Origin of the sequence: Cupriavidus necator (genome assembly GCF_013141915.1) — a bacterium.
Classification (GTDB): Bacteria; Pseudomonadota; Gammaproteobacteria; order Burkholderiales; family Burkholderiaceae; genus Cupriavidus; species Cupriavidus necator_B.
The window spans coordinates 55,786-111,548 of the sequence record NZ_SROX01000011.1; the positions used below are offsets into that span (position 1 = coordinate 55,786).

54 protein-coding genes (2 of these 54 only partly in view) are annotated in these 55,763 nt (G+C 68.0%); 31 read left to right on the plus strand and 23 right to left on the minus strand.

Translation table 11 applies throughout. The features are described 5' to 3' along the window. From E5S69_RS19865 to E5S69_RS19885, 5 genes are all read left to right on the plus strand, one after another. A protein-coding gene (locus E5S69_RS19865; RefSeq protein ID WP_171516345.1) for an ATP-binding cassette domain-containing protein crosses the window boundary here: on the plus strand, positions 1-595 show its final stretch. 968 nt of this gene lie to the left of the window's left edge; 595 of the gene's 1,563 nt are visible here — the last part of the coding sequence; the start codon falls outside the window, past its left edge; its stop codon occupies positions 593-595. After that, the gene (locus E5S69_RS19870) at positions 588-1,697 is read left to right on the plus strand and encodes an ABC transporter permease (RefSeq protein ID WP_171516346.1); all 1,110 of its coding nucleotides are present in this window, start codon (positions 588-590) and stop codon (positions 1,695-1,697) included. Before E5S69_RS19865 ends, E5S69_RS19870 begins: the two co-directional genes overlap by 8 nt. A gap of 18 nt (positions 1,698-1,715) precedes the next feature. After that, on the plus strand, positions 1,716-2,636 hold the full coding sequence (locus tag E5S69_RS19875) for an ABC transporter permease (RefSeq protein ID WP_171516347.1): 921 nt from the start codon (positions 1,716-1,718) through the stop codon (positions 2,634-2,636). A gap of 55 nt (positions 2,637-2,691) precedes the next feature. Beyond that, positions 2,692-3,837 (plus strand): BMP family ABC transporter substrate-binding protein, encoded by a 1,146-nt coding sequence (locus E5S69_RS19880; protein WP_171516348.1) that lies wholly within the window; start codon positions 2,692-2,694, stop codon positions 3,835-3,837. Positions 3,838-4,156: 319 nt separating this feature from the next. Continuing rightward, a complete protein-coding gene (locus E5S69_RS19885; RefSeq protein ID WP_171516349.1) occupies positions 4,157-4,450 on the plus strand; it encodes a YkvA family protein in 294 nt (97 codons plus the stop codon). A gap of 73 nt (positions 4,451-4,523) precedes the next feature. On the opposite strand, the gene E5S69_RS19890 is transcribed toward E5S69_RS19885, so the two are convergent. Genes E5S69_RS19890 through E5S69_RS19905 form a run of 4 tightly spaced genes read right to left on the minus strand, consistent with a single transcriptional unit; the run spans position 4,524 to position 7,712 of the window. Further along, entirely contained in the window at positions 4,524-5,501 is a 978-nt protein-coding gene (locus tag E5S69_RS19890) for a quinone oxidoreductase family protein (protein WP_171516350.1), read from the minus strand. Positions 5,502-5,541: 40 nt separating this feature from the next. Beyond that, positions 5,542-5,934 (minus strand): methylglyoxal synthase, encoded by a 393-nt coding sequence (locus tag E5S69_RS19895; protein WP_171516351.1) that lies wholly within the window; start codon positions 5,932-5,934, stop codon positions 5,542-5,544. Positions 5,935-5,980: 46 nt separating this feature from the next. After that, positions 5,981-6,769 (minus strand): SDR family oxidoreductase, encoded by a 789-nt coding sequence (locus E5S69_RS19900; RefSeq protein WP_171516352.1) that lies wholly within the window; start codon positions 6,767-6,769, stop codon positions 5,981-5,983. 55 nt (positions 6,770-6,824) lie between these two features. Further along, positions 6,825-7,712, minus strand: a complete 888-nt coding sequence (locus E5S69_RS19905) for a DMT family transporter (RefSeq protein ID WP_171516483.1) — start codon at positions 7,710-7,712, stop codon at positions 6,825-6,827. A gap of 209 nt (positions 7,713-7,921) precedes the next feature. Between E5S69_RS19905 and E5S69_RS19910 the strand changes: the two genes are divergently transcribed. After that, entirely contained in the window at positions 7,922-8,398 is a 477-nt protein-coding gene (locus E5S69_RS19910) for a MarR family transcriptional regulator (RefSeq protein ID WP_171516353.1), read from the plus strand. 155 nt (positions 8,399-8,553) lie between these two features. Here the strand turns inward: E5S69_RS19910 and E5S69_RS19915 are convergent, their stop codons facing one another. Beyond that, positions 8,554-10,842 carry a xanthine dehydrogenase family protein molybdopterin-binding subunit gene (locus E5S69_RS19915; protein ID WP_171516354.1) on the minus strand — a complete coding sequence of 763 codons (2,289 nt, stop codon included), beginning with the start codon at positions 10,840-10,842 and terminating at the stop codon, positions 8,554-8,556. Positions 10,843-10,937: 95 nt separating this feature from the next. Between E5S69_RS19915 and E5S69_RS19920 the strand changes: the two genes are divergently transcribed. After that, positions 10,938-11,693 carry a TetR/AcrR family transcriptional regulator gene (locus tag E5S69_RS19920; protein WP_171516355.1) on the plus strand — a complete coding sequence of 252 codons (756 nt, stop codon included), beginning with the start codon at positions 10,938-10,940 and terminating at the stop codon, positions 11,691-11,693. A 21-nt stretch (positions 11,694-11,714) separates the two neighbouring features. Here the strand turns inward: E5S69_RS19920 and E5S69_RS19925 are convergent, their stop codons facing one another. The 4 genes from E5S69_RS19925 to E5S69_RS19940 are packed head-to-tail and all read right to left on the minus strand — an operon-like array spanning position 11,715 to position 15,041. Further along, on the minus strand, positions 11,715-12,350 hold the full coding sequence (locus E5S69_RS19925; RefSeq protein WP_171516356.1) for an N-carbamoylsarcosine amidohydrolase: 636 nt from the start codon (positions 12,348-12,350) through the stop codon (positions 11,715-11,717). Then, on the minus strand, positions 12,343-13,422 hold the full coding sequence (locus tag E5S69_RS19930) for a 2,5-dihydroxypyridine 5,6-dioxygenase (protein WP_171516357.1): 1,080 nt from the start codon (positions 13,420-13,422) through the stop codon (positions 12,343-12,345). Before E5S69_RS19930 ends, E5S69_RS19925 begins: the two co-directional genes overlap by 8 nt. 13 nt (positions 13,423-13,435) lie before the next feature. Then, positions 13,436-14,278, minus strand: coding sequence for an alpha/beta fold hydrolase (locus tag E5S69_RS19935; protein ID WP_171516358.1), 843 nt, complete (start codon positions 14,276-14,278; stop codon positions 13,436-13,438). A gap of 10 nt (positions 14,279-14,288) precedes the next feature. Next, positions 14,289-15,041 carry an Asp/Glu racemase gene (locus E5S69_RS19940; protein ID WP_336510605.1) on the minus strand — a complete coding sequence of 251 codons (753 nt, stop codon included), beginning with the start codon at positions 15,039-15,041 and terminating at the stop codon, positions 14,289-14,291. A gap of 376 nt (positions 15,042-15,417) precedes the next feature. Between E5S69_RS19940 and E5S69_RS19945 the strand changes: the two genes are divergently transcribed. The 6 genes from E5S69_RS19945 (at position 15,418) to E5S69_RS19970 (ending at position 23,112) form a co-directional block, all read left to right on the plus strand. Next, a complete protein-coding gene (locus E5S69_RS19945; RefSeq protein ID WP_171516359.1) occupies positions 15,418-16,578 on the plus strand; it encodes an FAD-dependent monooxygenase in 1,161 nt (386 codons plus the stop codon). 81 nt (positions 16,579-16,659) lie between these two features. Further along, entirely contained in the window at positions 16,660-17,157 is a 498-nt protein-coding gene (locus E5S69_RS19950) for a (2Fe-2S)-binding protein (RefSeq protein ID WP_171516360.1), read from the plus strand. After that, positions 17,154-20,075: a c-type cytochrome gene (locus E5S69_RS19955; protein WP_171516361.1), complete on the plus strand. Its 2,922-nt coding sequence runs from the start codon at positions 17,154-17,156 to the stop codon at positions 20,073-20,075. The genes E5S69_RS19950 and E5S69_RS19955 overlap by 4 nt, the downstream gene beginning before the upstream one ends. A 531-nt stretch (positions 20,076-20,606) precedes the next feature. After that, positions 20,607-22,007: an MFS transporter gene (locus E5S69_RS19960; RefSeq protein WP_216621386.1), complete on the plus strand. Its 1,401-nt coding sequence runs from the start codon at positions 20,607-20,609 to the stop codon at positions 22,005-22,007. Positions 22,008-22,172: 165 nt separating this feature from the next. Further along, a complete protein-coding gene (gene upp / locus E5S69_RS19965; protein WP_171516362.1) occupies positions 22,173-22,823 on the plus strand; it encodes a uracil phosphoribosyltransferase in 651 nt (216 codons plus the stop codon). Positions 22,824-22,950: 127 nt separating this feature from the next. After that, complete coding sequence (locus E5S69_RS19970) at positions 22,951-23,112, plus strand: DUF3149 domain-containing protein (RefSeq protein ID WP_171516363.1); 162 nt, start codon at positions 22,951-22,953, stop codon at positions 23,110-23,112. A 26-nt stretch (positions 23,113-23,138) separates the two neighbouring features. Here the strand turns inward: E5S69_RS19970 and E5S69_RS19975 are convergent, their stop codons facing one another. Beyond that, positions 23,139-24,662, minus strand: coding sequence for a helicase HerA-like C-terminal domain-containing protein (locus tag E5S69_RS19975; RefSeq protein ID WP_171516364.1), 1,524 nt, complete (start codon positions 24,660-24,662; stop codon positions 23,139-23,141). Positions 24,663-24,870: 208 nt separating this feature from the next. Here E5S69_RS19975 and E5S69_RS19980 point away from each other — a divergent pair, with 208 nt between their 5' ends. From E5S69_RS19980 to rng, 8 genes are all read left to right on the plus strand, one after another. Then, on the plus strand, positions 24,871-25,596 hold the full coding sequence (locus E5S69_RS19980; protein ID WP_171516365.1) for a YebC/PmpR family DNA-binding transcriptional regulator: 726 nt from the start codon (positions 24,871-24,873) through the stop codon (positions 25,594-25,596). An 88-nt stretch (positions 25,597-25,684) separates the two neighbouring features. Continuing rightward, positions 25,685-26,953, plus strand: coding sequence for a phosphoribosylamine--glycine ligase (gene purD / locus E5S69_RS19985; protein WP_171516366.1), 1,269 nt, complete (start codon positions 25,685-25,687; stop codon positions 26,951-26,953). 140 nt (positions 26,954-27,093) lie between these two features. Next, entirely contained in the window at positions 27,094-28,005 is a 912-nt protein-coding gene (hemF, locus tag E5S69_RS19990) for an oxygen-dependent coproporphyrinogen oxidase (RefSeq protein ID WP_171516367.1), read from the plus strand. Positions 28,006-28,015: 10 nt separating this feature from the next. Then, complete coding sequence (locus tag E5S69_RS19995) at positions 28,016-28,750, plus strand: nicotinate-nucleotide adenylyltransferase (protein ID WP_171516368.1); 735 nt, start codon at positions 28,016-28,018, stop codon at positions 28,748-28,750. 63 nt (positions 28,751-28,813) lie between these two features. Then, positions 28,814-29,545: a ribosome silencing factor gene (gene rsfS, locus E5S69_RS20000; protein WP_171516369.1), complete on the plus strand. Its 732-nt coding sequence runs from the start codon at positions 28,814-28,816 to the stop codon at positions 29,543-29,545. Between the two features lie 54 nt (positions 29,546-29,599). Continuing rightward, a complete protein-coding gene (rlmH, locus tag E5S69_RS20005; RefSeq protein WP_011614787.1) occupies positions 29,600-30,079 on the plus strand; it encodes a 23S rRNA (pseudouridine(1915)-N(3))-methyltransferase RlmH in 480 nt (159 codons plus the stop codon). Positions 30,080-30,111: 32 nt separating this feature from the next. Continuing rightward, on the plus strand, positions 30,112-30,726 hold the full coding sequence (locus E5S69_RS20010; RefSeq protein ID WP_171516370.1) for a Maf family protein: 615 nt from the start codon (positions 30,112-30,114) through the stop codon (positions 30,724-30,726). A gap of 120 nt (positions 30,727-30,846) precedes the next feature. Beyond that, a complete protein-coding gene (gene rng / locus E5S69_RS20015) occupies positions 30,847-32,313 on the plus strand; it encodes a ribonuclease G (protein ID WP_171516371.1) in 1,467 nt (488 codons plus the stop codon). A 51-nt stretch (positions 32,314-32,364) separates the two neighbouring features. Here rng and E5S69_RS20020 read toward each other — a convergent pair whose 3' ends face one another. Continuing rightward, positions 32,365-32,682 (minus strand): hypothetical protein, encoded by a 318-nt coding sequence (locus E5S69_RS20020; RefSeq protein WP_171516372.1) that lies wholly within the window; start codon positions 32,680-32,682, stop codon positions 32,365-32,367. A gap of 278 nt (positions 32,683-32,960) precedes the next feature. Here E5S69_RS20020 and E5S69_RS20025 point away from each other — a divergent pair, with 278 nt between their 5' ends. Beyond that, positions 32,961-33,467: a hypothetical protein gene (locus E5S69_RS20025; RefSeq protein WP_171516373.1), complete on the plus strand. Its 507-nt coding sequence runs from the start codon at positions 32,961-32,963 to the stop codon at positions 33,465-33,467. 21 nt (positions 33,468-33,488) lie between these two features. Here E5S69_RS20025 and E5S69_RS20030 read toward each other — a convergent pair whose 3' ends face one another. Then, on the minus strand, positions 33,489-34,079 hold the full coding sequence (locus E5S69_RS20030) for a peroxidase-related enzyme (RefSeq protein ID WP_171516374.1): 591 nt from the start codon (positions 34,077-34,079) through the stop codon (positions 33,489-33,491). A gap of 180 nt (positions 34,080-34,259) precedes the next feature. Here E5S69_RS20030 and waaC point away from each other — a divergent pair, with 180 nt between their 5' ends. Then, positions 34,260-35,237: a lipopolysaccharide heptosyltransferase I gene (gene waaC, locus E5S69_RS20035; RefSeq protein ID WP_171516375.1), complete on the plus strand. Its 978-nt coding sequence runs from the start codon at positions 34,260-34,262 to the stop codon at positions 35,235-35,237. A 75-nt stretch (positions 35,238-35,312) separates the two neighbouring features. Here waaC and msbA read toward each other — a convergent pair whose 3' ends face one another. Both msbA and E5S69_RS20045 read right to left on the minus strand, forming a co-directional pair. Continuing rightward, positions 35,313-37,037, minus strand: a complete 1,725-nt coding sequence (gene msbA, locus E5S69_RS20040; RefSeq protein ID WP_171516486.1) for a lipid A export permease/ATP-binding protein MsbA — start codon at positions 37,035-37,037, stop codon at positions 35,313-35,315. A 99-nt stretch (positions 37,038-37,136) separates the two neighbouring features. After that, positions 37,137-37,910: a glycosyltransferase family 25 protein gene (locus E5S69_RS20045; protein ID WP_171516376.1), complete on the minus strand. Its 774-nt coding sequence runs from the start codon at positions 37,908-37,910 to the stop codon at positions 37,137-37,139. Positions 37,911-38,205: 295 nt separating this feature from the next. Here E5S69_RS20045 and E5S69_RS20050 point away from each other — a divergent pair, with 295 nt between their 5' ends. Both E5S69_RS20050 and E5S69_RS20055 read left to right on the plus strand, forming a co-directional pair. Then, a complete protein-coding gene (locus E5S69_RS20050) occupies positions 38,206-38,970 on the plus strand; it encodes a glycosyltransferase family 2 protein (protein ID WP_171516377.1) in 765 nt (254 codons plus the stop codon). Between the two features lie 47 nt (positions 38,971-39,017). Further along, positions 39,018-40,091: a glycosyltransferase family 4 protein gene (locus E5S69_RS20055; protein WP_171516378.1), complete on the plus strand. Its 1,074-nt coding sequence runs from the start codon at positions 39,018-39,020 to the stop codon at positions 40,089-40,091. 30 nt (positions 40,092-40,121) lie between these two features. On the opposite strand, the gene dnaE is transcribed toward E5S69_RS20055, so the two are convergent. Beyond that, positions 40,122-43,634 carry a DNA polymerase III subunit alpha gene (dnaE, locus tag E5S69_RS20060; protein ID WP_171516379.1) on the minus strand — a complete coding sequence of 1,171 codons (3,513 nt, stop codon included), beginning with the start codon at positions 43,632-43,634 and terminating at the stop codon, positions 40,122-40,124. Between the two features lie 207 nt (positions 43,635-43,841). Here dnaE and E5S69_RS20065 point away from each other — a divergent pair, with 207 nt between their 5' ends. Beyond that, positions 43,842-44,690: a sulfurtransferase gene (locus tag E5S69_RS20065; protein ID WP_171516380.1), complete on the plus strand. Its 849-nt coding sequence runs from the start codon at positions 43,842-43,844 to the stop codon at positions 44,688-44,690. Positions 44,691-44,707: 17 nt separating this feature from the next. Here E5S69_RS20065 and E5S69_RS20070 read toward each other — a convergent pair whose 3' ends face one another. From E5S69_RS20070 to rpsP, 5 genes are all read right to left on the minus strand, one after another. After that, complete coding sequence (locus tag E5S69_RS20070) at positions 44,708-45,388, minus strand: CoA pyrophosphatase (RefSeq protein ID WP_171516381.1); 681 nt, start codon at positions 45,386-45,388, stop codon at positions 44,708-44,710. 143 nt (positions 45,389-45,531) lie between these two features. Further along, positions 45,532-45,924 (minus strand): 50S ribosomal protein L19, encoded by a 393-nt coding sequence (gene rplS / locus E5S69_RS20075; RefSeq protein ID WP_115662753.1) that lies wholly within the window; start codon positions 45,922-45,924, stop codon positions 45,532-45,534. A 74-nt stretch (positions 45,925-45,998) separates the two neighbouring features. Beyond that, positions 45,999-46,781, minus strand: a complete 783-nt coding sequence (gene trmD / locus E5S69_RS20080; RefSeq protein WP_171516382.1) for a tRNA (guanosine(37)-N1)-methyltransferase TrmD — start codon at positions 46,779-46,781, stop codon at positions 45,999-46,001. Positions 46,782-46,823: 42 nt separating this feature from the next. Next, entirely contained in the window at positions 46,824-47,447 is a 624-nt protein-coding gene (gene rimM / locus E5S69_RS20085; protein ID WP_216621394.1) for a ribosome maturation factor RimM, read from the minus strand. A 109-nt stretch (positions 47,448-47,556) separates the two neighbouring features. Further along, on the minus strand, positions 47,557-47,808 hold the full coding sequence (rpsP, locus tag E5S69_RS20090) for a 30S ribosomal protein S16 (RefSeq protein ID WP_042884516.1): 252 nt from the start codon (positions 47,806-47,808) through the stop codon (positions 47,557-47,559). A gap of 152 nt (positions 47,809-47,960) precedes the next feature. On the opposite strand from rpsP, the gene E5S69_RS20095 reads away from it, so the two are divergent. From E5S69_RS20095 to E5S69_RS20110, 4 genes are all read left to right on the plus strand, one after another. After that, positions 47,961-49,082, plus strand: a complete 1,122-nt coding sequence (locus E5S69_RS20095) for a PQQ-dependent sugar dehydrogenase (protein ID WP_171516384.1) — start codon at positions 47,961-47,963, stop codon at positions 49,080-49,082. Between the two features lie 153 nt (positions 49,083-49,235). Then, the gene (locus E5S69_RS20100) at positions 49,236-49,631 is read left to right on the plus strand and encodes a hypothetical protein (RefSeq protein ID WP_171516385.1); all 396 of its coding nucleotides are present in this window, start codon (positions 49,236-49,238) and stop codon (positions 49,629-49,631) included. A gap of 288 nt (positions 49,632-49,919) precedes the next feature. Further along, positions 49,920-50,078 (plus strand): hypothetical protein, encoded by a 159-nt coding sequence (locus E5S69_RS20105; RefSeq protein ID WP_171516386.1) that lies wholly within the window; start codon positions 49,920-49,922, stop codon positions 50,076-50,078. 147 nt (positions 50,079-50,225) lie between these two features. Continuing rightward, the gene (locus E5S69_RS20110) at positions 50,226-50,717 is read left to right on the plus strand and encodes a TM2 domain-containing protein (RefSeq protein ID WP_171516387.1); all 492 of its coding nucleotides are present in this window, start codon (positions 50,226-50,228) and stop codon (positions 50,715-50,717) included. A 317-nt stretch (positions 50,718-51,034) separates the two neighbouring features. On the opposite strand, the gene E5S69_RS20115 is transcribed toward E5S69_RS20110, so the two are convergent. Both E5S69_RS20115 and E5S69_RS20120 read right to left on the minus strand, forming a co-directional pair. Then, positions 51,035-52,267 carry a PA0069 family radical SAM protein gene (locus E5S69_RS20115; protein WP_236901394.1) on the minus strand — a complete coding sequence of 411 codons (1,233 nt, stop codon included), beginning with the start codon at positions 52,265-52,267 and terminating at the stop codon, positions 51,035-51,037. Positions 52,268-52,278: 11 nt separating this feature from the next. After that, entirely contained in the window at positions 52,279-52,782 is a 504-nt protein-coding gene (locus E5S69_RS20120) for an Lrp/AsnC ligand binding domain-containing protein (protein ID WP_171516388.1), read from the minus strand. A 108-nt stretch (positions 52,783-52,890) separates the two neighbouring features. Between E5S69_RS20120 and E5S69_RS20125 the strand changes: the two genes are divergently transcribed. Beyond that, positions 52,891-54,195: a D-amino acid dehydrogenase gene (locus E5S69_RS20125; protein ID WP_171516389.1), complete on the plus strand. Its 1,305-nt coding sequence runs from the start codon at positions 52,891-52,893 to the stop codon at positions 54,193-54,195. A gap of 76 nt (positions 54,196-54,271) precedes the next feature. On the opposite strand, the gene E5S69_RS20130 is transcribed toward E5S69_RS20125, so the two are convergent. Then, on the minus strand, positions 54,272-55,763 hold the 3' portion of the coding sequence (locus E5S69_RS20130; RefSeq protein WP_171516390.1) for an acyl-CoA dehydrogenase. The gene runs 293 nt beyond the window's last position; the window shows 1,492 of its 1,785 coding nt (coding positions 294-1,785); its start codon lies beyond the right edge, outside the window — the gene reads right to left on this strand; its stop codon occupies positions 54,272-54,274.

Below are 55,763 nucleotides of genomic sequence, written 5' to 3' on the forward strand. Positions count from 1 at the left end.
GGCGGGCCGCCTCGACGCGCGCCAGCGCCGCCGCGCCGGGCTGGCGTTCGTGCCGGAAGAGCGCCTGGGCCGCGGCGCGGTGCCAGGCATGAGCCTGGCCACCAATATCCTGTTGTCGCACCAGACCCCGCCCTATGTCCGGCAAGGCATGATCTCGCCCGGCGCCGCCACCGGGCTGGCATCGGCCGTGATCGGCCGCTTCCGCGTCAAGGCCAGCGGGCCGCATGCGCTGGCGCGCAGCCTGTCGGGCGGCAACCTGCAGAAATTCATTGTCGGCCGCGAGATCGAAAGCGGCCCGAAGGTACTGATCGTGGCACAACCCACCTGGGGCGTCGATGTCGGCGCCGCGGCGCAGATCCATAACGAGATCCTGGCGCTGAAGGCCACCGGCTGCGCCATCCTGGTGGTGTCGGAAGAGCTCGACGAACTGTTCGCGATCTGCGACCGGCTGCACGTGATCGCCAAGGGCCGGCTGTCGCCGTCGGTGGCGACCGAGACCGCCACGCGCGAGCAGGTGGGGCTCTGGATGAGCGGGTTGTGGGAAGGCGGCCCGGCCCAGGCCCATGCCGGCACGGAGGTGGCAAGCCATGGCTGAGATGCGCACCCTGCTGCCCCGTTCCCCGCTCACGCTGGCACCGCGCGGCCTGCCCTCGCGCGCGATGGCCTACGCCTCGCCGGTTCTCGCGCTGGCGCTGACGCTGCTGTTCGGCGCGCTGCTGTTCCTCGCGCTCGGCAAGGATCCCGTGGCGGCGCTCAAGGTGTTCCTGGCCGATCCGCTGCGCGACCAGCGCGCGATTGGCGAGGTGCTGCTCAAGACCGTGCCGCTGGTGCTGTGCGCGCTGGGCCTGTCGGTGTGCTACCGCGCCAACGTGTGGAATATCGGCGCCGACGGCCAGTTGATCGCCGGCGGCATCTGCGCCGGCGCGGCCGTGCTGTATTTCGATGTGCCGGGCCAGACCATGCCGGGCAGCGCGGTGCTGGTGCTGGCGTCGCTGGCCGGCATTGTCGGCGGCATGGCGTGGGCGTCGCTGACCGCGCTGCTGAAGGACCGCTTCAACGCCAACGAGATCCTGGTCTCGCTGATGCTGACCTACATCGCGCAGCAGCTGCTGCTGTGGGTGGTGAACGGGCCGCTGAAGGATCCCAACGGCATGAACTTCCCGCAATCGAAGGTGTTCTCGTCCGAATACCTGCTGCCCAACCTGATGGCGGGCTCGCGGCTGCATGTGGGCTTTGTCGTGATGCTGGTGCTGGTCGCGGTGATGACCGTGTTCGTGTTCCGCAGCTTTGCCGGCTACCGGCTGCAGGTGGGCGGCACCGCGCCGGCCGCGGCGCGCTATGCCGGTTTCTCGGCGCGCAGCGCGCTGTGGAGCGCGCTGCTGATCTCCGGCGCCACCGCCGGCCTGGCGGGCGCCTTCGAAGTGGTGGGGCCGATCGGGCAACTGCTGCCTTCGATCTCGCCGGGCTACGGCTTCACCGCCATCATCGTCGCCTTTATCGGGCGGCTGCATCCGGTCGGCACCGTATTCGGCGGCATCATGATGTCGCTGTTCTATATCGGCGGCGAGATGGCGCAGTCGCGCCTGGGGCTGCCTTCGGCCATCGGCTGGGTGTTCCAGGGCATGCTGCTGTTCTTCCTGCTGGCGTGCGACACGCTGATCGACAATCGCCTGCGCTGGCGCGCCACCACGGCCTGAGCGGAGCATACACAGAACATGGAACAACTCGCTCCCCTCATCGCCACCGCCATCAACGCCGGCACGCCGCTGCTGCTGGCGGCGCTGGGCCTTTTGATCAACGAACGCGCGGGCGTGCTCAACCTGGGTGCCGAAGGCATGATGCTGGTCGCCGCTGTGGCCGGCTTCATGGTCGGCTACCAGACCCAGTCGCCCATGCTCGGCTTTGCCGCCGGTGCGCTGGCCGGCATGCTGATGGCCACGCTGTTCTCGTGGCTGGCGCTGGTGCTGGCCACCAACCAGGTGGCCACCGGGCTGGCGCTGTCGATCTTCGGCACCGGCCTGTCGGCCTTCATGGGCCAGCGCTTCGTCGGCCATGCCATGCCGGCGCAGGCCAAGGCCGTGCCGGGACTGGCGGACCTGCCCTTCTTCGGGCCGGCATTCTTCCAGCATCACTGGATGGTGTACTTCAGCCTGCTGCTGTGCTTCGCCATCATGTGGTTCCTGTTCCGCACGCGCGCCGGGCTGACGCTGCGCGCGATCGGCGAGTCGCCGGAATCCGCGCACGCGCTGGGCTATCCGGTGCGCACCATCCGCTTCGGCGCGCTGCTGTTCGGCGGCGCATGCTGCGGGCTGGCGGGCGCCTATCTGTCGCTGGTCTACACCCCGATGTGGGTCGAGAACCTGGTGGCCGGCCGCGGCTGGATCGCACTGGCACTGACCACCTTCGCCACCTGGCGCCCGGGCCGCGTGCTGGTGGGTGCGTGGCTGTTCGGCGCCGTCACCATCCTGCAGTTCTACCTGCAGGGCATTGGCGTGTCGGTGCCCTCGCAGTTCCTGTCGATGCTGCCCTACGCCGCCACCATCGTGGTGCTGGCGCTGATCTCGCGCAACCCCGCGTGGATACGCCTGAATATGCCGGCATCGCTTGGCAAGCCGTTCCGCCCCGGCAATGCCTGATCGTTTTTCTGACGGAAATCCCCGAGCCACCAACCCATACACACAAGGAGAAATCATGATCGTCACGCGCAGGAAGACCCTGGCGGCGCTGGCCGCTACCGCCGTGCTGGCCATGGCCGGCTGCGGCAAGAAGGAAGCCGGCAAGCCCGCCGAACCCGCCGGTGCCGCTTCCGCGCCCGCTGCCGGGCAGGCGGCCGAGCCGCTCAAGGTCGCGTTCGTCTATATCGGCCCGGTCGGCGATGCCGGCTGGACCTTCGCGCATGACACCGGCCGCAAGGCCGTCGAAGAGAAGTTCGGCAACAAGGTCAAGACCACCTTCGTCGAAAACGTGCCCGAATCCGCCGCCGACGCCGAGCGCGTGTTCCGCGACCTGGCCAGCCAGGGCAACAAGCTGATCTTCGGCACCACCTTCGGCTACATGGAGTCGATGCTCAAGGTCGCCAAGGAATTCCCGGACGTGAAGTTCGAGCACGCCACCGGCTTCAAGACCGCCGACAACCTGGCCCAGTACGATGTGCGCACCTATGAAGGCGCCTACCTGGCAGGCGTGGTCGCCGGCAAGATGAGCAAGACCGGCAAGATGGGCGTGGTGGCCTCGGTGCCGATCCCCGAGGTGATCCGCAATATCGACTCGTTTACGCTTGGCGCGCGCAGCGTCAACCCGAACGCCACGGTCAAGGTGGTGTGGGTCAACAAGTGGTTCGATCCGGGCAAGGAACGCGAAGCCGCGACCACGCTGATCGGCCAGGGCGTGGACATGCTGATGCAGAACACCGACTCCGCCGCCGTGGTGCAGACCGCGCAGGAGAAAGGCGTGCATGCCTTCGGCTGGGACAGCGACATGAGCAAGTTCGGCGACAAGGCCCACCTGGCCGCGTCGGTGATCTCGTGGGGCGTCTACTACAACAAGGTGGTCGAAGACGTGCTGAACAACCAGTGGAAGAACAGCACCACGTGGTGGGGCCTGAAGGAAGGCATGATCGACCTGAAGGGCTACAACGCCGACGTGCCGGCCGACGTCAAGGCGCTGGTCGACGAGCGCAAGAAGGGCATCGCCGACGGCACCGCGCCGATCTGGAAGGGACCGATCAAGGACAACACCGGCAAGGAACAGCTGGCCAAGGACCAGGTCGCGGATGACAAATTCCTGCACGGCGTGAAGTTCTATGTCGAGGGCGTGGAAGGGAAGATCCCGGGCTGATTGGTGCACCAAAGTCGCCCGAGCCAACCTAAGCAAGGTGTTCTCCCTCTCCCCTCATGGGGAGAGGTCCGGGGTGAGGGGTGGTTTAGCCAGGAGCCACATCAAACGGGGCCAACGGTTTTACCCACCGCCTCAGCCTTTGACCCTCCTGCCCTCTCCCCCTGCCCCTCTCCCGCAAGCGGGAGAGGGGAGCAAACCGCCGGCCTTGGCTATCCCCAAGGCATCTCCTGCACTTCCGGAACTTGAAGCCGGCAATTACGGCCCAAGCTATCTGTGCATGCGCCAGTAACCGGCGCCCGCCATGTGAAGGAGGCCTCTCATGTTGAAGCGTTTTTCCGCCCTGTGGACGCTGGTTCGCCGCGACGGGCGCCTGTTCTGGTATGCGCTGCGCCATCCGGATGCGCCGGCGTGGCTCAAGCCTGCCGCCCTTGGCCTGCTGTTCTACGCGATCTCGCCGATCGACCTGATTCCCGACGTTGTTGCCGGCCTTGGCATCGTCGACGACATCGTGCTGATCCCGCTGGCAGTGCACATGATCCTGAAGCGCCTGCCGCCGCATATCCTGCGCCAGGCGCAAGCGCGCGCCACCGCGACCACGGTCCGGCCGCACTGACGGCGGCACCATGAACAAAGCCCCGCAGCGGCACTTGCCGCTGCGGGGCTTTTGCTTGCCAGTGCCGTGTGGCTCAGTTGGGCAGCAGGATGGTCGAGCCGGTAGTCTTGCGCGATTCCAGATCGCGGTGCGCCTGCGCCACCTCGGACAGCGCGTAGCGCTGGCGGATGTCGATCTTCACCTTGCCGGTGGTGACGGCGTCGAACAGGTCGGCCACCATCGGCTCGAGCAGTTCGCGGTGCACCACGTAGGTCATCAGCGTCGGCCGCGTCAGGCGCAGCGAGCCCTTGTTGCCCAGCACCGAAAGATCGAACGGCGGCACCGGCCCCGAGGCGTTGCCAAAGCTGACCATGGTGCCGCGCGGCGCCAGGCAGTCGAGCGAGCCGCGGAATGTATCCGCCCCGATCGAGTCATAGACCGCCGGCACGCCCTTGCCGTTGGTAATCTCCCTGACCCGCTCGACGAACGACTCGCGGGTATAGACGATGGTGTGGGCGCAGCCGTTGGCGCGCGCCAGTTCGGCCTTCTCGTCGCTGCCGACGGTGCCGATCACGGTCACGCCGAGCGCCTTCAGCCACTGGCAGGCGATCAGCCCGACGCCGCCGGCGGCCGCGTGCAGCAGCACGGTGTCGCCGGGCTGCACCTTGTAGCTGTCGCGGATCAGGTACTGTGCCGTCAGGCCTTGCAGCATCATCGCCGCGGCGGTGTCGAACGGGATCGCGTCGGGCAGGCGCACCACGATGTCGGCCGGCATCACCCGCACTTGCGCATAGGCGCCGGTGGGACGGCCGGCATAGGCCACGCGGTCGCCCACGGCTACGTGGCGCACACCCTCGCCGACCGCCTCGACCACGCCGGCGCCTTCCATGCCCAGCCCGCCCGGCAGCGGCTGCTTGTACAGCCCGGTGCGGAAATAGACGTCGATATAGTTCAGGCCCACCGCCTCATGGCGCACGCGCACTTCACCGGGGCCGGGGTCGCCCACCTGCACATCGACCCACTGCATGACTTCGGGACCGCCGGTTTGCTCGATCCGGATGGCTTTGCTCATCTCTCGTCGCTCCTTGTTTTGGTGATGCATCGATGGGAATTCAGTTGCTGGCTTCAGCCTCGCGCGTCAGCCCCGCGAGCAGCAGTTCCGCGGTGGCGACGTTGGTCGCGCACGGCACGTTGTGCACGTCGCAGGCACGCACCAGCGCGTTGATATCGGGCTCGTGCGGCTGCGGCGTCATCGGGTCGCGCAGGAACACCACGGCGCGCACGCGGCCTTCGGCGAGTTGCGCGCCGATCTGCAGGTCGCCGCCCCACGGGCCGGACAGCATGCGCGTGACGTCCAGGCCCACTTCGTCAATCAGGCGCCCGCCGGTGGTGCCGGTGGCAAGCAGTTCGCACTGCGACAGGAAGGCGCGGTGGCGCGCGGCGAAGGCGACGATGTCGTCCTTCTTGTGGTCATGGGCAATCAGCGCGATACGGGGCCGGGTCATCAGGGGGTTCCTGTTGCGGAGTCGAAAAACGTCAGGGGATGCAGGATCAGAACGTGCCCGGAAAGGCGCCGCCGTCGAGCAGGATGTTCTGGCCGGTGATGTAGCCGGCATGGCGACTGCACAGGAAGGCGCAGGTGGCGCCGAACTCGGCCGGCTCGCCGAAGCGGCGCGACGGGTTCGCGGCGGCGCGGCGCTGCGCCACTTCCTCGACGCTCAGGCCGGCCTTCTTGGCGCCGCCTTCCATGGTCTTGAACAGGCGGTCGGTATTGAACGGGCCGGGCAGCAGGTTGTTGATGGTCACGCCGTGCTGCGCCACTTCGCGCGCCACGCCGGCGACAAAGCCGGTCAGGCCGGAGCGCGCGCCATTGGACAGGCCCAGCACGTCAATCGGCGCCTTCACTGCGCCGCTGGTGATATTGATGATGCGGCCCCACTTGCGCGCGATCATGCCGTCGACGGTGGCCTTGATCAGCTCGATCGGGGTCAGCATGTTGGCGTCCAGCGCGGCCAGCCAGTCGCTGCGCTCCCAGTCGCGGAAGTTGCCCGGCGGCGGGCCGCCGGCGTTGTTGACCAGGATGTCGAGCTGGCCCAGCCTGGCCACGGCGTCCAGCGCCGCCTTGCGGCCTTCGGGCGTGGTGATGTCGGTCGCTACCGCGATCACGCGACGGCCATGGCGCGCGCGCAGGTCGGCGGCGGCCTTTTCCAGCGCTTCGGCGCCGCGCGCCACGATCACCACGTCGACGCCCTCGGCGGCCAGCGCATCGGCGCAGGCAAAGCCCAGGCCCTTGCTGGCGCCGCATACCAGCGCATGCTTGCCGCGCAGTCCCAGATCCATGTGTTTCTCCTTTGTCTGTTGTCTTGGACGGGCCGGCCCCCGGGCCGCCCCGGAATCAGGTTCGTTTTGCCGACAGCAAATACATGCCACCCATTACCAGCGCGCTGCCGGCCAGCTGCACGCCGCTGACGGGCTCGCCCAGCAGCCAGAAAGCGAGGAACAGCGTCGACACCGGCCCGATCATGCCGGCCTGCGACGCCATCGGCGCACCGATGCGCGACACCGCCACCATGGTCAGCGACACCGGCAGCACGGTGCAGAACACCGCATTGACGAGCGACAGCCACATCACCGGCGCCGGCTGCGCCAGTTCCGCCACCGGCCGGCCCAGCGCCAGGTACTGGACCACGCAGCAGGCGGTCGACACGCACATGGCATATGCCACCAGCCGCAGCGAGCCGATGCGCCGCACCAGCTCGCCGCTCAGGATCAGGTAGATACCGTAGGTGATGGCGCTGCCCAGTACCAGCGCGCCGCCCAGCCACACCTGGCTGCCGCTGACATCGAGGTCATGCGCGAACACCAGCACGATGCCGGCATAGGCCAGCAGCAGCGAGGTCCATTGGCGCGTGCCGATCGGCCGGCGGAACAGCAGCGCGGTGGCCAGCAGCACGAACGATGGCGTCAGGAACAGGATCAGCCGCTCCAGTCCGGCGGTGATGTACTGCAGGCCGATGAAGTCCAGGAAGCTGGACAGGTAGTAGCCGATAAAGCCAAGAAACACCACGCGGCCCCGATCGGCCCACGACAGCGGCGCCAGCCGGCGCGACTGCCACCAGCCGATCGCCATGAACAGCGGCACCGCGAACAGCATGCGCAGCGTGATCACCATCACGGCATCGACGTTATAGCGGTACATCAGCTTGGCGACGATCGCCTTGGCCGAAAACAGCACCGCGCCCACGGCGGCGATGACGAGCCCCGAGCGCTGCGGCGACGGCAGCGCGGCGGGCACGGCGAGAGACTTCTGGGAGGCGGGCACGAAAGAATACCGGGCGGGAAAGCGGGCCGGCACGGCGGCCCCGCAAAACGACCCGACGATTGTATTCGAAAAGACGCGAGGGCATCGGACGCCGCCTCGGGGCGCGTGCCACCTGTTCAGCGACCTTCCTCGGTATACTCTGGGTCACCTCCAGCCACCGCATCTGTTTCGTGCCCCAGCCCGCCGACACGCCTTCCGGCAAGCCCGCCGCCGACTATGACTTCACCGAACAGGTGGGCCACCTGCTGCGGCGCGCCTACCAGCGCCACGTGGCGATCTTCCAGCAGACCATCCCGGATTCGCAGCTGACCGCGGCGCAGTTCGTGGTGCTGTGCGCGGTGCGGGACCGGCAGCCGTGTTCGATGAACGAGGTGGTGCGCGCCACCGCGATCGATCAGGCCACGGTGCGCGGCATCATCGACCGGCTGAAATCACGCAAGCTGATCGCGGTCTCGCACGATCCCAACGACCGGCGCAAGGTGGTGGTGACGGTCACGCCCGCCGGACTGGCATTGATCGACGAGACCGTGCCGTTCGCGAAAGAGATCTCGGAGCAAACCTTCGGCAACCTGAATCCGGCCGAGCGCGTGGCGGTGACTTACCTGCTGCGCAAGATGAGCGAGATCGACGAGGGGAATGGGGCGTAGCGCCCGCTGGCACCGAGGGGTTCTCCCCTCGCCCGCTTGCGGGAGAGGGGCCGGGGGAGAGGGCAGGCGCTTGCGAACCGCGGCGGGGCCTGGCTCCGTCGACACCCCCGCCCTCACCCCAATCCTCTCCCGCACGCGGGAGAGGGGGCACACCGTCAGCCCTTGGTCGAGGACATCGTCGCCATCGCCGCCAGCACCGTCTCCGGTACGAAAGGCGGCCTGCGCAGCCGCACCCCCAGCGCATCGAACAGCGCATTGGCAATCGCCGGCGCGCCCGGCAGCGAGGCCGATTCGCCCGCGCCCAGCGGCGGCTCTGACTGGCGCGGCATCAGCACCACTTCGATCGGCGGGATTTCCGGGAAGGTCAGCAGCGGATAGCTGCCCCATTCGCGGCTGGCCACGCCGTCAGCATCGAAGCGGACCTGTTCCTTCAGCACGCGACTGAGCGTCTGCACCACGTTGCCGTGGATCTGGTGGCGCACGCCGTCGGGATTGACGACCATGCCGGTGTCCTGCCCCACCACCACCTTGTCGATGGTGATGCGGCCCGTGCCCGCATCCACGGCCAGGTCGACCACCCATGCGGCCCAGGCCGCGCCGAAGCCGGGGAAACGGCTGTGAATGTAGCGCGCATAGGCTACGCCCCGGCCGCGCAGCCGGCCGTCGGCATCGGGCACGCCGCGCGATCCGGCGGCGCCGCGCTGCCACCCGGCCGCGTCGGCGACGGCACGCACCAGCGCCGCTGCGCGCTCGTCCGGCAAGTGCCGCAGCCGGAAATCCACGGGATCGGCGCCTGCCGCCAGCGCCAGCTCGTCGATCACGCACTCGTGCGCGATCGTATTGGGCAGCGCCGACACGCCGCGCAGCCACGACGCGCGCACGAGCGCCGGCGTGTCGTCGCAGCCGATGCGGCGCGCGGCATAGGCGTAGGGCGGCACGGCGGTGCGGTCGCCCATCTCGAGCGTGCGCGGGGCGTTGGGCACGGCACCGGTCAGCACCAGCGCCAGCGTGGGGGCGTCGTTGGACGGATAGCGGCTGGTGAAGTCGTAGCCGAGCAGCGCGCCGTCGACGCCGAGCGTGGCGCTGACGTCCATCAGCTGGGCCGCGCCCTTGGGCTCCCACACGTGTTCCTGTTCGCGCGACAGCTGCACGCGCACTGGCCTGCCCACGGCGCGCGACAGCAGCGCCGCGTCGGCGCAGACGTCGTCGGCACAATTGCGCCCGTAGCAGCCGGCGGCCTCCATGCGCACGATCTCGATGCAGTCTTCACCCAGCCCGCACAGCCTCGCCAGGTCGATGCGCAGCATGTGCGGATTCTGCGTGCCGGACCACACCGTCAGGCCCTCGTCGTGCCAGTCGGCCACGGCGCAGGATGGGCCAATGGAGCCATGCATCTGGTATGGCCAGACATAGCGTCGCTGCAACACCGTGCCGCCATCGTGGGCGGGCAGCTCGCCCTCGCTCAGCAGCTCGCGCCGCGTGGCCGGGTTGGCCCGCAGCGCGGGCTCTGGATCGTCCAGCGCGGGCAACGGCGGCACCGGCTTCCATTGCACGCGCAGTCGGCGCGCGGCCTGCACCGCGTATTCCTCGCGCTCGGCCACCACGCCGACAAAGTCGCCCTGCACCACCACCGTGACCAGGCCAGGCACGTCCCGCACCGAATCCCGGTCGACTTGCAGCAGGCTGTTGCCGACGAAGGCGCCGCTGTCGCGCCCCGCATACGGCGGGCGCACCACGCGGCCGTGCAGCATGCCGGGCACGCGCACGTCGTGGACAAAGGTCAGTGCCCCGCATGCCTTGTCGGGGATATCGACGCGGCGCGCCGCGCCGCCGACGATGCGGTAGGCCTCGACCGGCTTGGTCGGCACGTCTTCAGCAAGCGGCAGCTCGACATGCTCGCCGGCCACCAGCGCGGCATAGCCGATGCCGGCCTGCGTGCCGGGCACGCGAAATACACCGTCTTGCGCTTCCAGCACGGCGGCGTCCACGCCGAGCTGCCGCGCGGCGCGCGCCTGGAGCCAGGCACGGGCCTGCGCCGCGGCGCGGCGCAGCGGCAATGCCGAGATCTGGATCGAAGCGCTGGCAATGGTCGGGCCCTGGTTGGGCGTGGCCTCGGTATGGCCCAGCACCATGCGCACTTGCGCCAGCGGCACATCGAGTTCTTCGGCGACGATCTGCGCCAGCGCCGTGCGGATGCCGGTGCCCAGGTCGACATGGCCGTTGAAGGCCAGCACCTCGCCGCTGTCGCGCACGGCGATGAACAGGTCCGGCAGCGCCGGCACATAGTCCGACGCCGCGCCAGGCTGGCCCGGCGCGGGACGCGCGGCCGCCTGCGGGGCGCGCGTCACCAGCAGCACGCCGGTGGCCTGCAGCAGCGCCATGCGCAGCGCGCGCGGCGTGGCGGCGTCGGCCTGTGCCGGGGGTTGCAGCTGGGTCGCCGTCATCGTTTCATTCTCTCCTTCCGCGTCTGCCGCGCCGAGCCGCCGCGCGGGCCACCGTTATACTGCGAGCCAACAGGCACACAGCAGAACCATCCACCATGACCACCAAGACTGCGGCCGCGCCCGCCATCCGGCGGGCGGCAGCCGGCACCCGGGCCCGGCAAGCGCAGGACAGCCGCGAGCGCATCCTCAAGGCGGCCATCAAGGTCTTCGCCCAACGGGGCTACGACGGCGGCCGCGTCGAGCGTATCTCGTCGCTGGCCAAGACTTACGACCGGATGATCTACTACTACTTCGGCAGCAAGGAAAAGCTGTTCGTCGAAGTACTGGAGACCATCTACCTGCAGCTCAACCAGGCCGAGCAGCAGCTCGAGCATGAGCTCGACGCCGCCGACCCCGTGCGCGCGCTGTCGCAGCTGATCGATTTTGTCTGGCAGTACTACCTGGACCATCCCGAGTTCGTCGCGATTCTGACCAGCGAGAACATGAGCCAGGGCAAGCACGCCAAGAAGTCGGTGCGGCTGCGCGAGATTTCCAGCTATGCCCTGTCCGTGCTCGACGGCATCCTCGCGCGCGGCAAGGCCGCCGGCCGGTTCCGCGCGGACGCCGGCGCGCGTGACGTGTATATGGTGATCGCTTCGCTCGGCTACTTCTACAACTCCAACCATCATACGCTCAGCGCCTTCCTGGGCGAGCCCATGATGAGCGCGCCCGCGCTGGCGCACTGGCGCGATGTGATCCAGCAGACCGTGTTGCGCGCGGTGGCCGTGCCCGGTAAGGTGCCCGAGGCGAAGGTGGCACCCGCCACCGCGCCGCGCAAGGCGGCACGCGCCAAGCGCGCGGCGGCGGGCTGAGGCGCGCTGCATCGCCGCGCGTCAGGCGACGGCGCGCACGCCTGCCACCTGCGCCAGCGCCTCGTCGCGCGCCAGCACCGTGGCGTACTTCTGCGCCATGTCGAACAGGTTGGCGTCATGCGGTCCCAGCGCGCGGTCGCCCACGCAATCCGACACCACCAGCGGGCGGAAGCCCAGCGACATCGCATCGACCACGCTGGCGCGCACGCAGCCGCTGGTGACGCAGCCGGCCACCAGCAGCGTCTGCACGCCGCGCTGCGTCAGCCAGGCCGCCAGCGAGGTGCCGAAGAACGCCGACGGCACCGTCTTGCGCACCACCAGCTCACCCGCGGCCGGTGCCAGTTCGGGCACGATCTGGCTGTTGTGGCCATCTTCCTTCAGCGTCAGCATGCCCGGCACCTTCAGCGTGAAGATGTTGTGGTCGCTGTCGTCGTCGGCGAACACGATGCGGCTGTGCGCCACCGGCCAGCCCTGCTCGCGCGCGGCGCGCAGCAGCGGCTGCGTATTGCGGATGGCCGCCGGAATATTGCCGCCGCCGAACACCGCCGGATCGGCGAAGCCGTTGACGAAGTCGATGATCAGCAGCCCGTACGGCGCCTTCAACTCCATCGACGCGCCAAAGCCCTGGCGCTGGTAGGTCTGCACTGTGTCATCCATGGCGCGAGTCCTTGTAGAGCGATGCGGCCGGAGCGTGGTGCCCGTCCATCACCTTGCCGCGCACCACCACCGGCTCGCCGTCGAGGCTGACGGTGCAATGGCGCACGGGAATGTCGATATGGCAGGCGGTGGTGCGGCTGCCGCCGGCTTCGTTGTTGGGGCCGAACGAGCACAGGAAGTTGCCCTCGTAGGCACGCGCATCCATGCCGATGGTGGCCTCGCGGTCATACATCGCCAGCGCCGACCAGCTCGCGCGCGGCTGCAGGCCCCAGCCGATATGCGACATCGCATACGCTTCGGGGTCATTGAACGAGGCCATGTAGTCGGCCAGCAGCTCGGCATCGACACCGCCTTCGATGCGGCGCACGTAGCCGGCCTCGACCGTGATGCGGATCGGCGCCTGGATATAGGACTTCATCGGCAGCAGGATGTCGCCGCGGTCCAGCACGATGGTGCCGTCGGTGCCGCCCTCATCCGGCCAGGTCAGCACGAAGCCGCTCGGCCAGTGGTCCCAGCGGCCCGGCTCGTCGACAAAGCCGTACTCGCTGATCGCCGGGAACTCGCCCAGGCGGCAGCGCAGGTCCATGCCGGCATCGGACACGATATGCATTGCGCGCGCCTTGCCCAGCCGTTCGGTGGCGGCCTTGACGCGGGCGCGGTCGCCCTCGGTCGGCACCAGCCGCGCCAGCACTTCGGGCGGCTCCACCGCCAGCAGGATCTTTGTGCCGCCGGACAAGATCTCGTGCTGCTCGGGCGAGAACAGCAGCGTCATCAGGTCGAGCACCAGGTCGCTGGCCTTGAGCGCGGCAATCGCCGCCGGATTGCCGGTCAGCGGCGTGGTGCCGAGGTACGCCAGCGCATCGCGGCTGAGCGCCTTTTCACCATTGACCGGCGGCAAGTCAAGCCGGTTGACGATGGCGCCCATCGACTGCGCCGCCACCATCGCCGTGCGCAGCGTCTGCGCATGCGTGGCCGCGCCGGTCAGCACGGTGACGGTCTGCCCCGGCTGCAGTTTCGACAGCGTCAGCACTTGCTGCCACGCCGCCGTCAGGTCGTAATCGCTTACGGGCATGTTCGCTCCATGATCAGTTCAACGCGCAAGTCAGCGCCGCGCCGAGAAAATCGCCGAAGGCGCGGTAGAAGCCCGGCTCGTCGTCCCAGGGGATCATGTGGCCGGCATTGGCAACGTGCGCGACCAGCAATGACGGCAGCAGCGTGCGCATCTCGTGCACGTCTTCCGCGCGGATCACGTCGCCGCGGCCCGCGGTCATCAGCAGCGCCGGCACGGCGACCTGGGGCAGGTCGGCGTGGATATCGTCTTCATGAAAGCCGTTGAAGCTGGCCAGGATCGCGCGCTCGTCACAGGTATGCAGCCATTGCGCGCGCAGGCGCAGCTGTTCTTCGGTCCAGGTCGGGCAGAAGCGGCGCATGCCTTCGGCATCGATGCCCTGCCGGGCCAGCCGGATCGAATCGATGTACCACGGCAGTTGCGCCGGATACGCGCGGCGGCCCGGGCCCGACACCGGCGGATCGACCAGCACCAGCCGCGTCAGGCCCGCGGACTGGCTGCGCGCGGCGCGGATGCCGATGCGCGCGCCCATCGAATGGCCGACGATGGCATAGCGCCGCAGCCCGAGCGCTTCGGCGAACGCAATCACGTCGGCCGCCTGCGCATCGAGGCTGTAGTCGAGCTCGGCGCCGGCCTGCGACAGGCCGCGGCCGCGCACGTCGAGCACATAGGTATCGAACTGCCGCCCGAACTGTTCGCCGACGAAGCCCCAGGTGACCGCCGGGCTGGTGATGCCAGGCACGATGATGACGGCATCGCGCTGCGCGCGCGCGCCCGCTTGCCCGCCATAGCGCAGGTAGTGCTGGCGGATGCCGTTGGCGTGGACGTGGGCGCCGTAGAGGAAGGTGCTGTCTGTCATGGCCTTCTCCTCAGTACGCGCCGGACAGCAGCGCGCCGGCGCCCGGCACGACCGGCTCCAGCCCCAGGCGCTTGAGCAGCGCATAGGTGGTGGCAACGGCGGCGGTCACGACGGGCTTGCCGGTCATGGCCTCGACCTTGGCCACCGCCGGCAGCGACGGCATCTGCACGCAGGCGGACAGCACGATCACGTCGGCGTCGGCGGTGTTCATCTGCGCCACGATCTCGGGCAGCTTCGCCGGGTCATGGCGACCGACCTCCAGGTTGTCGGGGATCTCCAGCGCGCGGTAGTCGACCACCTCGTAGCCTTCATTGCGGATGTAGTCCACCACCAGCTCGGTCAGCGGCTTCATGTACGGCGCCACCACCGCAATGCGCTTTGCGCCCATCACCTTGAGCGCATCGACCAGCGCGCCGGCACTGGTGATCACCGACGCATCGCCGCCGTTCTCGGCGGTATGCGCCTGCAGGCGCTGCTCGGAGACGCGGTGGTAGCCGTGGCCCATCGCCATGATCGCCACCAGGCACGCATAGCCGAGCACGTCGACGCGGGCGTCGCTCAGCTCCACCGCGCAGCGGTCGGATTCGGCGTCCATGGCCGCCAGCTCTTCCTTGACCACCTTCTTCATCCGCATCCGGCTCGAGTGGAAGGTGAAGCGCTCCGGGCGCACCAGCTGGCGCGCGGCCAGCATCGCCGGAATCTCGGTTTCCATGGTGGTGTTGGAGCTCGGCACGATCTGGCCGATTCGGAAAACTTTCTGCACTGTCGACTCCGTCATCTGTTTGTCTTCCCTGGGTTGCGCTGTGGTCGCGCTGTGGTCTGTCCGCCTGCGTTGGCCTCCGGGGCCTGCATGCTGCGGTTTATTGTAGTGTACACACTTTATATAGGCAAACAGATTCTGCGTCCCGCCAGATGCGCTCGTTCAGTGCATACTGAACTAATCCATCCCAAGTTTTGCGCATTATTTCCCCATTTCTGCGCACATACACAGAGGTACGAGCGGGCGGCTAGGGTTTTCCATAGGTTCGACATGTTTTGCCTTTACCTTGATATTTTGAGTGTGTACACTCGTTTTCATCGGTCGGCCATGTGGCCGGCCCAGCCCCCATCGACCTTGTGTCATTGCCAGGAGAAATAACGTGCAAGGCAAACCGCGAATCGCAGTTGTCGGCGCCGGACTCGGAGGGACGGCTGCGGCCGCCCTGCTGCAGCGAGCCGGCTTCCAAGTCAGGCTGTATGAGCAGGCACCGGCGTTCTCGCGCCTGGGCGCGGGCATCCACGTCGGGCCCAACGTGATGAAGATCATGCGGCGCATCGGCATCGAGGACGCGCTCAACGACATGGGTTGCCACCCCGACTACTGGTACAGCCGCGACGGCCTCACCGGCGAAGTGATCGCGCAGATCCCGCTGGGCGACTATGCGGTGCGCCACTACGGCGCCAGCTACCTGACCGTGCACCGCGGCGACTTCCACAAGCTGCTGACCGACGCCGTCGCGCCCGGCACGCTGTTCTTCGACAAGAAGCTCGAAAGCGTCACCGACCGGGGCGATGTGGTGCAGTTGCGCTTCACCGACGGCACCGTCGAAGAGGCCGATATCGTGATCGGTGCCGACGGCGTCAATTCGCGCATCCGCGAAACCCTGCTGGGCGCCGAGCCGCCCAAGTACACCGGCTACGTGGCGCACCGCGCGGTATTCCCGATCGCGCGCGTCAAGGGCTACACGCACGAGCGCTGCACCAAGTGGTGGACCGATGACCGCCACATGATGGTGTACTTCGACACCAGCAAGCTCGACGAGATCTACTACGTCACCGGCGTGCCCGAGCCCGAATGGGACATGAGCAAGAGCTGGGTGCCGAGCAGCATCGAAGAAATGCGGGCCGCCTTCGACGGCTGGCACACGGGCGTGCAATCGCTGATCGAGGGCACGGTCGAGGTGACCAAGTGGCCGCTGCTGGAGCGTGACCCGCTGCCGCTGTGGAGCCGGGGCCGCCTGGTGCTGCTGGGCGACGCCTGCCATCCGATGAAGCCCCACATGGCGCAGGGCGCCGCGATGGCGATCGAGGACGCCGCCATGCTCACGCGCTGCTTCACCGAAGCCGGCACCGACGACTACGCCAGCGCTTTCGCGCTGTACGAAGCCAACCGCGCCGAGCGCGCCGGCAAGGTGCAGCTGGTTTCGCACAACAACACCTGGCTGCGCAGCAACGAGAACCCGGACTGGTGTTTCGGCTACGATGTGTTCAACGTGCCGCTGGTGTCGGCCGGGACCAAGCCGCTGTCCGTAGCCGCCTGACCGCCCTGCCCGCTGCCGCCCCTCGCCAAGGAAGGGGCGCGGCGCCGCGATGCGTGATGTTCAAACCGCCCCCAGCCTTCGATGAACACGCCCCGCCCCCTGACCCTGCAGGTCAACCACGCCGAGCACACGCTCGAGGTGGCGCCTGACACGCCGCTGCTCTACATCCTGCGCAACGACCTGTGCTGCAACGGCCCCAAGTACGGTTGCGGCCTGGGGCAGTGCGGCGCCTGCACGGTGCTGGTGGACGGCCTGCCCGCGCGTTCCTGCGTGCTGCCGGTCAAGGCCGCGGTGGGCCACGCGGTGACCACGCTCGAGGGACTGGGCACGGCACAGCATCCCGACCCGGTGCAGCAGGCATTCATCGACGAGCAGGCCGCGCAATGCGGCTACTGCCTGAACGGCATGATCATGACCGCCAAGGCCCTGCTGGCCCGGAACCCGGACCCCGACGAAGCGCAGATCCGCGAAGCCTTGCGCTTCAACCTGTGCCGTTGCGGCACGCACGTGGAAATCGTGCGCGCGGTCCGACGCGCCGCGATACTGCAGCGGCAGGCCGCACCGGGGGCCGCACCGTGAGCGCGGGCATCGTGCAAGCCGCCACGGCGACGACGACATTGGCCGCCAGCCTGCCGCCGAGCACCGCCGATTGCCTGGTGGCCCATGTGCTGACGCCGCCCGGTTTGCGCTGGATGGGCGGCGCGCCGCTCGCGGCTCGCCTGTTGCACGCCGACCGCGACGCTGCGCTGGCGCTGCCCGGCATCCGCGCGGTGGTGATCCGCAACAGTTTTGCCGGCGTGGCCGCGGTGTCGGCCACGCACGGTGCCGATGCCGCCAGGGCACTGCGGGCGCGCTGGTCCGCCCCGCCCCGCGCCGACGCGACACCCGCGGCGCGCCACACGCTGGCGCGGCGCGGCAATGCCGCCGACACGCTCCGGCACGCTGACGCACGCCACGCGCAGCACTACCAGTGGCCACTGGCCGGTACCCGCGACGATGCCTGCTGCACCGCCGTGGCGGACTGGCGCGACGCCACGCTGACCGTATGGCTGCCCGCCACCCGCCCCGGCGCCCTGCGCGCGGAACTCGCAGCGCTGCTGGGTATCCCGGCAGCGCAAGTGCAGCTGGTCTGCTGGCAAGCGCCCGATGACCGCGCCGACCCAGCGCTGCTGGCGGCGCACGCCGCCGCCGACGCGGCAGTGCTGGCCCACGCCACGGGACAACCCGTGTTGCGCCGGCTGCGCGCCGCCGATGTGGGCCTGGCCGATGCCGCGCTCGATATCCGCGTCGATACCGCGCGCAGCGGCGCCACCGTCGACGCCTACGCCGCAACGCTGGCGGGCACCGCGGCGCCGGCGGCGCCGCTCGCGCTGTGGCTGACCCATGCGCCGGCGCCGGTGACGGACACCATCGATGCGGGCCATACCGGCGACGCCGCGCTACCGCCCTATTGCATTCCCCACGTCGAACTGGCCGTGTCCGGCGATCCCACCGCGTTCGCCGCCGCGCCGCTGACAGCAGTCCGCGCGCAGGTGTTCGCGCGGGAATCCCATCTCGACGAGGTTGCCGCCGCCGCGCAGGTGGACCCGGTCGCACTGCGACTGGCGCATCTGGAGGATCCGCGCGGCACCGCGCTGGTACGGCAGGTGGCCGAGCGCGCCGGCTGGAATCCGACAGCGTCGCGCGACCCCACGCCCGGCAACGTGCGGCGCGGCCGCGGCTTTGCCTACGCCAACACCATCGACCACGATGCCGGCAAGAGCTGGTCGGCCTGGGTCGCTGAAGTCGAGGTCGACGGCAGCACCGGCGAGCTCGCGGTGACGCGCGTCACGGTCGGCCATGACAGCGAATCGCTGCCGCGGCCGCAAGCCGCCGCCACGCGCTCGATCGAGCAAGACGTAGCGGCCGCCGCGCTGCAGCTGACCTCCGCCACGCCGGCCTTCGACACCTGGCCCGCCGACGCGCGCCTTGCCGGCGAGACCTTGCCTGCGGTACCGGCCCACGCCTTGCCGGAAGTGCGGCTGGCCGGCACGCTGGCCACGCACGATGCGCTGGCCGCCAGCCCCACCGATTCCCTGCCGGCCGCCGCCGCCGTGGCCAATGCGATCTTCGACGCGACCGGCGTGCGCCTGCGCACGCCGCCGTTCAGCGCCGACCGCATCCGCCTGGCGCTGGCAGAGGCCAGCCCGGGCCGCAAGCGCAAGACACGCGGCTGGATTGCCGCCGCCGCCGCCGCGGCGGCCGGCGTGTGCGCGACGCTGTGGCCCTGGCGCGCGCCGATCGCGCCAGTGGCGCCGCCCGAGCCCGGCTTCTATTCCGCCGCCACGCTCGAACGCGGCCGGCTGGTGGCTGCCGCCGGCGATTGCGCGGTCTGCCATACCGCGCCGGGCGGCGCGAAGAACGCGGGCGGCCTGCCGCTGGAAACGCCCTTCGGCACCGTTTACAGCACCAACATCACGCCGGATGCGCAGACCGGCATCGGCACCTGGTCCTTCGCCGCGTTCGAGCGCGCCATGCGCGAAGGCATCCATCGCGACGGGCGGCGCCTGTATCCCGCGTTCCCGTACACCGCCTTCGCCAGGATCAGCGACGGCGACATGCAGGCCTTGTACGGGTACCTGATGTCGGCCGAGCCAGTGAAATCCGCCGTGCCGCCGACGCAGCTTGCCTTCCCGTTCAACCTGCGTCCGCTGCTGGCCGGCTGGAACCTGCTGTTCCATCGCAATGAGCGTTTTGCGCCGGACCCGTCGCGCTCCGCCCAATGGAATCGCGGCGCCTACCTGGCCGAGGGGCTGGGCCACTGCAGCGCCTGCCATTCGCCGCGCAACGCGCTCGGCGCCGAGCAAGGCGGCCGCCGCTACCTGACCGGCGGCAGCGCCGAAGGCTGGGAAGCGCCGGCGCTGACCGCGCTGTCGCAGGCCCCGGTACCGTGGACCGAGGCCGCGCTGTTCACCTATCTGCGCGGCGGCTATGCGCCGCACCATGGGGCCGCGGCGGGACCGATGGCGCCGGTGGTGGAAGAACTCGCGCAGCTGCCCGAGGCCGACGTGCGCGCGATCGCGCACTACGTCGCCTCGTTCGGCGCGCCCCCGCCGTCACCGTCGGTGCTTGCCGCGCAGGCGGCGCAGGCCGAACAACGCAGCCTGCAGGCCGCGCGCACGCTGGGCGGTCCCGCCGAACGCCTGTACCAGAGCGCCTGCGCGGTCTGCCACCAGTCGGAGCAGGGCATCGCCCAGTTCGGCGTGAAGCCATCGCTGGCGCTCAATACCAACCTGCACAGCAAGCTGCCGGACAACGTGATCCAGGTGCTGCTGCGCGGCATGCCGGCCCCGCCCAACAGCGAGCTCGGGGCGATGCCGGCCTATGCCGACACCCTCGACGACCAGCAGATCGCGCAGCTGGCGCAGTACCTGCGCGCGCGCTTTGCGCCCGACAAACCCGCATGGCAGGACCTGGAGAACACCGTCGCGCGGCTGCGTGCGGCGCCTGCCCACTGAACCACCGCAGCACGCGCGCGCGCCGCCGGCGGCGCCTTGTGCATCGGCGCAAGGCGTGCGGCATGACCAGACCTGGCCGAGGCAGGACACGCGCGGGAAAACCCCGAGGAGAGAAACCGCAATTCGGCCTTGCCCGCCAGTTTCATGTAGCTTACGCTGAACGATCATGTAGTGCGCACTACATGAGTGCCAGCGGGCACGCAGCGGTGCCTCCCCGCACAAGGACGGCGCGCCGCCAGCGGCGGACAAGAACACAAAACCATAAGACCGGCCCTGTACATCACCGGACGCGCTGGCCCGGGGCTTGCATAGTCCCGCCAGACCAGCCGGGCGACCGGGCCTGACCAAACCAAGGGTAGACAACCAGGAGTGACTATGTCGTATCAGTACCAGGAAGCTGTTGCAGGCGCGCTACCGGGTTAGTTCGAGCCTCGCCAGGTGGAAGCCGGCACCACGTCGGGACGCAACGCCGCCGTTGCCCCACGCGCGCTTCCAAGTTCAAGAACCCGCGTATAAAGACAGGTAGACAACATGTCGTCATCCATTTCATCCATGGCCACCACGACCATTCCGGACGCAACGCTAGGCTCTGCCCCCCAGCCCAGCGCGCGCGCAGCGTCGTCGCAACCCATCACGATCGAGCAAGGCATCCGCGCGGCCGGGGTCGGCCGCTTCCAGTATCGGCTCTTCGTCATATTCGGCCTGGTCTGGCTGGCCGATGCGATGCAGGTGCTGTCGATCGGCTTCACCGCGCCGTCGATAGCGGCAACCTTCGGCATTCCGGTGCCGACGGCGCTGCAGACCGGCACCATGTTCTTTGTGGGCATGCTGATCGGCGCGTTCGTATTCGGCCGGCTGGCCGACCGCATCGGGCGCCGCCCGGTGCTGATGATGGCGGTGGTCATCGACGCCATCTGCGGCGTCGCCTCGGCCTTCGCGCCGGACTTCCAGTGGCTGCTGCTGCTGCGCTTCCTGACCGGCATCGGCGTCGGCGGCACCTTGCCGGTCGACTACACCATGATGGCCGAATTCCTGCCGTCGGACCGGCGCGGCCGCTGGCTGGTGCTGCTGGAGTCGTTCTGGGCCGTCGGCACCATCCTGCTGGCGATCCTGGCGCTGATCGCGGTGTCGCGCGGCGATGGTGCCTGGCGGCTGATCTTCCTGGTCACCGGCATCCCGGCGCTGGTCGGCGTGGTGTTCCGTTTCTTTGTACCCGAGTCGCCGCTCTACCTGAACAAGTCGGGACGCTCGGCCGAGGCGCGCGCGGTGCTGCAGCGGGTTGCGGCGGCCAACCGCGTGTCGGCGGAGATCGGCCCCCTGGAACCGCAGAAGATGGAGCGCAAATCGGTGTTCGCGCTGTTCGCGGCCGGATGCCGGCGCCGCACCCTCTGCCTGCTGGCCGCCTGGATGCTGATCTCGATCGCCTACTACGGGGTCTTCGTCTATCTGCCGGTGAAGCTGGCGGGCCAGGGCTTCGGCTTCATGCGCGGCCAGGTGTTCCTGATCTTGCTCGCACTGGTGCAGCTGCCGGGCTTCGCGCTGGCCGCGCACGGCGTCGAGCGCTGGGGCCGCAAGCCGACCCTGATCGGCTTCCTGCTGCTGAGCGCGGCGGGCTGCATGCTGTACAGCCTGGGCCAGTCCCCGGCGCTGGTGATCGGCTCGACCCTGCTGATGAGCTTCTCGCTGCTCGGCACCTGGGGCGCGCTGTACGCCTTCACGCCAGAGGTGTATCCGACCGACCTGCGGGCCAGCGGCATGGGCACCGCGGGGGCCATGGCGCGCTTCGGCGGGCTGTTCGCCCCGTCCATCGTCGCGCCGATCATGGCCAGCCAGTTCACGCTGGCGCTGGCACTGCTGTCCTCGTTCCTTGCCGTCGCGGCGCTGGCCATCTTCATGGTCGACATCGAATCGAAGGACCGCGCGCTCGACTAGCGCAATGCGCCAGCGGCGGCGCCCGGCAGTCCGGGGCGCGCGCCGATGGCGCCGGCAGGGCGGCCCGCTTCCATTACAATCCGGCTGCAACGGCGCGGCGCGCGAGTCCAACCGGTCTCCCGCGCCCGCTTCACTCGCCATTCCGCCGAGCCCTCGCCGCCAGCCATGAAACAAGATCCGCGCTTTCCCAACCTGTTTATCCTCGACCACCCGCTGATCCAGCACAAGCTTTCGCACATGCGCGACAAGGAAACGTCGACGCGCACCTTCCGCGAGTTGCTGCGCGAAATCACGCTGCTGATGGGCTATGAGATCACGCGCAACCTGCCGCTGACCACGCGCCGCATCGAAACGCCGCTGGTCGAGCTGGAGGCGCCGGTAATCGCCGGCAAGAAGCTGACCATCGTGCCGGTGCTGCGCGCGGGCGTGGGCATGAGCGACGGCCTGGTCGAGCTGATCCCTTCAGCACGCATCGGCCATATCGGCGTGTACCGCGACGAGCAGCATCGGCCGGTGGAATACCTGGTGCGCCTGCCGGCGCTGGAAGACCGCAGCTTCATCCTGTGCGACCCGATGGTCGCCACCGGCTATTCGGCCGCGCACGCGGTGGAAGTGCTCAAGCGCCGCGGCGTCAAGGACGAGGCCATCACCTTCGTCGCGCTGGTGGCAGCCCCCGAGGGCGTGGAAGTGTTTCAGAAGGCGCATCCGGGCGTAAAGCTGTTTGTCGCCTCGCTCGACAGCCATCTGGATGCTGACGCGTATATCGTGCCCGGGCTGGGCGATGCCGGCGACCGGCTGTTCGGCACCAAGAACTGACGGTGCAAAAGCGGGCTGGCCGGCGCTTGACCGGCCTCAATAGCCCGTGCCGGCCGGATCCCTACACTGGCGGCAAGCGCCGGCGAGCCCTCGCCGCGCGCCACTGCCACCGCAAAGGGAGCCGCGCATGGAAGCCTTCAAGATCCTGTTCAGTACCAGCACCGGGCTGATGAGCCTGGGCGTGATCGTCTTCATCATCGGCATGGGCTGGTTCTTCGCCCGCATGTTCGCGCGCAAGATGCGCGAGGATGCTGAAGCGGCCAAGGGGCGTGAGGCGGCCCACGAATGATGCCCGCGGGGTTGCTTGAACCGCGCTTACTTCTTCTTCCCCAGCAAGCTCCCCAGCACGCCCCGAATCAACTCGCGCCCGACCTGCGAGCCCACCGTGCGCGCGGCCGACTTGGCCATCGATTCCAGGATCGAATCGCCGCGCCCGCTCTTGCCGGTGCCTTTGGTCAGCGTGCCGAAGATTTCGCCGGCGGTGCCGAGCCAGCCGCTGTCCTGCTCACCCGCCGGCTGCCCGGCCGGCGCGCCGCCCGCGCCCTTGCCGCCATTTGCCACCGTCCCCACGCTGCCGCGCAGCTTTTCGTAGGCCGACTCGCGGTCGATGGTCTTCTCGTACGTGCCGGCCACCAGCGAGTTGGCGATCAGTTGCTTGCGTTCGTCCTCCGTCGCCGGGCCGATGCGGCTGCCAGGCGCCAGCACCCAGGCGCGCTCGGTCACGCAGGGCGTGCCCTTGGCGTCCAGGAACGACACCAGCGCCTCGCCCACGCCCAGTTCACCGATCGCGGTTTCCAGGTCCAGCTTCGGATTGGCGCGCATGGTGGTGGCCGCCACCTTGACCGCCTTCTGGTCGCGCGGGGTGAAGGCGCGCAGCGCATGCTGCACGCGGTTGCCCAGCTGGCCCAGCACGGTGTCGGGGATGTCGATCGGGTTCTGCGTGACGAAGTACACGCCCACGCCCTTGGAGCGCACCAGCCGCACCACCTGCTCGATCTTGTCGAGCAGCGCCTTGGGCGCATCGTTGAACAGCAGGTGCGCCTCGTCGAAGAAGAACACCAGCTTGGGCTTGTCGAGGTCGCCGGCCTCGGGCAGCTTCTCGAACAGCTCGGACAGCATCCACAGCAGGAAGGTGGCGTACAGCCGCGGCGCATTCATCAGCTTGTCCGCCGCCAGGATATTGACCACGCCCTGACCCTTCTCGGTCTGGATGAAGTCTTCCAGGTTCAGCATCGGCTCGCCGAAGAAGACATCGCCGCCCTGCGATTCCAACGCGATCAGCCCGCGCTGGATGGCCCCGATCGAGGCGGCCGAGATATTGCCGTATTCGGTGGTGAACTGGCCGGCGTTGTCGCCGACGTACTGCAGCATCGCACGCAGGTCCTTGGCGTCGAGCAGCAGCAGGCCGTTGGCGTCGGCAATGCGGAACACCAGGTTCAGCACGCCCTGCTGGGTGTCGTTCAGCTCGAGCATGCGCGACAACAGCAGCGGCCCCATGTGCGAGACCGTGGCGCGCACCGGGTGCCCCTTCTGGCCGAACACATCCCACAGCGTGGTGGGGCAGCCGCCCCATGCCGGCTCGGGCAGGTTCAGGTCGGCCAGACGCTGCTTGAGCTTGTCGGATGGCTGGCCCGCCTGCGAAATGCCGGTCAGGTCACCTTTGACGTCCGCCATGAACACCGGCACCCCCAGGCGCGAGAAGCCCTGCGCCAGCGTTTGCAGCGTAACGGTCTTGCCCGTGCCGGTGGCGCCCGTGATCAGCCCGTGCCGGTTGCCCATCTGCGGCAGCAGCACCAGTTCATGTTCGGCGTTCTTGGCGATGAGGATGGGGTCGGCCATGGTGTTCCTGGATTCCGTGAGGGGTCGGTCGGGTCTGGGCGGCGCAGGCAGGTCCGCGTGATAAAATCCTGGGCTGATTATAGCCAGCCGCCAGGCATATCCGTCACCTGGCGCACGCTGCCCGCCCGCCTTGCTGAGGCGGCCCGGTGCGCCTGGCAACCCCGCACAACATCACCGCAGATCACCGCATTCCGCTTCGGAGAGAATCATGGCCGGTCACTCGAAATGGGCCAATATCAAACACAAGAAAGCCGCCGCAGACGCCAAGCGCGGCAAGATCTGGACCCGCCTGATCAAGGAAATCACCGTGGCCGCCAAGCTCGGCGGCGGTGATGTCGACTCCAACCCGCGCCTGCGCCTGTCGATCGACAAGGCCATGGACGCCAACATGCCCAAGGACAACATCCAGCGCGCCATCCAGCGCGGCGTAGGCGGCATGGAAGGCGCCAACTACGAGGAAATCCGCTACGAGGGCTACGGGCTGGCCGGCGCGGCGATCATCGTCGATTGCCTGACCGACAACCGCACCCGCACCGTGGCCGAAGTGCGCCACGCGTTCTCCAAGCATGGCGGCAACATGGGCACCGAGGGTTCGGTGGCGTTCATGTTCACCCATTGCGGCCAGTTCCTGTTTGCTCCGGGCACGCCGGAAGACAAGCTGATGGAAGCCGCGCTGGAGGCCGGCGCCGACGATGTCGTTACCAACGACGACGGCTCTATCGAAGTCACCTGCCCGCCCAACGATTTCTCGGCGGTCAAGACGGCGCTGGAAGCCGCCGGCTTCAAGGCGGAAGTGGCCGACGTGGTGATGAAGCCGCAGAACGAAGTCAGCTTCGGCGGCGACGACGCGGCCAGGATGCAGAAGCTGCTCGACGCCCTGGAAAACCTGGACGACGTGCAGGAAGTCTTCACCAACGCGGTGATCGAAGACTAAAACGGTAACAAGCTCCCCAACGGCGGCAGCGCGGCGAACAAGACCCAGCTGCCGCCTTTTGCATGCGTTTCTTTTCTGGCAGTGGATCATGAAAGTATTGGTTGTCGGCTCGGGTGGACGTGAACACGCGCTGGCCTGGAAATTGGCCCAGTCGCCCAAGGTGCAGGTGGTGTACGTCGCGCCGGGCAACGGCGGGACCGCGCTCGACAAGCGCTTGCAGAATGTTCCGCTGACCGATCCCGAGGTCATCGCCGCCTTTGCCGAGCGCGAGGGCGTGGCCTTCACCGTGGTCGGCCCCGAGGCCCCGCTGGCCGCCGGCATCGTCGATATCTTCCGCGCCAAGGGCCTGCGCATCTTCGGACCCACCCAGGCCGCGGCGCAGCTCGAATCGTCGAAGGATTTCGCCAAGGCGTTCATGCAGCGCCACGGCATCCCGACCGCCGCCTACCAGACCTTCGCCGACGCCGCCCAGGCCCATGCCTATATCGACGCGCAGGGCGCGCCGATCGTGATCAAGGCCGACGGCCTGGCCGCGGGCAAGGGCGTGGTGGTGGCGATGTCCCTGGAAGAAGCGCACCAGGCGGTCGACATGATGCTGGCCGACAACAAGCTCGGCGATGCCGGCGCGCGCGTGGTGATCGAAGAGTTCCTCGACGGCGAGGAAGCCAGCTTCATCGTGCTGGTCGACGGCAAGAACGTGCTGGCGCTGGCCACCAGCCAGGACCACAAGCGCCTGCTGGACGCCGACGCCGGCCCCAACACCGGCGGCATGGGCGCGTATTCGCCGGCGCCGGTGGTCACGCCCGCGCTGCACGCGCGCGCGCTGCGCGAGATCATCCTGCCGACCGTGCGCGGCATGGAAAAGGACGGCATCCCGTACACCGGCTTCCTCTATGCCGGCCTGATGATCGACAAGGACGGCAACCCGAAGACGCTGGAATTCAACTGCCGCATGGGCGACCCCGAGACCCAGCCGATCCTGGCGCGCCTGAAGACCGACCTGGTCGACGTGATGGAAGCCGCCGTCTCCGGCAAGCTCGACAGCATCGAGCTGGACTGGGACCGCCGCACCGCGCTGGGCGTGGTGATGGCCGCGCACGGCTATCCGGACAGCCCGCGCAAGGGCGATGCCATCACCGGCATCCCGGCCGAGACCGACGACAGCGTGACCTTCCATGCCGGCACCACGCTCAAGGACGGCACCCTGTTGACCTCGGGCGGGCGCGTGCTGTGCGTGGTCGGGCTGGCCGACACTGTCAAGGCCGCGCAGCGCGCCGCCTATGCCGCGGTCGAGCAGATCCGCTTCGACGGCATGCAGTACCGGACCGATATCGGTTACCGCGCCATCAAGCGCTGACTGGCCAGCGGCGGCCCGGGCGACCAAGCGGCCGCCCAGCCAGTACAATCGTGACAATGCTGTGACGCACCCGGCAGCCGATTGGCTGCCGGACCGCCTTCCGGCCGGTCCATTCGTCGGTTTATCCGATTCAGCCCACCATGATCGATTCCCAGGCAGTCCGTGCCTATCTGCTCGGTCTGCAAGACCGCATCACCGACGCCATCGGTGCCATCGACGGCCAGCCGTTCCTGACCGACGCCTGGGAGAAACCGCCCACCGAACGCCTGCGCGGCAGCGGCCGCACCCGCATCCTGGAGGACGGCGCGGTGATGGAGCGCGCCGGCGTGGGCTTTTCGCACGTCAGCGGCGACACCCTGCCGCCATCGGCGACGGCCAACCGCCCGGAGCTGGCGGGGCGCAGCTTCGAGGCCATGGGCGTGTCGCTGGTCTTCCATCCGCGCAACCCCTACGTGCCCACGGTGCATATGAACGTGCGCTGCTTCGTGGCAGTCAAGCCGGGGGCCGAACCGGTCTGGTGGTTCGGCGGCGGCATGGATCTGACGCCTTACTACGGCAACGCCGACGACTGCACGCATTTCCACCGCACCTGCCAGCAGGCGCTGGCGCCCTTCGGCGACGAACTCTATCCTCGCTTCAAGCAGTGGTGCGACGAGTATTTCTTCCTGAAGCACCGCAACGAGGCGCGCGGCATCGGCGGCATCTTCTTCGACGACTTCTCGGCGCTGGGCTTCGCGCGCAGCTTCGCCATGATGCAAGCGGTCGGTGATGCCTTCCTGGCGGCCTACCTGCCGATCCTGCAGGCCCGCAAGGACACGCCCTACGGCGAGCGCGAGCGCGAGTTCCAGGCCTACCGGCGCGGACGCTACGTCGAATTCAACCTGGTGTTCGACCGCGGCACGCTGTTCGGCCTGCAATCGGGCGGACGCGCCGAGTCGATCCTGATGTCGATGCCGCCGCGGGTGACCTGGCGCTATGACTGGCAACCGGAACCGGGCAGCGCCGAAGCGGCGCTGTACACCGATTTCCTGCCAGCGCGCGACTGGGCCTGACGGCTGACCCATGGCCCATCCCGCGCACCCCCGCATGCCCGCCGCCGACGCGGGCGCATCGCCGCAAGCCGGCGCCCGCCCCTACCGCCTGGGTATCCTGGGCGGCACCTTCGATCCGCCCCACGTCGGGCACCTGGCGCTGGCGCGGCTGTGCATCGACCATCTGGGCCTGGACGAGCTGGTGTGGATTCCCACCGGCCAGTCCTGGCAGAAGGGCGACGACGTGACCCCGGCCGCCGACCGCCTGGCGATGACCGAACTGGCCGCCGCGGCGCTCGGCGACAGCGGCGCCAAAGTCCGCGTCAGCCGCATGGAAGTCGATCGCGCCGGCCCCAGCTACACCATCGACACGGTGCGCCAGCTGCGCGACGAGTACGGCCCCGAGGCCTCGCTGTGCTGGCTGATGGGCGCCGACCAGCTGCTGCGCCTGCACACCTGGCATGGCTGGCAGGAACTGTTCGCGCACGTGCACTTGTGCACCGCGACACGGCCGCGCTTTGCCCTGGCGGCGCTGGAGGGTCCGGTGCTGGCCGCGCTGGCCGAGCGCCAGGCCGACACGCACCTGATACAATGCACGCCCTCCGGCCGGATGTGGATCGACCAGACGCTCGCCGTCGACCTCTCTTCCACCCATCTGCGCCAGCGGCTGGCAGCCGGCCAGCCGGCAGATGACCAACTGCCGCCCGGCGTGGCACACTACATTGCCAGCCACGGGCTGTACCGCAACGCCCCGGCCCGGGCATGACCAGGGTTGCATCGACCCCGGCGCCCACCCCCAAACCGATCTGAGCTGAACAAGAAGACACCCATGGATATTCGTAAACTGCAACGCGCCATCGTCGACGGCCTCGAGGATGTCAAAGCGCAGGACATCAAGGTGTACGACACCAGCCACCTGACGGAACTGTTCGACCGGGTGGTGATTGCCAGCGGCACCTCCAACCGCCAGACCAAGGCGCTGGCAGCGTCGGTGCGGGATACGGTAAAGGAAGCGGGCGGCCATATCGTGGCGGTCGAGGGGCTGGAAACCGGCGAATGGGTGCTGGTCGACTGCGGCGACGCCGTGGTTCACATCTTGCAGCCGCAACTGCGCCTGTACTACAACCTCGAAGAGATCTGGGGCGACAAGCCGGTGCGCATGAAGCTGGCTGCCGGTACCCGCCTGGCCAAGGCCAGCGAGCCCATGGACGAAGACGAGGACGAGGCCCCGGTGCGCACGGTGCGCCGTGCCAGCAACCTGCGGCCGGCGCTGGCGCGCCTGCCCGAAGGCATGAAGGAACCGTCGCCGCCGATGGGCCATGAGGACACCGACGCGGACGCCATCGCCACCATCCGCAAGCCGGCCCGCAAGGCCGCCGCCAAGTCGCCTGCGACCAAGGCCACCGGCACCCGTGCCGCGGCACCGCGCAAGACCGCTGCAGGCACCACGGCACGCAAGACCGCGACCAAGACAGCCACCAAGACCGCGGCCAAGAAGGCACCCGCCAAGACTGCCGCAGCCAAGCCGGTCGCGCGCAAGCGTGCCACCCGCTCGGCCTGAGGCCCGATGCGCGGCCGTTCAGCGCCAGCGCGGCGTCACCGCCTCGTCTGAACCATGCAACTGGTGATCGTGGCCGTCGGCCACAAGATGCCTGGCTGGATCGAAACCGGCTTCAGCGAGTACGCCAAGCGCATGCCGCCCGAGTTGCGCATCGAACTGCGCGAAGTCAAGCCGGAAACGCGCTCGTCCAGCAATAACGCCGCCACCGTGATGCAGCGCGAAGCCGCGCGCATCGAGGCGGTGCTGGGCAGCCTGTCGAAGCAGTGCCGCATCGTTGCGCTGGACGAGCGCGGCCGCGACTTCACCACCGTGCAACTGGCCGCGCAGCTGACCGACTGGCAGCGCGAGGGCGGCGACGTGGCCTTCCTGATCGGCGGCGCCGACGGGCTCGATCCCGCGCTCAAGGCCCGCGCCAGCACCCTGATCCGGCTCTCCAGCCTGACCCTGCCGCACGGCATGGTGCGCGTGCTGCTGGCCGAACAGCTGTACCGCGCGTGGTCCGTCACGCAGAACCACCCCTACCATCGGGCCTGATCCCGGCCGTCGCCGGAAGGCCCCCCGCCGCGATGTCCGACACCCTGCACGACTATCTCTACCTCGCCTCGCAAAGCCCGCGCCGCCGCGAGCTGCTGACCCAGCTCGGCGTGCGCTATGAACTCCTGCTGGCCGACGACGAAGAAGACGCCGAAGCACTCGAAGCCGTCCTGCCCGCCGAAACCCCGGACGACTATGTCCAGCGCGTGTGCGCGCTCAAGGCCGAAGCCGCGCTGCGCCGCCGCGAACGCCGCGCGCTGCCGGATGCGCCGGTGCTGACCTCGGACACCACAGTCTGCCTGGGCGGCCGCATCCTGGGCAAACCCGCCGACGGCGCCGACGCTGCGGCCATGCTGGGCGCGCTGTCGGGCAGCACCCACCGCGTGCTGACCGCCGTGACGGTGGTGTCGACCACCGGCATGCGGCATGCGCTGTCGGTTTCCGAAGTCACCTTCCGCGCGCTGGAACCTGTCGAGATCGAGCGCTACGTCGCCAGCGGCGAGCCGCTGGGCAAGGCCGGCGCCTACGGCATCCAGGGCCGCGCGGCCGAGTTCGTGGCGCGGATTGCAGGCAGCTATTCAGGTATCATGGGCTTGCCCTTGTTTGAGACGGCAGCGTTACTTCGGCAGGCGCGCCTGCAGTTCTGAGCGGCGCCCTTTGCCATCGGCGAGACTGCCCTCGCGCCAGGCGACTTCACCGGTCAACCTTATCCAGCCGCATGCCCGGCCGCTCACCCGGCGGGCCTCCGGCGACGCGTTTCACCCGCTATGACTGAAGACATACTCGTCAACATCACGCCCCAAGAGACCCGCGTCGCCATCGTGCAGCAGGCCGCGGTGCAGGAATTGCATGTCGAACGCACGCTGACGCGCGGGCTGGTCGGCAATATCTACCTGGGCAAGGTGGTGCGCGTGCTGCCCGGCATGCAGTCGGCCTTTATCGACATCGGCCTGGAGCGCGCCGCGTTCCTGCACGTGGCCGACATCTGGCATCCGCGCGACCCCGACCGCAACAATTCGACCCCGCAGCTGGCCATCGAGAAAACCCTGTTCGAAGGCCAGGCGCTGATGGTGCAGGTGATCAAGGACCCGATCGGCACCAAGGGCGCGCGGCTGTCGACGCAGGTCAGCATCGCCGGGCGCACGCTGGTGTACCTGCCGCAAGACCCGCATATCGGCATCTCGCAGCGCATCGAAGGCGAAGTCGATCGCGAGGCGCTGCGCAGCCGCGTGCAGGGGCTGGTGCCCGCCGACGAGCGCGGCGGCTTTATCGTGCGCACCATCGCCGAGGAAGCGACCGACGAGGAACTCGGCAACGATATCGCCTACCTGCGCAAGATCTGGGGCGCGATCCGCCAGAACGCCACCACCCTGCCCGCGCCCAGCTTGCTCTACCAGGACCTGAACCTGGCCCAGCGCGTGCTGCGCGACTTCATCAACGACGCCACCGGCGTAATCCAGATCGACTCGCGCGAGAACTTCCAGATGCTGCTGGAGTTCGCCAAGGAATACACGCCGGCGGTGCTGCCGCGCCTGTCGCACTACACCGGCGAGCGGCCGATCTTCGACCTGTTCAATATCGACGCCGAGATCGAGAAAGCGCTGTCGCGCCGGGTTGACCTGAAGTCAGGCGGCTACCTGATGATCGACCAGACCGAGGCGATGACGACCATCGACGTCAACACCGGCGGCTACGTGGGCGCGCGCAACTTCGACGACACCATCTTCAAGACCAACCTGGAGGCGGCGCACACCATCGCGCGCCAGCTGCGGCTGCGCAACCTCGGCGGCATCATCATCATCGACTTCATCGACATGGAGAACGTCGAGCACCGCGACGCGGTGCTGTCCGAGCTCAAGCGCGCCCTGTCGCGCGACCGCACCCGCATCACCGTCAACAGCTTCTCGCAGCTGGGGCTGGTCGAGATGACGCGCAAGCGCACGCGCGAGTCGCTGGCGCACGTGCTGTGCGAACAATGCCCGGTGTGCCAGGGCAAGGGCCAGGTCAAGACGCCGCGCACGGCCTGCTACGACATCCTGCGCGAGATCATGCGCGAATCGCGCCAGTTCAACCCGCGCGAGTTCCGCATCCTGGCCTCGCAGGAAGTGATCGACCTGTTCCTGGAAGAAGAAAGCCAGCACCTGGCGATGCTGGGCGACTTCATCGGCAAGCCGATTTCGCTGCAGGTGGAATCGACCTTCCACCAGGAGCAGTACGACATCATTCTGATGTGAACCCGCCTGCGCGAAATGGAAACAGCCCGCCAATCGGCGGGCTGTATTGTTTCACGGCCGGATCACCACCTGCGGGCTGATGACATAGGCCGGTTCGGGCTGGTAATACACCGGCGGAGGCGGCGGCTGGTACACGACCGGACGGTCCTTGCACTTGCGCTCTTCCTTGTACTCGCCGTTGTCCTTCCACTTGCGCTTGATCTTGCAGTTGCCAACCCAGAATTCTTCCTTGTAGTCGCCGCCGTGGTAGCGCCGCGCATGGCGAGGGTGGTCATCGTCGTCCCAGTCGTCATCGGCATGGGCGGCGGCGCAGAAGGTGCCGAGGAGCACGGGCAGGATCACGATGGATACCAGGGTACGAGGCTTCATGTCGGGATGGGCAAGACGGGTTGGAGCGAGGCTAGCATGCGGGTACGCGCCGCGGTGTATCAAGCTGTTTACGAACGTAACCGCGGTGCATTGCCTGCGCCTGTCCAGTGCCTGGACGGTACCGCATTCTGGACTCGGTAATGGCCCTAGCCCACTTCTGTTTGCCATCCGCTATAACTAAACCACGGTAGTCAGCGGTCTCCGTTCGGAGGCCGCGCCCGGCTGTGCGCGCGCGATGTTTTGCGCGGCGCTGCCGGTCGGCAAGCAAGGAGTCCGGCATGAACGCCACGAACCATGGGGCCTGTGTGCTAGCCCTCCTGTTGACGGTGGCGTGCGCGCCATTGCCAAGCGCCAGGCGCGCACCGCCGCCACCCGAGGCCAAGGTCGAAGCGCCGCCGCCGCCAAAGGAGCGCGCCACGCCGATCGCGCCCAAGGTCATCAACCTTGCCGCCGCCTGCAAGCGTACCGAGGAAGACGGCTTTCGCGAGGACGCGCTGATGGATGTCAGGGCCAACGAGGTGCGGGCGCTGAAATGGAAGCTGTGGGTATCGCGGCGCGGCAGTTGCGAATTCAACCTGGCCGAGTTCCGCCAGGTCCGCGAAACCCCGCACATCGAACTGCAAGCCATCGATGGCAGCCAGTGCAAGTTGCTGGTCTGGCAGGATCCGCGCCGCGTGACGCTGGCCCATGCCCGCTGCGAGAAGCACTGCACGCCAGGCATCTACGAGCAGGCCTGGCCGGTGCTGTTCGATCCCAAGAGCGGTGCCTGCGCCGAAGTGCGCTGAGCCAGCGGCAGCGCGGCACCGCTACTTTGCCTTTGGCACGCGCCCCATCAGGTAGAACTCGTCGTTCGGGCGCATGCCGACGGTATTGGCCATGCGGTTGGACAGGCCGAAGAACGCGGTGATCGCGGCAATATCCCAGGCGTCCTCGTCGGAAAAGCCGTGCTCGCGCAGCGCATCGAAGTCGGCCTCGCCGATTTCATGCGAGGCCTTGCACACCTTCATGGCGAAGTCGAGCATCGCGCGCTGGCGCGGCGGGATGTCGGCCTTCAGGTAATTCACCGCGACCTGGTCCGCGACCAGCGGCTTTTTCTCATAGATGCGCAGGATCGCGCCATGCGCCACCACGCAATACAGGCACTGGTTGGCGCCGGACGTGGCGACCACGATCATCTCGCGCTCGCCCTTGGTCAGTCCGCCTTCCTTGAGCATCAGCGCATCGTGATAGGCGAAGAACGCGCGGCACTCATCGGGACGGTGCGCCAGCGCCAGGAAGACGTTGGGAACGAAGCCGGCTTTCTCCTGGACTTCCACGATGCGCGCGCGGATATCGTCGGGGAGGTCGGCCAGCGCCGGGATGGGGTAGCGGCTGATCGGGAATGCCGAATCTGACATAGTGGTCTCCGGTTTGGCAGGCGTCATCGTGGTGAGGCTTCTGCCACCAATACTAACGGATCGCGCGCAAGCTGGCGGGCTTCATGTCGACCATGCATCGCACGGACACACGTCCTCCGGATCAGGCATACTACGCACCTTCCGAACCAGGCGGGCCTACGGACCGCGCTACTGTTCCCGATGAAACGTATTCTCATCGTCAAGCTGACCTCGCTCGGCGACATGGTATTCACCCAGCCGCTGGTGGCTGACCTGCAGCGGGCCTTTCCCGGCGTCAAGATCGACTGGATCGCCGACTCCTACTGCGCCGATGTGCCACGGTGGAACCCGAATATCGATCGTGTGATCGCCGCACCGCTGCGCGGCTTCAAGAAGGCGCGCAGCTGGGCCGGCCTGCGCGCGATCTTCTGTGCGCTTCGCGCGTTGCGCCGCGAGAAGTACGATGCGGTGCTGGATGTCCACGGCGTCTACAAGAGCGCCATCGTCACCTTCCTCGCCCGCACGCGCCATCGCTATGGCTACCCGGTCCAGGAACTGGGCGAGAGCGGAGCGCGCTTCGCCTACAACCATGTGTTCCAGCCGTTCGTGGAAGAGGATTGCGCGCGCAATCGCATGCGCCGCGCAGTCAGCCGCGCGCTCGGCTACGAAATGACCCGGGAGATGGACTACGGCCTCGAAATGCCGGCGGACACGCCCGCCGCGGCCGCCAAGGGCCCATATGCCATGCTGTTCCACGCCACCTCCAGCGAGGAAAAAAAGTGGCCGGTGGCCGACTGGATCAGCGTCGGCAGCGCCATCGCGGCGCGCGGGCTGCGCGTGCTGGTGCCGTGGGGCAATGACGCCGAACGCAAGGAAGCCGAAACCATCGCCGCCAGCGTGCCCGGCGCCGAGGTCATGCCGCGCCTGAGCATCACCGGCGTGGCGCAGATGGTGGGCAAGGCCTCGCTGGTGGTCGGCATGGACACCGGCTTCGTGCACATTGCCGACGCGCTGCGCCGGCCCACGGTGATCCTGTTCACCAACACCTCGCGCCACCTTTACGGCGTCGATGCGCCGGGCCGCGCGGTGTCGCTGGGCGGCAGCGGCGTGGTGCCGCAACGGGCACAGGTGCTGGCCGCCATCGACGAAGTCCTGCCCAAGGTCACTGCCACCAACTGATCACGCCGCCAGGGCAACAAAAAAAGGGCCGGTGCGCATGCACCGGCCCTTTTGCCGTGGGTCTGCGACCGCCGCCTAGCGGCTGGCGAACTGGATCCGGTGCAGCCCGGCGTACAGGCCATTGGCGGCGAGCAGCTGGGCGTGGGTACCGGTCTCGGCGACGCGGCCATGGTCAAGCACGGCAATGCGGTCGGCATTCTCGATGGTCGACAGCCGGTGCGCGATCACCAGCGTGGTCCGGCCCTTCATCAGCGCCTCCAGCGCGGCCTGCACCTGGCGCTCGGATTCCGAGTCCAGCGCCGAGGTAGCCTCGTCCAGGATCAGGATCGGTGCATCCTTGTACAGCGCGCGGGCAATCGCCAGGCGCTGGCGCTGGCCGCCGGACAGCTTCATGCCGTTGTCGCCGATATTGGTATTGACGCCCTCGGGCAGCCCCTTGACCGTTTCGGTCAGGTAGGCCGCCGCCAGCGCGCGCTCGACGCGGGCCATGTCGATCTCGCTGCCGGGCTGGGCGCCATACGCCACATTGGCCGCGACCGTGTCGTTGAACAGCACCACGTCCTGGCTGACGAAAGCGATCTGGTTGCGCAGGTCCTTCAGCGACAGCTCGGTCAGCGGCACGCCGTCCAGCAGGATGCGCCCCGCGGTGGGATCGAAGAAGCGCGGCACCAGGTTGACCAGCGTGGTCTTGCCGCTGCCCGACGGACCCACCAGCGCCACCACCTCGCCCGGGCTGACGCGCAGGTCGATGCCCTCCAGCGCGGCGCGCGGCGCCTCGCCATAGCGGAAACCGACGCGCTCGAAAGCCAGTTCGCCGCGCGCACGGTCCAGGGGCTTGCCGCCATCCTGCGGCTCGACCGGTTCGTCGATCAGCCGGAAGATCATCTCGGCGGCGGTGATGCCGCGCGTCAGCGGCTGGTTGATGTCGGTCAGGTGCTTGAGCGGCGAGATCAGCAGCAGCATCGCCATCACGAAGCCGGTAAAGCCGCCCACCGTGGTCTGGTTGGCCTGCGCCTGCACCATGGCGATGGTGATGATCACCGACAGCGCCAGCGCGGCAAGGAAGGCCGTGACCGGCTGGTTCAGCCCGCCCGCTACCGCCATGCGCATCGAGTAGTTCTTGAGCCGCTCGGCCACGGTGCGGAAGCGCCCCAGTTCATAGGCCTCGCCGCCATGCAGCTTGACCACCTTGTAGCCGCCGACCGCCTCTTCCACGACATAGGCGGCGTTGTTGGTATAGGCCTGGTGGTCGCGGTTGAGCTTGCGCAGCCGGCGGTTGATCTTCGACATCAGGTAGCCGATCACCGGCAGGATCACCGCCACGATCAGCGTCAGGCGCCAGTTGGTGTAGAACAGGTAGATCAGCAGCGCCACCACGGTCAGCGAATCGCGCACCAGCGTAATGAATACGCTGGTCAGGATCTGCAGCACCTGGTTGACCTCAAAGATCACCGCGTTGATCAGCGACGCCGCGGTATTGCGGTGGAAGAACGACGCCGGCGCCTGCAGCAGGCGCTCGAACATCTGCAGCCGCATCTTCAGCAGCACGCGGTTCGAGATCAGGTTGAGCAGGTAGCCCGAGGCAAACTGCGCCACGCCGCGGATCAGCGCCACGCCGGTCAGGATTGCCGGCACATGCCAGAGCGTGCCGGCGTAGTCGCCGCCAAAACCCTTGTCGAGCAAGTCGTTGACGACCTTGGGGATCACCCCCTCGCTGGCGGCCACCACCGCCATCGCCAGGATGGCGCCGATGAAGATGCGCAGCTCGGGGCGCAGGTAAGACCAGAGCCGGCTGGCCATGCTGGACGGCACGGCGGCACCTGGCGAAATGGGCGGTTTGGATGTGGTCACTGAAGTTTCTTCTGGGTGTAGGCGGCGTTGCGGCAGCAGGGCACGGCGCTAGCCCGGCCGCTTCTGGCGCGCGACGCGCAGGAAGGGCCTGACCAAGACCTGGAACAGGAAGCGCTGGTAGACATAGCGGCGCAGATAATAGCCGACACTGCGGCGCGCCTTGTCGGTGGCGTCGAGGTCGGCGCGATGCGTTTCCAGCGACGAGGCCTCGGCCAGCTCGGTCAGGCCGATGCAATAAGGGACTACGGCGCGGACCGAGACCAGGCCGCGCCGCTCGAACGCGGACCAGTAGTCGGCCGCGCACCAGGCTGGCTGCAGCCCCGCCAGCAGGCGTTCGGCGGCGGCGCGGGTAACGACATAGCCATGCGCGCGCCACCATTCGCCATAGCGCCGCACCAGCTTGCGCCGTGGGCCCAGCGCCCTGTTGCCCCAGCGGGTGAATTTGTCGACATGTGACAGCAGCACGACATCGGGGCTGCCAGGGTCCATCTGCGACGCCAGCGCCGCGAGCACCGCCGGCACGTCGTCGCCCAGCAGCGCGTCGTCTTCCAGCACCAGCGCCAGGCTGGCACCGTCTTCGAGCATCTTGCGGTAGACCCCCAGGTGGCTCAGCGCGCAGCCGATCTCGCCGCGGCTCATCGGGCGATAGCTGGCGCTGGCGGCATGGGCATCGTAGCGGCGGGCGACCTCTTCCTCGGACAAGGCACGTCCGTTCACGGCGGGGAACACCTGGAACGGCACCCCGAGACGCGTCAGCTGGCCGGCAATGCGCTCCCGGCGGGCCGCGGCGGCTTCGAGATTGATCACATACGCGCCGATCATGCCACCACCGCGTGCCTGCCCAACCTGCGCCAAAGCGAGGTCGATGCGGCACACGCCTGCAGGGATAAAACGGTTTCCATCCCTGTGGAACGGGACCAATGTGCTGTTTTCATCAAAACTTGGCAACTGAGATTTCGGCTTCGGCGCGCGCCGGCGCTCACCGGCCTGAGGCGGCAGGCGGCCGCGGAGCCACTGCGCCGGTGCGGTAGAATACGCGCTCTTCCATCAGCGCCCGGCTGGCGGCGACGCCGGCGACCCGCCGGCCTGGCCCGACCGGGGCGCGCCCCTACGTTCCATGAGAGTCTCCGCCGTCATCATTACCAGGAATGAAGCTCACAATATCGGGCCATGCCTTGAAAGCGTGTCCTGGTGCGAAGAGGCGATTATAGTGGATTGGGCCAGCACGGACGATACGGTGGCGATCGCGCGTGCCGCCGGCGCCACCGTGATCCAGACCGAGGACTGGCCGGGCTTCGGCCCGCAGAAAAACCGCGCGCTCCAGGCTGCCACCGGTGACTGGATCGTCAGCCTCGACGCCGATGAGCGCGTCACCCCCGCGCTGCGCGACGAGATCCTGAACCACTTGCGGCAGGCCGATGCGCGGGCCCTTGCGCTGCCGCGGCTGTCTGCTTTCTGCGGCACCTTCGTGCGCCACGCGGGCTGGTACCCGGACTACGTCACCAGGGTCTTCCGCAACGGCCGCGGCCGCTTCACCGACGACCTTGTGCACGAACACCTGCAGGTGGACGACGTGGTCACACGGCTGCGCGAGCCGCTGGTCCACTACAGCTACCGCTCGCTGTCGGACGTGCTGCGCAAGATCGACAGCTATTCCAGCGCGGGCGCCCAGCAGGCCTATGCGCGCGGCAAGCGCAGCTCGGTCGCATCCGCCGCGGGCCACGGCCTGTGGGCGTTCGTGCGCACCTACCTGCTCAAGCGCGGCTTCCTCGACGGCGGCGCCGGCTTCGGCGTGGCGCTGATGAATGCGCAGGCCAGCTACTACAAGTACGCCAAGCTGGCGCAATTGCACGCCGCGGCGGAAAGCAAGGCAGCCAGCTGAAGCGTCGACGCGGTCGCGCGCCGCCCTATCCCCTACCATCTCGATCGATGAAAGTTGGCATCTCCTGCAATCGCTTCGGCGCCGGTGGCGGCCTGGAGCGCTACGCGCTCGACATCAGCCGGGCCATGGCGCGGCGCGCCGATACCGAAGTCTCGGTCTACGCGCGCCGTTTCGACGCTGGCGTGGCGGCATCCGCCGGGGTTGCCGCGCACCGGATCGTGGTGTCGTGGCTGCCCGGCAAGCTGCGCGACCGTTATTTCTCGTGGCGGCTGCAGGCACGCCGCGATCCCGACGCAGTGCTGATCGGCTGCAACCGCGTGCGCGGTTCCGAGATCGCCATCTGCGGCGGCACGCATCGCGGCTATCTGGCCGCGCGCGGCACGGCGGCGCGGCGTTCGGACCAATGGCAGATCGCACTGGAAAGCGCGCAATATGCCGACGCGCACCGCGTGGTGGCGCATTCCGCGCTGATGCGGAGGGAAGTGATCGAGTTGTACGGGATCGCGCCGGAGCGCGTCGAGCTGGTCTACCCCCCGGTCGACACGCAGCGCTTCACGCCGGTCGATACCGCCGCGCGCGCCGCGCTGCGGCGCGAGTTCGGCTTCGGCGACGACGAGATCGTGTTCCTGTTCCCGTCGTCGGGCCATGCACGCAAGGGCTTCGACCTGCTGGCCGATTATTTCTCGAAGTCGGACCTGCCGATCACGCTGGCGGTGGCGGGCCGCCCGGTCGGGCGCACCATCGCGCGCGTGCGCGAGCTGGGCTACAGCAGCCGCATCGACGCGCTCTACCGCGCCGCCGACTTCACTATCCTGGCGTCAGGCTATGAGCCGTTCGGGCTGGTGGGGGTGGAATCGGTGCTGTGCGGCACGCCGCTGGTCTTTGCCGACAATATCGCCTGCCTGGAGGTGATCCGGCCGCAAGCGGTGCATGCGTTCTCGCGCGCGCGCCCGGAGACGCTGGACCACGCCATCCGCGCCGCGGTGGAGTCCGTGCGCAATGGCCAGGCGCGGCTGGCAAACCCGCTGGACCTGCTCGATTACGATCCCGGCATCGATGCCCACGTCGACACCCTGCTGCGGCTCGCGGCCAGCGCACGCGCCGCCCGGCACCGCGCCTGACGCAGCGCCCGGCAGGCATGGAGGCCGTGCTTATTCGTAGACCGTGCTGACGGCGTCGGTCGACAGCACCTGCCGCAGCGCGGTCAGCGCCTCATCCGACGGCACCACCTGCCAGTCGGGGCCGAGCATGGCCTCGCAACTGGCGGACTTGGCCTCGTAGCGGATCCGCACCGGCAAGCCCTGCACGCCGCTGGCGCGGGCCAGGTGGGGCATCAGCAGCTCGCGCAGCATGCCGGTCGAGGAATTGCCGTTCATCGACAGCCGCACCGCACTGGCAAAGCGCACGCGCGCGGCGACCAGGTCCATCACCGATTCCGCGGTGAAGCGGACCCCGCCCGTGAAGGTATCGTGGCGCGCATTGCCGGTGGCGATCAGCAGTTCGTCTTCGCGGAACATCTGCCGGTTGGCGTCGAAGACCTCGTTGAACACCGTCATCTCGACCAGGCCGGTGCCGTCGTCGAGCGTGACGATCAGCATCTTGCCGCGCTGGGTCATCTGCGTGCGCATGCCGCTGATCACGCCGGCGATGGTCTTGCCGCGCACGTCGCGGCCGAAGCCGCCGCCGTTGCCCTGCACTTCCTTTTCCAGCGCCGCCAGCGTGCCCTTGTTGAAGCGGCGCACCTCGTCGCGGTAGGCGTCGAAAAGGTGGCCCGAGAAGTAATAGCCGAGCGCCTGCTTTTCTTCCTGCAGCGTGCGCTTGGGGCTCCAGCGCGGCTCGTCGAGCAGTTCCGGGCGGTGCGCGTCGCCGCCGTCGCCCATCAGGTCGAACAGCGACACCTGGTTGGCGGATTCGGCCTTCTGCTCGGCGGCTTCCATCGCGATCGGCACCGACGCCAGCAGCTGGGCGCGGTTGTCGTTGAGGCTGTCGAAGGCGCCGGCGCGGATCAGCGCCTCGATGGTGCGGCGGTTGACCTGGCGGCGGTCGACCCGCTCGCAGAAATCGAACAGGTCGGTGAAGGGCCGCTCTTCGCGCGCGCGCAGGATGTCTTCGATGGCGCCCTGCCCGCTGCCCTTGATGCCGCCCAGGCCGTAGCGGATGGTCTTGGGGTCCGTCGGCGCGAAGCGGTACTCGCTGGCGTTGACGTCCGGCGGCAGCACCGCGAGCTTGTTGAGCTTGCAGTCCTCGTAGAGGATCTTGACCTTGTCGGTGTCATCCATGGCCAGCGACATGTTGGCTGCCATGAATTCGGCCGGATGATGGGCCTTGAGCCACGCGGTGTAGTACGCCAGCAGCGCATAGGCCGCCGCGTGCGACTTGTTGAAGCCGTAGCCGGCGAACTTCTCCATCAGGTCGAAGATGTCGTCGGCCTGCTGCGCCGACAGCCCGTTCTTGTCGGCGCCCTCGCGGAACATCACGCGGTGCTGCGCCATTTCCTCGGGCTTCTTCTTGCCCATCGCGCGGCGCAGCAGGTCGGCGCCGCCGAGCGAGTAGCCGCCGATGATCTGCGCCATCTGCATCACCTGCTCCTGGTAGACCATGATGCCGTAGGTCTCTTTCAGGACGGGTTCGACGCGCGGATCGGGGTACTCCACCTTCTCGCGGCCGTGCTTGCGCGCGCAGAAGCTGGGGATCAGGTCCATCGGGCCGGGACGGTACAGCGCCACCAGCGCAATGATGTCCTCGAAGCGGTCAGGCTTGGCATCCTTCAGCATGCCCTGCATGCCGCGGCTTTCCAGCTGGAACACGGCGACCGTGTTGGCGGTCTTGAGGATGTCGAAGGCAGGGCCGTCGTCGAGCGGGATCTGGCTGCAGTTCCAGTCGGCCTTGCTGGGATCGAGGCGGCGGATATAGCGTTCGGCCCAGTCCAGGATGGTCAGCGTGGTCAGGCCCAGAAAGTCGAACTTGACCAGGCCGGCGGCCTCGACGTCGTCCTTGTCGTACTGGCTGACCACGCCGCTCATGCCGTCGTTCTGCGCGCCCTGCGTGTACAGCGGGCAGAAATCGGTGAGCCGGCCGGGCGCGATCAGCACGCCGCCGGCGTGCATGCCGACGTTGCGGGTCATGCCTTCGACACGTTGCGCCAGCTCCAGCAGCTGGCGCACTTCTTCCTCGTTGCGCTCGCGCTCGGTCAGCAGCGGCTCTTCCTTCTTGGCCTCTTCGATGGTGACCAGCTTGCCCGGCTTGAACGGGATCAGCTTGGCGATGCCGTCGACAAAGCCATAGCCGAGGTCGAGCACGCGGCCCACGTCGCGCACCGCGGCCTTGGCCGCCATGGTGCCAAAGGTGGCGATCTGCGACACCGCGTCCTTGCCGTACTTCTCCTTCACGTAGGTGATCACGCGATCGCGGCCGTGCTGGCAGAAGTCGATGTCGAAGTCGGGCATCGAGACCCGCTCCGGGTTCAGGAAACGCTCGAACAGCAGCGCGTACTTGAGCGGATCGAGGTCGGTAATGCCGAGCGCATACGCCACCAGCGAACCGGCACCCGAACCGCGGCCGGGCCCCACCGGCACGCCGTTGTTCTTGGCCCAGTTGATAAAGTCCGCCACGATCAGGAAGTAGCCGGGGAAGCCCATCTTGATGATGGTGCCGGTCTCGAATTCCAGCCGTGCGTAGTATTCCGGGCGTCTGGCTTCGCGCACCGCCTCGTCGGGAAACAGCACCGCCAGGCGCTTTTCCAGGCCTTCCTTGGCCATGAACACGAGGTAGTCGTCGAGCGACATGCCGTCCGGCGTCGGGAACAGCGGCAGGCGCGGCTTGCCCAGCTCCAGCGTCAGGTTGCAGCGGCGCGCGATCTCGACCGCGTTTTCCAGCGCCGTGGGGATGTCCGCGAACAGCGCGCACATCTCGTCCTGGGTCTTGAAGTACTGGTCGGTAGTGAAGCGCCGGGTGCGGCGCGGGTTGGCCAGCAGCTCGCCCTCGGCGATGCACACGCGCGCCTCATGCGCGGTGAAATCGTCCGGCGTCATGAACTGCACCGGATGCGTGGCCACCACCGGCAACTGCATCGATGCCGCCAGTTGCACCGCCTGCTGCACGTAGGCGTCGGTGCCGGCGTGGCCGGCGCGCTGCAGTTCGATATAGAAGCGCTGCGGGAACACCGTGGCCCAGTGCTGCGCGGCGCGGCGCGCGCCTTCGGCATTGCCGTTGGCCAGCGCTATGCCGATATCGCCGCCCATCGCGCCCGACAGCGCGATCAGGCCCGTGGCCAGCGGCAGGTCATCCTCGCCCGGTTCCTGGAACCAGGCGGGATCGATCTCGGCGCGGCCGCGGTGCTGGTTGCCCAGCCATGCGCGCGACAGCAGCATGCACAGGTTCAGGTAGCCGCGGAGGTCCTGCACCAGCAGCAGCAGGCGCGCGGGCTTGTCGCGGTCCTCGGCGTTGGTCAGCCAGACGTCGGCCCCGACCACCGGCTTCACGCCCTTGCCGCGCGCTTCCTTGTAGTAGCGGATCAGGCCGAAGGCGTTGGCAAGGTCCGTCAGGGCGAGCGCGCCCATGCCATCGGCGGCGGCGGCCTTGACGGCGTCATCGAGACGGACGATGCCGTCGACGATGGAGTATTCGGAATGCAGGCGGAGGTGTACGAAGCGGGGTGCAGACATGGGCGACATTGTACCGGCTCGGCCCGCAGGCATGCCGCCAATGTTGCGGGCCACCGGAGTTCGGGCAGCGTGGCGCAAAGCTGATCGGCGTGCCGGGAAATGCGCCACGCGAAGGGTGCGCGCACGCTATAATTTCGCCTTTCCAATCAGGCAGTTATCGCAAGCTGTCGGCGCCCTTCGGGGGCCGCCGCGCGGGCGCAGTCTCCCATGCAGATCGTCAATATTTCCGCTTACAAGTTTGTCTCGCTGGACGACATCGAGACCCTGCGCCCGGCCATGCGCGAGCGCTGCGAGGCGGCAGGCCTGAAGGGCACGATCCTGCTCGCGCCGGAAGGCATCAACCTGTTCCTGGCCGGCCCGCGCGCCGCCATCGACGGCTTCATGGCCTGGCTGCATGCCGATGCGCGCTTCGCCGATATCGCGCCCAAGGAAAGCCTGTCGGACAACCAGCCCTTCAAGCGCATGCTGGTGCGCGCCAAGAAGGAGATCATCACCATGAAGATGCCGCTGATCCGCCCCGAGGCAGGCCGCGCGCCGTCGGTGCGGCCGGTGGACCTGAAGCGCTGGCTCGACCAGGGGCACGACGACGAAGGCCGTCCGGTGGTGATGCTCGATACACGCAATGATTTCGAGGTGGCGGTCGGCACGTTCGCCGACGCGGTCGAGTACGACATCGCCAGGTTCAGCGAATTTCCCGACGCCGTCGCGGCGAACAAGGCCGCGCTGGCGGGCAAGACCGTGGTGTCGTTCTGCACCGGCGGCATCCGCTGCGAGAAGGCCGCGATCCACATGCAAGAGGTTGGCGTCGAGCGCGTGTACCAGCTCGAGGGCGGCATCCTGAAGTACTTCGAGGAGGTCGGCGGCAGCCACTATCGTGGCGACTGCTTCGTCTTCGACTACCGCACCGCGTTGAATCCCAGCCTGGAGCCGGCCGGACCAAAGCAATGCTTCGCCTGCCGCGCCGTGGTCACGCCCGAACAGCAGCAAAGCCCGCACTATGTGATCGGCAAGAGCTGCCCGCACTGCATCGGCGGCAAGGGCCAGGCCGCGGCCTGACGCTGATTCGCGGCGGCTCAGGCCGCCAGCAGGTGGTAGAGGTTGCGCAGCATGCCGGCGGTGGCACCCCAGATAAAGCGCTGGCCGCCGTTCTCGCGCGGATAGGGCATGGCGTAGAACATGCGCTCGCCGTCGACCCAGCGGAACAGGCGCCGCTCATGGTGGGACGGGTTCATCAGGAAGGCCAGCGGCACTTCAAAGACATCGGCCACTTCCGACGCGTCCGGGCGCAGCGTAAAGCCATCGCGCACCAGCCCCACCACCGGGCTCACGTGGAAGCCGGTGCCGGTGATGTAGTCCGGCAGCGCGCCCAGCACTTCGACATAGTCGCGAGCCAGCCCCACTTCTTCTTCGGTTTCCCGTAGCGCCGTGTCGATGCGGCTAAGGTCCCAGGACTCCTGACGCCCGCCAGGGAAGCTGATCTGCCCGGGATGCGCGCTCAGGTTGGCATTGCGCTGCGTCAGCAGCACCGTCAGGCCATCGCGGCGCTCAACCAGCGGCACCAGCACGGCGGCGTCGCGAAGGCCGCGGCTGCGGTCATAGACGCGTGATTCATCGGTCAGTTCGGGCGCCCATGCCGGCGGCGCCTCGAACCGGTGCCGGATAAAATCCACGTGCAGGCGCGGCGCGCTCAGTGCGCCATTGCGCAGGTCGGTGTCGATGACGGGAAGGGATTCGGGGTCGAAAGCAGGACGCATAACATCGCAAGTATGACAGAAGCGCGCAATCTGGCGCCGCAGCAAAACGCCCGCCGTTGTCCGCCGCCCATGCAAAAAGGGCACCCTGGGGTGCCCTTCCTGAGGAAACGCCTGGCCGGGTTGCCCCGGCCGGCATGCCTGGTTTACTGCGCAGCCTTGGCAGCGACAGCAGCCTTCGACACCAGCTTTTCCTTGATACGCGCGGACTTGCCCGAACGCTGGCGCAGGTAGTACAGCTTCGCGCGACGCACGTCGCCGCGGCGCTTCACTTCGATGCCGGCGATCAGCGGCGAGTACAGCTGGAACGTACGTTCCACGCCTTCACCCGACGAAATCTTGCGCACGATGAAGGACGAGTTCAGGCCGCGGTTGCGCTTGGCAATCACGACGCCTTCGTAGGCCTGCACGCGCTTGCGGTTGCCTTCCACCACGTTGACGCTGACGACGACGGTGTCGCCGGGCGCGAATGCGGGGATGGTCTTGTTCGCGGTCAGGCGCGCGATCTCTTCCTTCTCGATCTGTTCGATGAGGTTCATCGTTTCTTCTCCGTAACCATCGTGCCGACGTTGTATGCCCCAGGATGACCCGGGCCCCGGCAGAGGATGGGGTTTTACCTGGCGGGAGTTTCCCCCCGCCCTTCCTTCGCCGCCCATTCCGACAGGAATTTCTCGTCGGCGCGGGTCAGCAAACCTTGTTCGCGGGCTGCCTCGATCAGGTCGGGGCGCTTGCTCGCGGTATTGGCCAACGCCTGCTGGCGCCGCCATTTTTCAATCTCGGCATGATGGCCCCCAAGCAGGATGTCGGGGACCCGCACGCCTTCATACTCTTCCGGCCGGGTGTAATGCGGGCAATCCAGCAGGCCATTGACAAAGCTGTCTTGCACCGCCGACTGCGCATCGCCCAGCACGCCGGGCAAGTGGCGCACCACCGCGTCGATCAGCGCCATCGCCGGCAGTTCGCCGCCCGACAGCACAAAATCGCCGAGGCTGATTTCCTCGTCCACGCGACGGTCGATCAGCCGCTGGTCGATCGCCTCGTAGCGGCCGCACAGCAACACCAGCCCCGGCCGCTGGGCCAGCTCCATGACCTTGGCATGCGTCAGCGTCTTGCCCTGCGGCGACATCAGCACCACATGCGGTGTCGATACGCCGGCTTGCGCCTGCGCCGCCACCGCGGCATCGATCGCGTCATCCAGCGGCTTGGCCAGCATCACCATGCCGGGGCCGCCGCCATACGGCCGATCATCGATGGTGCGGTAGTTGTCGACCGTGAAATCGCGCGGATTCCAGCTGCGCAACGCATACCGCTGCTGCTTGGCGGCACGGCTGGTGATGCCCCAGTCGGTCAGCGCGCGAAACATCTCGGGAAACAGCGTGATCACATCGAACTGCATCCGCTCTCTCCCATCCTTATCCCGCATCTACGCAGGCACCGCTCAGTAATCGAGCCCCCAGTCCACCACGATGCGCTTGCCGGCGGTATCCACCGTGCGCAGGAACGCGTCGACAAATGGAATCAGCCGTTCGCCGGCCTTGCCGTCAGGCTGCACGAAGGCAACCTGCAGGATCTGGTGGGCACCGTTGTCGATCAGCCCGGACACCTCGCCCAGCAACTCGCCTTGCTCGTTGCTGACGCTGCAGCCGATCAGGTCGACCCAGTAGAACTCGTCTTCTTCCGGCGCCGGAAAATCCGCGCGCCGGATCCACACACGACGGCCCCGCAGCGCTTCCGCAAGATTGCGGTCGGCCACGCCGGCAGCCTGCGCCACCACGGTGCCGCTGTGCTCGCGCGACTGCGCGATCTTTACGCAAAGTGGCTCGGCCCGCGCCGCGTCGGCCACCACCAGCCCAGCCTGGGGCGGGGGCAGCAGCCACCAGCGGCGGGCATGCAGCAGCGCCGACGCATCGTCGGCATGCGGCTGGACCTTGACCCAGCCACGGATGCCATAGGCAGCGCTGACATAGCCGACTTCCACCAAGTCTTCAGGCAGGGGCTCGGCATACAGCAGCGCCGCGGGCAGCTTGACCTGCTTGGCTGGCTCGGCCCGCGGCCGGTTCAGCGGCAGCTTGGACGGCCGCGGGGCGCCCTGCTTTAGTTCAGTCACGTGTGCGCGTGTACCAATACAAACGCGCCCCGCCGGCTAAGGCAGGGCGCGTTGCAAGCGGCAATCAGGCGGCAGCCTTGGCGCCTTGCTTGACCAGGCGGGCAACGGTCGGCGACAGCTGGGCGCCAACACCTTGCCAGTAGGCCAGGCGGTCTTGCGCCAGGCGCAGGCCTTCTTCACCTTCGGTTGCCAGCGGGTTGTAGAAACCAACGCGCTCGATGAAACGACCATCGCGACGATTGCGCGAGTCGGTGGCGACGATGTTGAAGAACGGGCGCTTCTTGCTGCCGCCGCGAGCCAGACGGATAACGACCATGGAATGATTCCTCAGAAAACGGGGTGTTCAAGGGCGTTCGAACACGAAACGCAAGAGTATAGCCCAATTCCCGAGGCCAAACAAACACTTAGGCGGTTGACGCGTGAACGCGGCGCAGGCATCGTGGCAAAAACCGCGACAGGAGGCCTCACATGCGCCCCGCTCTGCACTTCATGGCTGGCATCGTACCGCGTATGCTACTCCTGGTCATGACACTGGGAAGCCAGCTCGCCCTGGCCGCGCTGCCGCTGGACCAACTGCGCCTGCCGCCCGGCTTCCGCATCGAGGTGCTGACCGACGACGTGCCGGGCGCGCGCGCCATGGCGATGTCGCCGTCCGGCACGCTCTTCGTGGGATCGGGCGGCGAAGGCAAGCTCTATGCGGTCAGCGATGCGCTCGGCACACGCCCGCGGGTGCGCACTGTGGCCACCGGATTGCGCAATCCGCTTGGCGTGGCATTCCATGACGGCAGCCTTTATGCGTCTTCGGTATCGAAGATCGTGCGGCTCGACCAGATCGAGGCCCGCCTGGACCAGCCGCCCGCACCCACGGTGGTGAGCGACCGCTTCCCCTCGGACGGCCACCACGGCGGCAAATTCATCGGATTCGGCCCTGACGGCTACCTGTACGTGGCCACCGGCGCGCCCTGCAACGTCTGCGCGCCGGACGAAAGCCGCTATGCCAACATCGCCCGGATGAAGCCCGACGGCACCGGCCTGCAGGTGGTGGCGCGCGGCGTGCGCAATACCGTCGGCTTCGACTGGCACCCCGCCACACGCGAACTGTGGTTTACCGACAATGGCCGCGACCGCATGGGCGACGACGTGCCCGACGACGAACTGAACCGCGTCACCGCGTCCGGCCAGCATTTCGGCTACCCGTACTGCCATGCCGGCAACGTTGCCGATCCGGAATATGGCAGCAAGCGGCCCTGCTCCGAGTTCGTGCCGCCCGTGGCCCGGCTGGGCGCGCATGTCGCCGCGCTGGGCATGCGCTTTTACACCGGCACGCAATTCCCGCCGGACTACCGCAACAACGTCTTCATTGCCGAACATGGCAGCTGGGACCGCAGCGAGCCGTCCGGCTACCGCGTGGTCCGCGTGGTGCTGGACAGCGCCGGCAAGGCCGTGCGCCAGGAGGTCTTCGCACAGGGCTGGCTGCGCGGCGGCAGGCCCTGGGGTCGGCCGGCCGATGTCCTGGTCGCGCCGGACGGCTCGCTGCTGGTTAGCGACGACCATGCCGGGGCGATTTACCGCATCCGCTACCAGCCCTGAATCTGGCTGGAAGCCCCGCGTGGCGGGGCTTTGTGCGAGCGAAACAATCCGTTACACCGGTAACGGGATTGGCATAGGCGCCCCGATGCCCCATGCGTACCATGAACCCATCTTCCAACAGCAACACAGCGCGACAGGACCCTGGGAATCTGCATGCTCACCCGCTCTCTCCTGCGCGACCTGGTGGCTGGCATCCTGGTGGCCTCGGGCCTGGTCGGCGCGGTAGCCACCGGCCATGCCCAGGTCGCGTTCTGGCAACAAGTCCGTGCCGACGGCCGGCCCGCCCGGATCCAGGCAGGCGATGGGTGGCAAATGGCCAGCGTGCGGGCCGAAAGCCGTGAACACGTGCAGGCGCAGATCGACCGCATGGAGGCGCGCGCCAGGGCCGACGACCGCCTTAGCGGCCGCCGCGCCGCGCTGGCCGGCAACCGCGAAGACAATCGCGGCCGCGGCCAGGAGCGCAACCCCGCCAATGAAGCCCGCAACGAACCCCGTCAGGGGCCCGCCGGTCCCGGCTGGCAGGCGCGCGGCCGCGACAACGGCCGCTGATCGCCGCTGACACTGCTGCGGCGGCCATCCCCACCAGCGCCCCGCCGTTAATACAGCGCTCCGCGCCCTGCGGAACTCCACCCCCGCCGGGCCTGTCTCTACTTAAGTGTGTGCCCCGATTCCGGGCCGCGCACAGGCTGCCGCCCGGCGCTGTCCGGGGCTCACAGCGTGCCGTCTAGTGCAGACGGCAATCGAACTGACCTGCCTCTGCCCGACACCTCCTGCCGGACCCGACCAAGACAGCCCGGGCGCAGCCTCCAGAATGACAATAATTCTGTGAGGTTTGTCATGTCACCCCTGCTTAGCGACCTGGCCGAACATGCGGGCCAGCTATCGCTGTCCATCCTCTTCATGGGCATCCTGACCCTGGTTCTCTACAGCGAAACCCATATCAGCGAGCACGCGTCCGCCTTGGTACGCAGCCTGCTCTCCGGCGGCTGGCATTAGCGCCGCCGCCTGCGCCTTTTGACGCACCTCCCTTCCCTGCGCTGACTGCCGGCGTACAATGTGGGCCGGCCGGCTAACCGTGCGCCGCCGCCTCTGCGCCGGCGCACCGCCGGCCTGCATTCCTAGGCCAGCAACCTGATCCCGACCATGCCCGCAGTCACGCCAGCCCGCCACGCCTCTCCGCTCGTCGCGCCATCCGCGCGCGGCAAATCGAAGCTGCTGACCGTGGCGCTGGCCTTCCTGCTCGGCAGCCTGGGCGCGCATCGCTTCTACCTCGGCGGCGTGCGCGACCGGTATGGCTGGGCGCACCTGATGGCGCTGCTGGCGGGCGCCATCGGCGTCGCCTCCATGGCGACCGGCGCCGGCACACCCGCACTGAACTGGACCTTTGCCGTGGCCGGCGGGGTGTCTGTCATCAGCGCCTTCCTGGCGGCAATCGTCTACGGGCTGCGTCCGGACGACAAGTGGGACGCCCGCTTCAACCCGCATGGCCAGCCCACGCGCTCAGGCTGGCCGGTGGTGATCCTGGTGATCCTGTCGCTGCTGATCGGTACCGGCTTGCTGATGGCGGGGCTGGCCATCAGCTTCCAGACCTTCTTCGAAGCGCAGGTCGAGGCCGCGCGCGAACTGTCGCAGTAGGCACACGCCGGCTGCCACCATCTTCAGCATGCTTGTGCGCGATCAAGGCGGCCGCAATCGCCGGTTTCGCTTTCGGACAATTCGCCCATACTGGTAGAGCCGTCCGATCCTGGCGGCACGACGCGCGGCGAGGCCACGGCCAGGCAGCGCAAAGGAGCAAGAATCGACATGTCAAGCTATGAGGAAGGACGCCTGGCGGCGATCGCCGTCCGGCTGGCGCTGTCCTCGGGACTGCCGCCATCGAGCGCCAAAGCCGCGCTGGAGCTTGCCAGCAGCATGATCGGCGACCAGATGGCCACTGCAGCGGCCCTGAAGACTCAGAAAAGCGAACCCTGCGGATCGTCCTTGCCGCTGGGGCCCGCCGCGGGCGGGCGAAACCGCGAAGTATCCAGTTCAAACCGGTTGTAGCGGAAGCCGAGCCGTTCGGCGGCCTTGTAGAAGCGCTGGCGCAGCAAGTCCGCCCAGACGCCAGTCCCGCGCATGCGCGTGGCAAAGCTCGCATCGTAGGCTTTGCCTTCGCGCATGTCCCGCACGCGATTCATGACGCGTTCGGCGCGATCCGGAAAGTGCGCCTGCAGCCATTCCTCGAACAGCGGCCGCACCTCCCAGGGCAGCCGAAGCACGATGTAGTTCGCATAGACGGCGCCCGCCTCGCGCGCCGCTTCCAGCACACGCTCCAGGTCCGGCTCGGTGATGAAGGGGATCACCGGGGCGATGCTGACCCCTACCGGGATGCCGGCGTCGGTCAGCGTGCGGATGGTGCGCAACCGCCGCGACGGCGTTGCCGCGCGCGGCTCCAGCGTGCGCGCAATGCCGGCATCGAGCGTGGTGATGGTGAGCGCCGCCACCGCCAGCCGCTTGGCCGCCATCGGCGCAAGCAGGTCGATATCGCGCTCGATCAATGACGACTTGGTGATCAGCGCCACCGGGTGATCGCATCCATGCAGGACTTCCAGCAGGCTGCGCGTGATGCGCTGCTCGCGCTCGATCGGCTGGTACGCGTCGGTGTTGACGCCCAGCGCGATGGTCTCGCAGCGATATGACGGCCGCGCCAGTGCTTCGCGCAGGCGCTCGGCGGCATTGGTCTTGGCATACAACTGGGTTTCGAAGTCCAGCCCCGGCGACAGGTCGAGGTAGGCGTGCGTCGGCCGGGCGAAGCAATAGATGCAGCCATGCTCGCAGCCGCGGTAGGGATTGAGCGAAACGTCGAACGGGACGTCAGGTGACGCATTGCGCGTCAGCACCGAACGGGCCGGCTCGAGATGGACTTCGGTGCGCAGCGGCGGCAGCGGCGCGTCGTCCTGGGCCGGTACGGCCTCGGGCGTCGTCGCGGCTTCATCCGGGCCCGGACCCCAGCCATCGTCGAACGTTTCGCGCTGGTCGCGCTCGAAACGCCCCTGCAGGTTGCTGACGGCGCCGCGCCCTTTGCGTGCCACGGGCGGCCGCGCGCCTGCCGGCGGTGCCTGCAGGTCCGGGTCGGCCTCGCGCCGCGTGGTGCCATTGGCAACTGGCCGGGCGGCGGGCTTGGGTTTTGGCGGGGGGCGCTCCATGCTGGCCTTCGTCACGCTGCCTGGCTCTTCTCCTCGACCGAGATTGCCAGCGTCTCCTTGATCTCTTCCATCACCACATAGCTCTTGGACTGCGCAGCGCCAGGCAACTGCAGCAGGATATCGCCCAGCAGCCGCCGGTACTCGCCGATCTCGCGGATGCGCGCCTTGATCAGGTAGTCGAAATCGCCCGAGACGAGGTGGCATTCCAGCACTTCCGGAATCCGCAGCACCTCGCGGCGGAACTGCTCGAACATATTGCCCGACTTGTTGCCCAGCGAGATCTCGACGAACACCAGCAGTGCGCTGCCTAGCAGCGCCGGGTTCAGCCGCGCGTAGTAGCCCATGATGACACCATCGCGCTCCAGGCGCTTGACGCGCTCGATGCAGGGCGTGATGGTCAGCCCGACTGCCTCGGCCAGGTCTTTCATCGACATCCTCCCGTCGCTCTGCAGCGCGGTCAGGATCTTGCGGTCGAGCCGGTCGAGCGTGCGTTGGGGCTGGCGACTCATTCTCATGAGTTTTTCCTGTTTTTCTGAGAAATTCGGTAACTATGACTGGATTGCATTCAATAGTATAGAGACAAATCCTCTATATCGTAGTCATCGCAGTTGGAGCCCCCGAACATGCGCGTTCTCGTACTTGGCAGTGGCGTGATTGGCGTCACCAGTGCGTGGTATCTGGCCAAGGCTGGTCACGAAGTGACCGTGGTCGACCGCGAGGCCGGCCCCGCGCTCGGCACCAGCTTTGCCAATGCGGGCCAGATCTCGCCCGGCTACGCGTCGCCCTGGGCCGCGCCCGGCGTGCCGCTCAAGGCGATCAAGTGGATGTTCCAGGAGCACGCGCCGCTCAGCATCCGCCCGGACGGCACGCTGTTCCAGCTGCAATGGATGTGGCAGATGCTGCTGAACTGCAGCGCCGGGCGCTATGCCGTCAACAAAGAACGCATGGTGCGGCTGGCCGAGTACAGCCGCGACTGCATCCGCGCGCTGCGCGCGGAAACCGGCATTGCCTATGAGGGCCGCCAGCAAGGTACGCTGCAGGTGTTCCGCACCGACGAGCAGCTGCATGGCGCGGCCAAGGACATCGCCGTGCTCGAACAAGCCGGGGTGCCCTACCAGTTGCTTTCGCGCGACGAACTCGCCGCGAGCGAACCGGCCCTGGCCGCCGTCCGCCACAAGCTGGCCGGCGGCCTGCGCCTTCCCAATGACGAAACCGGCGACTGCGCGCTGTTCACGCAACGCCTCGCTGGCATGGCCGGCACGCTGGGAGTCCGGTTCCTGTACAACCGCTCGATCGATGGCCTGATGAGCCAGGGTGACGCCGTCACCGGCGCCGTGGTCGATGGCGAGCCGATGGCGGCCGACCTGGTGGTGGTGGCGCTAGGCAGCTGGTCGACGCAGCTGGTCAAGCCCTTCCTGCGCGGCATGTCCAACCTGCCGGTGTATCCGCTCAAGGGCTTCTCGATCACCGTGCCGCTCAACGATGCCTCGCGCGCCCCGGTATCGACGGTGCTGGACGAGACCTACAAGGTTGCCCTGACCCGCTTCGACGACCGCATCCGCGTGGGCGGCATGGCCCAGATCGTCGGCTATGACCGCAGCCTCGACCCTGCCAAGCGCCGCACGCTCGAGCATGTGGTGACCGACCTGTTCCCAGGTGCCGGCGATGTCAGCCAGGCTACCTTCTGGACCGGGCTGCGCCCCATGACCCCCGACGGCACGCCCATCGTCGGCCCGACCCAGGTGCACGGCCTGTGGCTGAACACCGGCCACGGCACACTTGGCTGGACCATGGCGTGCGGCTCGGGCAAGCTGCTGTCGGACCTGGTGTCGGGCAAGTCGCCGGCGATCCGTGCCGACGACCTGTCGGTCCATCGCTACCTGCAGCCGGCGCGCCATCACCTGGCGCCACGTCCGGCGGCCGCCTGAGACAGCACCGTCCCGGCCTGAAAAAAAGGGCGACCCGCCAGGGTCGCCCTTCTTGCATGCGCAACGCGCGTGCCGCTCAGAACTGCTCGGCGCTCAACGCATTGGCCGGCGCTCCGCCGCTTACCACCGCATCGCGCAAGGCCGATGCCTGCGACAGGATATGCTCGGCAAAGAAATGCGCGGTCGCGATCTTGGCGTCGTGGAAGGCCGGATCCTCGGCTCGCTTTGCGTCAGCAGCCAGCATGGCGCGGCCGAACTGCCAGCCGGAGAACACGATGCCGCACAGCTTCAGGTAAGGCACGCTGCCGGCAAAGACCGCGTTTGGATCCGACTTGGCATTGGCCACCACGAACTCCACCACCGCCTCCAGCGCGGCGCGGCCCCTGGCCAACTGCGTCTGCACCGCGGTGAAGGCGGCACCGCCGTGCTGGCCCAGCGCGGCCTCGGTCTCGGCGATCTGCGCGCAGATCGCGCGCGCCACCGTGCCGCCATCGCGCACCGTCTTGCGGCCAATCAGGTCATTGGCCTGGATCGCCGTGGTGCCTTCGTAGATGGGCAGGATGCGCGCGTCTCGGTAGTGCTGCGCCGCGCCGGTTTCCTCGATAAAGCCCATGCCGCCATGCACCTGCACGCCGAGGCTGGTGACATCGATCGACAGCTCGGTGCTCCAGCCCTTGACCACCGGCACCATGAACTCGTAGAACGCCTGACTCTGCCTGCGCACGGCTTCGTCGGGATGCTGGTGCGCCGCGTCGCTGGCGGCAGCGGCCACGTACGCCACCGCGCGCGCACCTTCGGTCAGCGCGCGCATGGTCATCAGCATGCGCTTGACATCCGGATGGTGGATGATGGTCACCGCCTCGCGCGCCGAGCCATCGACCGGGCGGCTCTGCACGCGCTCGCGCGCAAACGCCACCGCCTGCTGGTAGGCGCGCTCGGACACCGCGATGCCCTGCATGCCGACCGAGAAGCGCGCCGAGTTCATCATGATGAACATGTACTCGAGGCCGCGGTTCTCTTCGCCGACCAGCGTGCCGATCGCGCCGCCATGGTCGCCGAACTGCAGCACCGCCGTGGGGCTCGCCTTGATGCCCAGCTTGTGTTCGATGGAGACGCAATGGACATCGTTGCGCGCCCCGGTGCTGCCGTCGGCATTGACCAGGAACTTGGGCACGATGAACAGCGAGATGCCCTTCACGCCCTCGGGCGCAGTGGGCGTGCGCGCCAGCACGAGATGGACGATGTTCTGTGCCATGTCGTGCTCACCGTAGGTGATGAAGATCTTGGTGCCGAACACCTTGTAGGTGCCGTCGCCCTGCGGCTCGGCGCGGGTGCGCACCGCAGCCAGGTCCGAACCGGCCTGCGGCTCGGTCAGGTTCATGGTGCCGGTCCACTCGCCGGAAATCAGCTTGGGCAGGAAGGTGGCCTTCTGTGCGTCGGAACCGGCCGTCAGCAGCGCCTCGATGGCGCCGTCGGTCAGCAACGGGCACAGCGCGAACGACAGGTTCGCGGTGTTCAGCATCTCGTTGCACGCCGTGGCGACCAGCTTGGGCAGTCCCTGTCCACCA

What these genes read in the sequence shown, in the direction of transcription:
- E5S69_RS19870 (WP_171516346.1), top strand. Translation starts at nt 588, where the DNA reads ATGGCTGAGATGCGCACCCTGCTGCCCCGTTCCCCGCTCACGCTGGCA.
- E5S69_RS19875 (WP_171516347.1), top strand. Translation starts at nt 1,716, where the DNA reads ATGGAACAACTCGCTCCCCTCATCGCCACCGCCATCAACGCCGGCACG.
- E5S69_RS19880 (WP_171516348.1), top strand. Translation starts at nt 2,692, where the DNA reads ATGATCGTCACGCGCAGGAAGACCCTGGCGGCGCTGGCCGCTACCGCC.
- E5S69_RS19885 (WP_171516349.1), top strand. Translation starts at nt 4,157, where the DNA reads ATGTTGAAGCGTTTTTCCGCCCTGTGGACGCTGGTTCGCCGCGACGGG.
- E5S69_RS19890 (WP_171516350.1), bottom strand. Translation starts at nt 5,501, where the DNA reads ATGAGCAAAGCCATCCGGATCGAGCAAACCGGCGGTCCCGAAGTCATG.
- E5S69_RS19895 (WP_171516351.1), bottom strand. Translation starts at nt 5,934, where the DNA reads ATGACCCGGCCCCGTATCGCGCTGATTGCCCATGACCACAAGAAGGAC.
- E5S69_RS19900 (WP_171516352.1), bottom strand. Translation starts at nt 6,769, where the DNA reads ATGGATCTGGGACTGCGCGGCAAGCATGCGCTGGTATGCGGCGCCAGC.
- E5S69_RS19915 (WP_171516354.1), bottom strand. Translation starts at nt 10,842, where the DNA reads ATGACGGCGACCCAGCTGCAACCCCCGGCACAGGCCGACGCCGCCACG.
- E5S69_RS19920 (WP_171516355.1), top strand. Translation starts at nt 10,938, where the DNA reads ATGACCACCAAGACTGCGGCCGCGCCCGCCATCCGGCGGGCGGCAGCC.
- E5S69_RS19925 (WP_171516356.1), bottom strand. Translation starts at nt 12,350, where the DNA reads ATGGATGACACAGTGCAGACCTACCAGCGCCAGGGCTTTGGCGCGTCG.
- E5S69_RS19930 (WP_171516357.1), bottom strand. Translation starts at nt 13,422, where the DNA reads ATGCCCGTAAGCGATTACGACCTGACGGCGGCGTGGCAGCAAGTGCTG.
- E5S69_RS19935 (WP_171516358.1), bottom strand. Translation starts at nt 14,278, where the DNA reads ATGACAGACAGCACCTTCCTCTACGGCGCCCACGTCCACGCCAACGGC.
- E5S69_RS19950 (WP_171516360.1), top strand. Translation starts at nt 16,660, where the DNA reads ATGAACACGCCCCGCCCCCTGACCCTGCAGGTCAACCACGCCGAGCAC.
- E5S69_RS19960 (WP_216621386.1), top strand. Translation starts at nt 20,607, where the DNA reads ATGTCGTCATCCATTTCATCCATGGCCACCACGACCATTCCGGACGCA.
- upp (WP_171516362.1), top strand. Translation starts at nt 22,173, where the DNA reads ATGAAACAAGATCCGCGCTTTCCCAACCTGTTTATCCTCGACCACCCG.
- E5S69_RS19970 (WP_171516363.1), top strand. Translation starts at nt 22,951, where the DNA reads ATGGAAGCCTTCAAGATCCTGTTCAGTACCAGCACCGGGCTGATGAGC.
- E5S69_RS19975 (WP_171516364.1), bottom strand. Translation starts at nt 24,662, where the DNA reads ATGGCCGACCCCATCCTCATCGCCAAGAACGCCGAACATGAACTGGTG.
- E5S69_RS19980 (WP_171516365.1), top strand. Translation starts at nt 24,871, where the DNA reads ATGGCCGGTCACTCGAAATGGGCCAATATCAAACACAAGAAAGCCGCC.
- purD (WP_171516366.1), top strand. Translation starts at nt 25,685, where the DNA reads ATGAAAGTATTGGTTGTCGGCTCGGGTGGACGTGAACACGCGCTGGCC.
- hemF (WP_171516367.1), top strand. Translation starts at nt 27,094, where the DNA reads ATGATCGATTCCCAGGCAGTCCGTGCCTATCTGCTCGGTCTGCAAGAC.
- E5S69_RS19995 (WP_171516368.1), top strand. Translation starts at nt 28,016, where the DNA reads ATGGCCCATCCCGCGCACCCCCGCATGCCCGCCGCCGACGCGGGCGCA.
- rsfS (WP_171516369.1), top strand. Translation starts at nt 28,814, where the DNA reads ATGGATATTCGTAAACTGCAACGCGCCATCGTCGACGGCCTCGAGGAT.
- rlmH (WP_011614787.1), top strand. Translation starts at nt 29,600, where the DNA reads ATGCAACTGGTGATCGTGGCCGTCGGCCACAAGATGCCTGGCTGGATC.
- E5S69_RS20010 (WP_171516370.1), top strand. Translation starts at nt 30,112, where the DNA reads ATGTCCGACACCCTGCACGACTATCTCTACCTCGCCTCGCAAAGCCCG.
- rng (WP_171516371.1), top strand. Translation starts at nt 30,847, where the DNA reads ATGACTGAAGACATACTCGTCAACATCACGCCCCAAGAGACCCGCGTC.
- E5S69_RS20020 (WP_171516372.1), bottom strand. Translation starts at nt 32,682, where the DNA reads ATGAAGCCTCGTACCCTGGTATCCATCGTGATCCTGCCCGTGCTCCTC.
- E5S69_RS20025 (WP_171516373.1), top strand. Translation starts at nt 32,961, where the DNA reads ATGAACGCCACGAACCATGGGGCCTGTGTGCTAGCCCTCCTGTTGACG.
- E5S69_RS20030 (WP_171516374.1), bottom strand. Translation starts at nt 34,079, where the DNA reads ATGTCAGATTCGGCATTCCCGATCAGCCGCTACCCCATCCCGGCGCTG.
- waaC (WP_171516375.1), top strand. Translation starts at nt 34,260, where the DNA reads ATGAAACGTATTCTCATCGTCAAGCTGACCTCGCTCGGCGACATGGTA.
- msbA (WP_171516486.1), bottom strand. Translation starts at nt 37,037, where the DNA reads ATGGCCAGCCGGCTCTGGTCTTACCTGCGCCCCGAGCTGCGCATCTTC.
- E5S69_RS20045 (WP_171516376.1), bottom strand. Translation starts at nt 37,910, where the DNA reads ATGATCGGCGCGTATGTGATCAATCTCGAAGCCGCCGCGGCCCGCCGG.
- E5S69_RS20050 (WP_171516377.1), top strand. Translation starts at nt 38,206, where the DNA reads ATGAGAGTCTCCGCCGTCATCATTACCAGGAATGAAGCTCACAATATC.
- E5S69_RS20055 (WP_171516378.1), top strand. Translation starts at nt 39,018, where the DNA reads ATGAAAGTTGGCATCTCCTGCAATCGCTTCGGCGCCGGTGGCGGCCTG.
- dnaE (WP_171516379.1), bottom strand. Translation starts at nt 43,634, where the DNA reads ATGTCTGCACCCCGCTTCGTACACCTCCGCCTGCATTCCGAATACTCC.
- E5S69_RS20065 (WP_171516380.1), top strand. Translation starts at nt 43,842, where the DNA reads ATGCAGATCGTCAATATTTCCGCTTACAAGTTTGTCTCGCTGGACGAC.
- E5S69_RS20070 (WP_171516381.1), bottom strand. Translation starts at nt 45,388, where the DNA reads ATGCGTCCTGCTTTCGACCCCGAATCCCTTCCCGTCATCGACACCGAC.
- rplS (WP_115662753.1), bottom strand. Translation starts at nt 45,924, where the DNA reads ATGAACCTCATCGAACAGATCGAGAAGGAAGAGATCGCGCGCCTGACC.
- trmD (WP_171516382.1), bottom strand. Translation starts at nt 46,781, where the DNA reads ATGCAGTTCGATGTGATCACGCTGTTTCCCGAGATGTTTCGCGCGCTG.
- rpsP (WP_042884516.1), bottom strand. Translation starts at nt 47,808, where the DNA reads ATGGTCGTTATCCGTCTGGCTCGCGGCGGCAGCAAGAAGCGCCCGTTC.
- E5S69_RS20095 (WP_171516384.1), top strand. Translation starts at nt 47,961, where the DNA reads ATGCGCCCCGCTCTGCACTTCATGGCTGGCATCGTACCGCGTATGCTA.
- E5S69_RS20100 (WP_171516385.1), top strand. Translation starts at nt 49,236, where the DNA reads ATGCTCACCCGCTCTCTCCTGCGCGACCTGGTGGCTGGCATCCTGGTG.
- E5S69_RS20105 (WP_171516386.1), top strand. Translation starts at nt 49,920, where the DNA reads ATGTCACCCCTGCTTAGCGACCTGGCCGAACATGCGGGCCAGCTATCG.
- E5S69_RS20110 (WP_171516387.1), top strand. Translation starts at nt 50,226, where the DNA reads ATGCCCGCAGTCACGCCAGCCCGCCACGCCTCTCCGCTCGTCGCGCCA.
- E5S69_RS20115 (WP_236901394.1), bottom strand. Translation starts at nt 52,267, where the DNA reads ATGGAGCGCCCCCCGCCAAAACCCAAGCCCGCCGCCCGGCCAGTTGCC.
- E5S69_RS20120 (WP_171516388.1), bottom strand. Translation starts at nt 52,782, where the DNA reads ATGAGAATGAGTCGCCAGCCCCAACGCACGCTCGACCGGCTCGACCGC.
- E5S69_RS20125 (WP_171516389.1), top strand. Translation starts at nt 52,891, where the DNA reads ATGCGCGTTCTCGTACTTGGCAGTGGCGTGATTGGCGTCACCAGTGCG.